A 57,671-nucleotide genomic window follows, 5' to 3' on the forward strand; every position below is an offset into this window, starting at 1 on the left:
AGTTTCCCATTGCTGTCGGAGTCTTGAAACTTCTTGATCTAACTGCTCAAGTGATACTTCTGAGCTCGAAGTACGCATGATCAAACCTTCACACCCTGCGGTCAGTTCATCCCCCACTTTTCTCATCCGCTCCGTATCATCCTCTGATAACTTTTTTGAAACGGCTGTGTAGTTCCCGAACGGTAAATAAACAAGATGCTCTCCAGGTATCGTAATGTTTTCCGTAAGGAGAGGCCCCTTGCTTTTGGAAGCTTCTTTTTTCACTTGGACAATAATCCATTGGCCTTCATGTATCTTTTCAGAGATGGTCTGATTTTCCTTTCCGGATTTCGGGACCAAATCAGTGGCATGAATGAATCCGTTCTGTTCAAATCCAACGTCGACAAAGGCCGCTTGCATACCCGGCAGTACTTTAACGACGCGCCCTACGTATATATTCCCGGCTTTTGGATAAGCATTGGGACGTTCAAGCATCACCTCGACCAATTGTCCATGATTGACAAGCGCAGCTCTTTTTTCAGATGTTGTCATATTAAATAAAAGTTGTTTCAATATAGATCCTCAATTCTCATCTTTTACGTTTGAACTTCTACTTTAATATTTTAACGAAAAAGATCCTCAATTGCACACGAACCGGCACTCTGCTTAAAGTAAGCCGACAATATATCCTTTTCTTTACACATATGTGGAGGGGCTGATTTTATTAATATGTCATGGCTGCACCCTTTATATAATCCGGCAAGTACATTTTCTACACTTGTTGCCGGGTGAACACTGATGACTTTGTTCCTCTTTGGCTTTTCTTTTGTACTCATCCTTTCCAACAAGAATCGGACATACACATACGGGTGATGTTTCCATTCCACATAGTGAGCATAAAGTAAGAAAGATACGATGATAATCAAATTCAAATGAAAAGCAAACCAAAGGAGCGATCCCCCTGTAAAGATGAGCAGAAATATACAGGAGATCAACAACATGAATTTCTTTGCTTTTTTAAATGGGGAAAACAAGGTGATGAATAGGAAAAGGAGCTTTCCGCCATCCAGCGGCCAAATGGGAAGTAAATTGAACAATAAAATCATCCAATTCATCGATATCAGAAGTTCAAGTGTATACGGGTCCCCTAAACCATTATATAAGCAGAACATACCGAGGCTGATCATCCAAACATGTTGGAGAGGACCAGCTAATGTGACGATGATTTCCTCATGATAGGGTCGATTCCCGTACTCGTCCATTTCCGCAACACCTCCAAAAGGCAGTAATTCCACTTTAACCAACCGCCATTTGAAAAAAAGTGCTGCGAACGCGTGTCCCAGCTCATGAATGAGGATGATGAGAAACAAAACAAGAAACTCCCGAAAGTGACCAGTTGTGATGCCGATCAATGCAACCAGCCAGAGAAGCGGGTTTATTCGTATCAAGGAGAGGACCTTGAGCATTATTCAGAGGACAAAACTTTCATAGGATCTACAAACCCGCCGTTATCCTTGATTGCGAAATAGAACATGCCCGCTTCTGATCCCTCTTCCATCGTTACCTTCCCTAGAGTCGTCCCCAAATCGATATAATTATAGAGTTTGATGCCGTCATCGATTTTATCGAGCTTTCCATACCAAGACTCGCTACCATCAAAATGCTGGACCACAACCGTTTTGCCTAATTTGTCCTTTTCTCCTACAAAGATGACAAATCCTTCTTTAATGGCTGAAACGTCTGTTTCATTACCTGTTTCCAGCAAAATTCCTTGGCCATTATCTTTGAACGATTGAAGGACTTTCGTGTTCGCTGGGAGCGCATAATCTTCCATTTTTTTACCCGTATCAGCAACCTCGCTACCCTTACTTTCAGTCGGAAACAACGCAAGCGGTTTTCCGAATTTCTCTTCATACCATCCTGCGATCGAAGCGAATTGAAATTCCTGTTCAAAGGAATTATTGACCAAGTTACGTACAGGATTAAGGTTTTCAGATGGGTTCTTGAAGACAATTCCCACAATTAAAAATAAGCATACCGCTGCCATCAAACGAAAAAGAAATCCCTGGGAAGAAAATAAAGGATGACCTCCTTCATTTCGCTTATCCTTATAGTCAGGGTAGGAATGATTGGAACCAGGATTATTTCTTTTTATGTGATTGTGATACTTTCTCCGTATCTCATCCGCTCTGCTTTTCATAGACACCCATCCTCTACATCTGGTTTGTACATGTTTATGACTTGTCCGTGGTGTTTATGACTATTGTAGATTTACAATCAGAATTGGATGAAAAGCAATATAGAGTCGGCTAGGTAAATTTCTCTACATAGTAAAAAAGCCGGATTCTCCTGGGTTTCCCATTCGAATCCGGCTTTGATTTATGATCTCATTCCGAAGAATTGCTTCACTTTTTTGAATAGACCTTTGTCTTGCTCCAACGACATCAACGGCACAGATTCACCGAGAATCCTGCGAGCGATGTTCCGGTATGCCTGCGAGGCTTTCGTATCCGGATTCAACGCAATCGGTTCACCACGGTTGGAAGCGCGGATGACAAGTTCATCATCTGTAACGATCCCCAATAATTCGACCGCTAAAATCGAAACAATTTCATCGACATCCAATGAGTCGCCACTTTCCATCATATGAGGCTTCAGGCGGTTGACAATAAGCTTAGGAGCTTCGATGTCTTCCTGTTCCAGTAGACCGATGATCCGATCTGCATCTCGTACCGATGAGGTCTCAGGATTTGTGACAACGATCGATTTATCAGCGCCTGCAATCGCATTTTTGAACCCTTGTTCAATTCCTGCAGGACAATCGATGATGACATAATCATAGTCCTGTTTGAGCTCCGTCACGATCGTTTTCATTTGTTCAGGTTTGACGGCACTTTTATCTTTAGTCTGTGCGGCGGGTAATAAGTACAAACACTCGAATCGCTTATCTTTTATCAAAGCTTGATGTAATTTACAGCGGTTATGTGCAACATCTACAAGATCGTAGATGATACGATTTTCAAGGCCCATAATCACATCCAGGTTTCGGAGACCGATATCTGTATCGATTAAACAAACCTTCTTTCCAAGAAGTGCAAGTGATGTCCCTATGTTGGCTGTGGTTGTTGTTTTTCCAACTCCGCCTTTTCCAGATGTAATAACGATAGCTTCACCCACAAAACATTCCCCTTTCCCTACAATCGGTTTAAACCGGGTCTGAGCTGGTGTAAGATGTGCATACGATCGAATTTGATCATATTATCCTCTTCATCTAAATATGCACAATCACCAGAGTACTCTAGTTCATTTTCTTCTTCATTTATAAATTGATCTGCAATACGAACTAAGGTTGGTTTCAATACAGAAGCTGCTACGACGGCTGATTTACGACCTTCACAGCCTGCGTGGGCAATCCCTTTCAATGTTCCCATCACAAAAATATTTCCAGTAGCTGCGACAGTACCACCAGGATTCACATCACCCACTAATAGTAAGTCGCCTTGAACCTTCAATATCTGACCAGAGCGTATCATCCTGCTTACAGAAGTGATTTCATTCTCTTTTTTCATGAACTCTGCTTCTTTACGCGTGATGACGTCTGATTCAATGACATCGACTAACAGGTTCTTCTTTTGGTAGATGATATTTCTCAAAGTCTCTTCCTGAGGTTCACTCAAATACCGTTTGCCCACTTTGACCTTCACCGTAATCTTCGGGCTTTCTGAAGAATCCTCTGTTCCAGGATAGATCAACTTCGATTCCAATTCTTCCAAAAGTTGATTGAAAGAGCATGTATCATCAAGATGAAGAATGAGTCCTTCTTTCGTCCCCTTAATCGTTACATAATGAGTATTTGATTTTTGTTGTTTTTGTTTCTGTGCCATTACCCTGTTCACCTCAACATACACAAATTCGACAATGTCAAATGGGAATCCTTTTTTCCACTCTATTTTTCTTGCAATTCCATGGCTATATCAAGCAACCATTTCCGCAGTGGGTAATAGACTAAAACGACGAATACACCATTTAGGATCAAGGTCGGGAGATACCGCTGATAGATAAAGGTTTCCAACATCACATTCGCTACGCCTATTAAGCTATATAACCCATAAATTAAAAATTCAAATGCAGAAAGACCTATTAGCATAATGAATAACGTCACAAATATGTTCCCGTGGAAATATCTGGCTATGAACGTCGTCACATAGGCTGTCAATCCCATCGAAAACATATACACCCCTAACAAATCAGTGAAAATCACATCATAAAGCAAACCGAAAGCTATTCCATAAATGAGACCACGGATCGGTGAAATATACATAGCGATGAAACACACTATGACAACGACGAAGCGTGGGATAAGGATCGTTTCGTTATCCAGATGCTGTGGTGTGAAAACCTGCATGATGGTACTTTCACTTATAAAAACGAGGTATGTAACAAAAGGAAGAAGAAAGCGGATCATGACGTTTCTTCCTCCTCTATTTGGTCTGGATCCCCAATTTCAACATCCACTTCTTCCATTTCCCGCTTGACGATCATTACATGATTGATATCATAAAGATCCGCAGCTGGCTCTATGTAAGCAGTTTGAGTTGGTTCCACCTTATCAGGTTCTACTTCTACGATCTTTCCAATCTCTAAGCCTTCAGGGAAAATGCCTCCTAGACCAGATGTCGTCACGGTTTGACCTTCTTCTAATTTCTTATCGATCGGGATCATTTTCATCAAAAGCATTTTCTTCTTTTCGTCAAACCCTTGAATCAAACCATATACTCTCTCTTTTTCACCATTTACGACTGCCGAAATCCTGCTGTTCGGATCATGGCTGCTTACCAACTCTACACTTGAATGGAATGCTGAAACTTTGTCGATTTTCCCGATTAATCCCTGTGCAGAAATGACTGCCATATTTGGTTCGATTCCAGCTTGCTTGCCTTTATTAATTTTGACAGATTGATACCATCTCTCTGGTGATCTTCCGATGATAGAGGCTTGCCATACCGTATAATCTGTCAGGGTTTCTTCTTTTTTAAGTGTGTTTCGCAGGGTTTCATTTTCTTTCTTCAAATCTTTCACCCGGCTTGCGAGTGAATCATACTCATTCAACTGTAACTTCAGGACTTTATTTTGTTCATAGATTTCTTTCATCTCAATTACATTCCCAAAGAAACCCGCTACAAAGTGTGCGGGTTTATAAAAGACAGATTGTGTCCATCCAACGGTATCTTGCAAAAATTGTTCTGGCCATGAAATGTTTTCCCGTTCTTTCATGGAAAAACCGATCATAGCCACCAGAACAATCATACTTACTAGTAGAATAATCAATCGTTTATTAGAAAAAAACTGCGGCACGATTTACACCTCTTACGATTTTGATTTAGAACGGCCGCCGCCAAATCCTGGTTTACTGCTGATCTGCTGGTAGTTTTCAATTGCTCGTCCAGTACCAATCGCAACACAATCCAAAGCGTTTTCAGCTACAATGACAGGCATTTTCGTTTCTTCACTGATGACTCGGTCCAAGTTTCGCAGAAGCGCCCCTCCGCCAGTCAGTACGATTCCACGATCCATGATATCAGCAGCAAGCTCAGGCGGAGTCTTTTCCAATGCAAGCTTCACAGCATCCATGATCGTATCGACTGTATCCTTCAGTGCGCCTGCTACTTCTTCACCAGAAATCGTAATCGTCTTCGGCAATCCAGTTAATAGGTCACGTCCACGAATATCCATCTCTTCTATACCATCTGAAACATCTGCAGAACCGATGTCCAACTTGATTGTTTCTGCTGTACGCTCCCCGATGATAACGTTATACGTCTTTTTGATGTACTGGATGATCGCGTCATCCATTTCATCACCTGCTACCCGAATCGATTGTTTTTCAACAATTCCACCAAGTGAGATGATCGCGACTTCCGTCGTTCCTCCACCAATGTCGACGACCATACTACCTGTCGGCTCCCAAACCGGAAGATCTGCACCAATTGCTGCCGCAAGAGGTTCTTCGATTGTTTCCACATCACGAGCTCCCGCTTGTTTTGTCGCTTCTTTCACCGCACGTTCTTCAACATGTGTGATTCCGGATGGAACACATACCATGACAAATGGCTTTCTAGAAAACACAGAACGGTTTTTCTGAGCTTGTTGAATATAGTACTTCATCATCGTGGCAGTAGTATCATAGTCAGCAATAACCCCGTCTTTCATCGGACGGCGCGCGACGATGTTTCCTGGTGTACGACCGATCATATTTTTTGCCGCATTACCGACTGCTTCGATATCTCCACTTTTTGTGTTGATTGCAACAACGGAAGGTTCACGTACGACTACACCCTTCCCTTTCACATATACAAGCGTATTCGCTGTACCTAAATCAATTCCCATATCTCTTGAAAATCCACCAAACATTTATGTAAATCTCCCTTCATTACTAGCAAAACTCATAACTTTGATTATACTCCAAACAGTAAAGCTTGAACAGTCTAAACGTAGCCTTTTTCTTTAAGACTTACAAATTTTTGATCACCGATGATAATATGATCCAAAACATCGATTCCGACAATCTTTCCACACTCTGATAAACGTTGAGTTACTTCAATGTCTTCACGACTCGGATTCGGATCACCACTCGGGTGATTATGGAAGCAGATGATCGATGCTGCAGATCGACGCATTGCTTCTTTAAACACTTCTCTTGGATGGACGATGGATGCATTCAAACTTCCTATGAACACAGTTTGTTTATGCAATACCTGATTCTTCGTGTTCAAATAAATACACACAAAATGCTCCTGTGACAAAAAACGCATCTCATCCATAACATAATTGGCTCCATCTTCTGGGGAGCGGATGATATACCGGTCCTCGATCTGAAGCCTGTTCACTCGTTTTCCTAATTCAAGAGACGCCAGGATTTCAACGGCTTTCGCATTGCCGATTCCTTTGACAGCAATAAGTTCATCAATCGTTGCATCCTTCAAAAGGTTCAATCCTTCAAACTGCTGAATCAATCTATGTGATAATTGAAGAACAGATTCTTCTTTTGTTCCTGAACGTAAAATAATCGCGAGCAACTCTTGGTTAGAGAGGACGCTGGCACCTTCCTTCAGCATACGCTCCCTTGGTCTTTCATTCAATGGAAAATCACGGATTGTCAGGGGTTTGATACCCAAATGCAGATCCTCCTTAGGATATATTCCGTGACTGACTAAGATCATTTGAAATTCCGAATTCTTTCAATTCACGTACTGCCTGTGCTACTGGCAAACCGACTACATTGAAATAATCCCCCTTGATCTCTTTGACCAGGGTCGATCCATAGCCTTGTATACCATATGCACCTGCTTTGTCTGAACTTTCTCCACTACTCACGTATTCTTCTATTTCCTCAGAAGAGAGATTCCAAAACGTTACTTCCGTCACACCATGGAAAATCCGCTTTTTTTCTTCTGAAATAATGGCAACACCTGTGAATACATGATGGGTTTCGCCGGATAACTTCCTCAACATGTCGAACGCTTCTTTGTCGTTTTCAGGCTTGCCTAGGATCTGTTTATTGAACACGACAACAGTATCCGCCCCCAATACAACATGAGACGGATTTTTACGATAGATGTCTTGAGCTTTATGTAAGGCCAATTTTTCGACAAATTGTTCTGGAGAGTATTCTTTACTGATGTCTTCAGATACAGCGCTTTTTTGGACAGTAAATGATAGGCGGGCAATTTCGAGTAATTCTTTACGTCGAGGTGAGCCTGAGGCTAAAATGAGGCTTTTCATGCAATCACCCTTTACGTCTAGAGTAGAGGTTATGATTGGTATTTCACTACTTTCGAAGGGATTATTTACAGAATATCAAATCCCTTCCAGTAAAACAACCAAAATTAGTCATTATCCTCCTTTATTATAATTCGTAAAGGAGGTCTGCTTTATGTCTATCTTTTTGTCGAATTTTAGAGGAATTTCGGAGGTAATATTTCACAGTGGAATTTGTGTAGGATGGTATGGTGAAATTCACTTCCTTTTTCGAGGAGAAAAGGAAACAAGTGTTAGCGTTAGTTTCGCAGGAGATCAACTGAGAACCGATGAGCAGATGAATTTGAATCATTCCTCAGGCATCCGAATTACTGAGGTGCTAGGTAATTCCGTTAAGTTCTACGAATGCACTATTGAAACGAAGTTACTTCTAACTTAACGGACACAGGAGACCTTATTTATCCAATTCACACTGATTTTACGAAACTAACGGACACCAGAGACCGTATTTTCAAAAAACACATGGAAAAATACTGAAAAACACCAGGTTTTTTTAAAATAACAGCTCTCCTGTCTCCTAAAATCACCAAAACACCGTTTTTGTCACAAATAACGGCTCTGGTGTCCGCTAAATTCACTGTATATCTTTTACTTAGGCTCTTTTCTTAAAGATTGTTGCTTTTGAATTATTTTTAAAAACTCACCTTATGCAAGTTGATTGTAGAGCAAGGTGCGAGACTCCTGCGGGATCAGCGGGACAGGTGAGACCATTCAATGTCGTTAAGGCGACGAGTGGGCTCACCGCACGCCCCGCGGAAAGCGAGCATCCTGGAGAGCGGAAATCAACGACTTTCAAGAGCAACAATGTTTGCGAAAACAGTCTTTACTTGTAACAACTGCTACTAAAAGGATTTTTTTAAAAACTGTTTATCAATGATTTGTAATGGATTACAGCATCCAACTTCGCTTGCTGCAAATCCCATTTGTCATCTGTATTTTCAGATATTGTCGAAAGAGCGTTGATGAATGCTACGGACTTTTCTTGTTGTTCATTTGAAAGGACAGAAACGGAACCGAGGGACTCGTTCTTCCACTCTAGCATTTCAGACTGCATGTCATTGATTACTCCCGCATCGGCTGTCAACACTTTTTCAAATAACATCTTTCCTGACTCAACCCATTGGAGCTGATTCTCATCATTCACAGCAATCTCTTTTCCGGAAATAGCCCATTCTTTCGAATACGCATCTGACACGATATTCTGATAGTCAGGAAGGAGTGCGCTCAAATCCTCATTATTGCCAACACCAAAAATGACACGATTATCTGCCGGATCGAACACAGCAGCAAATCCACTAGCCTTCGCTTGCTCAACGACTGCCTGAGCACTCTCACTAGACGAGTAGACACCACCTTGAATGATGTTTGTATTGATTGAAACATCGATCTTCGTTGCATCAACTGCTGTCCCTGTTGTCCCTTCTTCTGTTCCAGCAGGACTTTCCTGGACGACACCTGCTGATTGGGGCTCTGTTTGAGACTTGAACTCATCTCCAGTAAAAATCATTAAAACGATCAAACCGATCATGCAACCGATAATCACTGCACTTCCAATCGGTATAAGCAAGCGTTTCGGAAATTGAAAAGGCATTTTCGGGGATGGCAGCTGACCCTTGAAAGGCATACGTTGTTTCTTTCTATGGATAGGTAAGCCTGGCTTACGGTCATACGAAATCGGTTGGTAATCTTCTATCTGCTTTTCACTTCGGTTCTGGTTGAAAAAATAAGTATTGTCAGAAGGTTTGTCTTTTGGCAGAACCCATTCAAACGGAGTTTCAATGGACTCCCGATCAATTGCAGCCGCAACTTCCTGCTCTTCCTTCATTTCCATCACAGGCATGTCCTTCCCGTTCACTTTGATCGATATTTTGTCAGACTCGTTTTGCATCCCTATCAACTCCTTCTATACTCAATCTATTCTATGTACGAACGCCTTTCTTTAGAACACCGATGGTAGAGTGGTAGGAAGACTATATCACAAAGAAAATAAAAAAGAACAAGACCCCTGTCGTCTTGTCCTTAAAAGCGTTCGAGTTATTTTGACACGCTCTCATTTATGATGATATGTCTCCACTTCCATTTGAAAAGTCACCGATTTCGTATCTTCTCCCCCACTGGCAGTTTCCATCGATAAAATTTTGTAGAACCGCTCCGATCGTTCAACTGTATCTATGAATGTTTTAATAGAATCCAGATCAGGGGCATTTACGAGGACTGAAAACGTATACGGTTGTAGAACCGAAAAAGATTCTTGTCCATCAATCAGCCCTTTATCACTAGGTCCATCGTTGTCTTGTTGCATCAGGATTTCTTGAATATCACTTTTAGAGGCATTTTCTGCTTTCCGTAGATCAAGCACAATCTGATCTGTTTTCTTTCCCTCTGGAGCAGTATGTAGGCTTACTTCTTCTTGATCGTCATTTAGAGTAGTCATCTTTTTTCCAGCAGTTTCAATAAAGGTCTTCTCCACCTGGATTTGAGACTTTAACGTATTGATCCGGTCGAGAGAAGGATAAACAATAAACAGATAACCTGCCAGTAATAGCAAGACGGCAATGATTGAAAATAGAATCAGCAACCTCTTTTGTGAAGGTACCTTCTGCATCATTCTCCCCCTCCTTTGTTAGTGAATCGCTCCGTATGGAAGGCAATCTCAAAATCAGCATAATAGTTATTGCTTGTTTTCTGTGTTTTAGATGTCTCTTTCGTTTCGCCTTCGATCACTTCAGCAATGGGCTCAATCCTCTGATCATTTTTCGATACACGGACGATCGTGACATCCATAATTCCATCAGACTCTAGCAATTGACGTTGATACGCTGCGATTTGCTCTAGTTGGGTGAACGTTGTTACAAGTGTCACGGTACCATCTTCGGAATAACCGATTTGCTCAATGGACCCGTTTTTTAACGGTCCAATCATTTCATCGATAACGGCTATGGTAGCAACCCTGTTTGTGATGAGCTGGTTCAATTCCTTCAACATCTCTTGACTATTTTCTGAGCTTGTATTTAATTGCCCTTCGATTTCACTCCGTTCATCCTGTAAAATCTCTACCTGTTTTTCAAGTTCTGCGCTTTCAAGCATAGCCAGTATTTTCGTCGTCGCGATCCCCGCCATACCTATTATGCTTATCGCCAGAAGGAAGAACATTATCTTCCGACTTGCCGAAGATGATGTCTTTTTTTGTGGGAGTAGATTGATATCAACTTGCATGTCCATCACTCCCCTTTCAGCCCGAGTCCGACGGTTGTATGAAACATTTTCGGAACCTGGAGGCCTCTCTCAAGCACCACTTTTCCTTCCGGAACTTCTATTAGAGGCAGATCAAAATATGATGTCGATTGCTTTGAAAATTGCTCACCTTGAGGATGGTCCCCGGATATGATGAATGCATCGAATGTATTGGATCCTTCAGATAATGAGAATTGATAAAAGCTCATGACCCGGTCAATCTCCGTCACAAGTTCATTCCATCTTTCCTCGATATCGAAAGGTTGAGTAATCATCCGGTCGTTGAAAGCTTCATCAGCAGCTTCCGGTGATAGCATTGGGATGTACCGTGTGAAAAGCGGCACATGCCGATGAAAAGCTGTCGCGTTGATCCCCATTCGTTCAAGATGAAGGCATAGGTAATGATGGTGGTCATCTACCAAATCCAGCTCGTAAAAAAGACGGTAACTTGCAAGCGAGGCGAGTTCCACTCCTACAGGCTTCAACTTCACTTCTTCCATCACGCTTACATACTCTTTCATTACATCCTCAGGTGCTGCAAAAAGAAGATACTCAATTTTCTCTTCTTTTTTCTGCAGCTTATGTACATCGAAGATCGGCTCTTCGAATGGTATGTGAATCGATGCTCCGAGCTCTACCTGGATATATCCCTTTAATTCATCGTCAGGGATTATGGCTGGAACAGGAACTTTACGGATGACGGAAATCGAATCAGGTATCGCGATCCTGACTTTCTTGCCTTTGATCTTCCATTCCTGTACACACTTGTTAAGCAGTTGGGTAAGGAGCTTCGGATTCATGATCTTCCCCTCTTGTATGACCCCAGACGGGATGATTTTTTCCCCAACTTTCTGGACGACCAGTGGAGAGCGGCTTTTCAATTTTACATATCGAATACAATCATCCTGGAATACGAGAAAAATCGGGTATTTCTTTTTAATAGGTAACCATGCCATGATGAACAAACTCCTTTAGCTTAAGTACCAGCGTAAAATCGGTTCTCCCCAAAACAACGTCACGATTGCGGCTACTACAATGAACGGACCGAACGGCACATGCTGTTTCCTTTTGACCTTCTTCATCGCGAACAGGCTGATGCCAACGATAGAACCGATCAAGGAGGCTAGGAATAACACGAGCAAAATGCCTTTCCAACCGAACATCAAACCCAAAAGCGCAAATAGTTTGATGTCACCGCCGCCCATTCCGCCTTTACTGATGACAGCGATTAAAAATAGCAGGGAGAATCCTATTAGACTACCTATCCAAGCATCCCACCACGGATCCGTCGGTATCCATAACCGGTAGAGGATGATGTGAGGTGCAAAAAAGAACAGGATCTTATTCGGAATCAGCATAAAGAAAAGATCACTGACGAAAATGATCATCAATAGCGAAATCAAAATAAGACTGCCGATCAGCATCGGTGACCATCCGAATTGGTGGAAGCTGAAGACAAACAGAATACCAGTCGCCAATTCAATGATTGGATAGATGATCGAGATCCTGGTCTTGCAGTAACGGCATTTCCCACTTGTAAAAAAATAAGACAGGATCGGGATAAGATCGATTGGTTTCAACGGTGTCTGGCATTGCGTGCAATGTGAACCAGGCTGGACAATCGATTCCTTTTTTGGAACCCTCAACCCGACCACATTGAAAAACGACCCGAAAACCAAACCTAAAATAAAAAACAATATGTACATGTTGAATCTACTCCGTATATAGAAATGAACCCTCTCGAGGAGAGAGGGTTATTGTCTGTCAAATTAATTCTCTGGATACGTGTAACGTTTCGTTGAATCATCACTCGCAACTAAATCTACTGAATAGGTATGTTTATTATTAACTGTAGTTATTGTAACAATTGTCTCAGTACCGCTGTATGAAGAATCATTTGCACTAGGGTCTTTTGGTACTGATTCTAAATATCCAGCTTGACTTAAATCACTTGCACTGATAGAAGTAGCTGACGAATTTTCCGAAAGAACATACAATCTCGCAGCCTCGATAATCTGTTGTGCATTAGCCTTATGGGCATCTTGTTTCGTATTTTCCAACAGTTTCCCAATCGATGGTACCGCTATCGCAGCAATAATCCCTAAAATAACGATTGTTGCGAGTAATTCGACTAGCGTAAATCCTCTCTCTGACTTTACCATACTTTTTTTCATTACATGACTCTCCCCTTAAAGATTGATATTTTCGTACAGATCAAACATCGGTAACACGACTGACAACACAATGACACCAACAACGACGGACAGGATCAAAATCAATATCGGCTCGAGGAGTGTGCGAAGACGATCCGTGATATGTTCTACCTCTGTTTCATAAAAACTAGCAATTTTATGAAGCATTTCATCGAGGTTACCTGTTTGTTCTCCGATGGCAATCATATGTAAGACTAATGGCGGAAAGATCCAGCTGTTTTTCATCGGAACTGTCATCGACTTTCCTTCTTCTACAGAATCGATTGATTCATCCACTATTTTCTTAAAAACTGTATTGTTAAGGACATTCTTGGTGATGGACATGGAGTGCAGAATGGGGACTGAACTAGTGAATAAGGAGCTTAGTGTTCTAGCGTACTCGATAATTAGCGTTTTTTGTATAATCGAGCCAAATATTGGTACTTTCAATATAGCATAATCTAAGTAATATTTACTAGTTTTATTTCTCCGAAATGCATAAAAAACCACAATAGATAGACAAATAATAGTAATATTTACCCACCAATAGGTGTTTCCGAACTCACTGACTGCTAAGACGATTTGTGTCAACTGCGGTAATTCATGGTTCGAATTTGCGTACATTGCCGTAAATTGTGGAACAACTACATAAAGCATCACATTCAGGACGGCGATAGCGACAATTCCGAGTAAAGCAGGATAAATGAGTGCAGAAACCACTTTTTGACGCATTTCATACCGTTTTTCAAAATAATCCGCTAGACGAAGCATGGCCTCATCTAAGTTTCCGCTTACTTCTCCTACACGCGTCAATTGAATGATCATCGGCGGAAAGAACTTTTTGTACTTTTCCATCGCGATCGAAAGCGACTCCCCTTCTTGAACCTGTTCCCTGATGGAGATCAACGCGCGTTTGAATGTTTTCTGTTCTGCTTGTTCTTCTAAAACTTGCACCGATTGGACTACGGAAATCCCTGCGTCCAACAAGGCAGCGAATTGCCTTAGGAAAATGACCAGATCACGCGGCTTGATCCATGTGCTGATCGAGAGCTCTTTTGTGAACAAATTTTCTTTGTACTCGACGACCTCTGTCGCAGCGATCCCACGTTCTCTCAATACACTGACTGCTTTCACACGGGTTTCGGCATCGACTTGACCACGTGCTTTTTTCCCATACTGATCTCGACCTTGATATGAATAACTAGGCATCTATACCATCATCTCTTTTAGGTAAGGTTGGGCGGATTCCCTTGAAATCTTGCCATCCCGGAGTTTTTCTTGTATTGACATTTCCAGTGTGTACATCCCCTGTGACTTGCTTGTCTGCATCATACTTTTGATCTGATAGATTTTTTCATTACGGATCAGGTTCGACACCCCTGGATTGTTCATCAATAATTCGGTGACAAGGGTTCTGCCATCTTTATTGATGTTCGGAATCAACCGCTGGGAAAAGACCGATACGAGTACCGAAGCCAGTTGGATCCGTATTTGGGCTTGCTGCTCAGACGGAAAGACATCGATGATCCGGTCGATGGTCGATGGTGCATCGGTTGTATGGAGCGTCCCCAGGACAAGATGTCCAGTTTCCGCCGCTGTAATCGCGGTAGAAATCGTTTCAAGATCACGCATTTCGCCGACAAGTATGATATCTGGATCCTGCCTTAAAGCAGAACGCAAACCAGCCGGGAATGATTTCGTATCAAGTCCAACCTCACGTTGGACAATGATGGATTGCAGATGTCGGTGCAAATACTCAATCGGATCTTCAAGCGTGATGACATGACGGTTCAACTGTTGATTGACATAATCGATCATGGAAGCTAATGTAGTCGATTTTCCACTCCCCGTCGGCCCTGTGATCAATACCAATCCCTGTGATTTGTTCATGATGTTTTTCAATGTATCGGGTAGTCTTAATTCTTCAATAGATGGGATGATGGTCGGAATCACTCTGATCGCGAGACTAATGCTTGAGCGTTGGTGGAAAGCGTTGATTCGGAATCTTGACACACCCTGAATCCCATATGAAAAATCAATTTCGCCCATCTCGATGAACTCGTCCCATTGCCGTTCATTCATAAGGGACTTTGCAATCAACGCTGTATCTTCTGGTGTCAATGGTTCCATATCTCGAGGGACGAGCTCACCATGTACCCGAAAAATCGGAGCGAGACCAATGGACAAATGGACATCAGACGCTCTCAGTCCATGTGCATACGTCAATAACTGATGAATTCGTTCAATATCGTACTTCATGATTAACCCCCTAATCGATCGTTGTCACTCGAATGACCTCTTCAACCGTTGTAAGTCCTTTTTTCGCTTTCTCAAGACCATCATCTACCAACCATTGAATTCCGTTCTTTTGCAGATGCTCCTTGATTCTGGCATTTGAGTTTTTTTGAAGGATATGTTCACGGATAATATCGTCGACCTGTATTACTTCCTGAACCGGAATCCTTCGATTATAACCAGTGTGTCTACAGCTTACACACCCTTCACCTGCATATAGGACTACAACGTCCATCCCCTTTGATAGAAACAACCGTTTTTCCTGGTCTGAGGGGATGTATTCGATTTTACAATCTTCACAGATCCGTCTAACCAAACGCTGCCCGACGACTCCTGTAACAGCAGCAGAGATCAGGTAGGGTTCGATTCCCATGTCGATCAATCGGGTGATTGCACTGACGGCATCGTTCGTATGCAATGTGGATAAAACAAGATGGCCTGTAAGAGAAGCTTGGATGGCAATCTCCGCCGTTTCCGCATCACGGATTTCTCCGACCATGATGATATTCGGGTCTTGCCGTAATATTGACCTTAAGCCACTCGCAAAGGTAAGGCCGACCGTATTGTTCACTTGAATCTGATTGATGCCTTCTAATTGATACTCTACAGGGTCTTCAATCGTAATGATGTTGTCTTCTTCTCTATTCAATCGGTTCAAGCCGGTGTACAATGTCGATGTTTTCCCGGAACCCGTTGGTCCAGTCAAAAGGACCAATCCGTTCGGTTTATCGAGAAAGCTGATAAAGGTATGTTCGTTCTTTTCACTCATGAATAAATTGGCCAGGCGGAGATTCGTTTTTGAGAGGTCTAGGATCCGTATGACCACTTTTTCTCCGAACATGGTGGGAATCGTTGAAATCCGCAAATCGATCTTACTGTTATTCAGTTTCAACTTGATTCTTCCATCTTGCGGAATTCGAAATTCAGTAATATCAAGATCGGCCATGACTTTGATCCGCGAAAGTATCGCACTTTGCATCGATTTTACAAAGGACTGTTCATTCCTGAGGACCCCGTCAATTCGGAAACGGACGACTAATTGGTTTTCCTGCGGATCAAAATGGACATCGCTCGCCTGGCTTTCAACGGCATCTGACAAAATCTGTTCCACAACCCTTACTGCAGAGGCTTCAATTTCATTCGTATCTCCTGTCGTGCTGTCTGTGACGATTTCCTTACCGGCACCCCCATAGTACTTATTGATCGCCTGGATAATCTCCGTTTTGCTTGCAATAACTGGGGTGATTTGAAATCCAGTAGATAGTCTCAAATCTTCAACTGAGTAATAATCCAAAGGATCAGCCATAGCAACAACCAGCTTATCGTTCTGTTTTTGAATTGGTATGTATACATTACGTCGCGCGGTTTCTTTAGAAACAAGTGCAGTCAAACTTGAGTCGATCGGTATACTCGTCAATCGAACATGTGGAATGCCCAATTGGAATTCCAACACTTCAATCAATTTTCGTTCTGTGATGTACCCACGGTCCAAAAGAGCGTCACCAAGCTTTTGATTATTCGATTTTTCCTTCAGAACTTCATCTAATTGAGCTTGTGTAATCATACGCTCGTTCACTAAAAGATCCCCTAATCGAACTTTCATTGACTCCCCTCCTTTAATTAGGTGCATTCTTCCTTTATCTTCTACTATTGTACTATAAAAGAACCCAGAATAATGTTAAAATATAGATTATTATGAAGAAAGTGGTTGAAAATTGATGATACATAATCAAAAAGGACTCTCTTTGCTTGAAGTTCTTGTGACTATAGTCATAATCGGTCTTGTATTTACACTGCTTTCGCAATCTATGGATTTTTTCACTACAGCTACCATCAAACATGATGCTCGTAAACAAGCCGTTGAAATCGTAGAACAAGAATTGAATAGGACACTCGATCAGTTAAAAAAGGGTGAGCCCGTGCAGGAAACCTATGTAGTGGATCATTTTTTTGTAACCACTCATACTGCGAAACTATCTAATCAAGAAGAAACTCCTTCTACTTCATTACCACAACAAGTTACCATGTCAGGTGTTTTCGATGATAGTGAACCAAAGCTTGTTACAGTCACGGTTTCATGGGGGAATTAAAGATGAAAAATGAACGCGGTATGACTTTAGTGGAACTTCTAGCAGCAATTGCAATCTTTTCAATGATTGTCGGTGTGTTGTATAGTTTGTTCTCTTTTGCACAGGCTTCCTGGAAGCAAACAGAGGGCATTGCACGTACTGAAACACAAGTACAAGAACTGAAGACGGTGCTGACACGGGAACTTGCTTCACCGGTTTACCTCAAGTTGAACGATAGAGAACTCCACTTTGAAACCCAGGAAGAAACATTCAACATTCTAACAATAGAAAACAATCAACTTCACCTTTATCAAAATGAAGAGAACTTCTCGACCACCTCTCTCTTACATAAATTCACACTACCAGTGGATAGATTCGAGATTTTAGGCAAAAACAAAAACCCAGTCTCATCTGAAACCGAGTTAACTGAAGGCTACGCCTATTTAAAAATCCACTATAAGAAAGATGGTTTAAAATCAAAAAATCAGGAGTTGATGATACCGCTTAGTATTTTTTCATACTAATCTTCAATAATATCTCCAGAAGCTTTTTTAATGATATCCGACTTATTTTTATTTACATCAAGAATCGAGTTTTTTATTCGTATATCTTTATCCAGTGCTTTAATTTCATTTGTTTCTTTATCCATACCCGCATAAATAGATATATATCTTTCTGCTCTTATGGTTGAATTTTGTATAGAGACATTTCCATGAGGTGCATTGAGTAAAATGAAGCTATGGTTACTGTTCCCTGTACTAATCAATTCCGTCTGGTCAATTGTAATATCCCCCTCATTTGAAATCAATGAGATTTCGGATTGGCCATTATGGTTGGTATTAATCGTGTTTCCACCTTTGATCGAAAGATTTCCATCAGTAATGATCGTCATTTTATTTATTTCATCATACACACGATTTTCGCCAACACTGAATACTGTCACATCCCCTCCAATGGTTTCATTTTCAAAATCTTGTATGAATTCTTGGAAGGTCATCCAAATGGAATTGTTGTTTTCCCATTCAATCAAGACTTCACCATTGGCAACCGTCTCCACTGCAGTCATTTTATGTTCATAGAAATAGGGTTCATTAATACTCTTTTGTTGATCTTGATTAAGGTCCCCCGCAATGGCTTTGGTAACCACTGTATATTCACCTGAATAATTCTCCAATTGTTCAGAAGTCAATCGATTACCTTTGCTATCTTCAGCGTATTGGTATAGGTGCAGCTTATTACCTCCATCTTTCATGACACTCAACGGATTTTCTAAGGTATATGTATAAGACTTCAAATAATCAATCTTTTCCAAATTATCCTGCCATTTGAACGTTTCCATTGCACTCACGGATAGATTGACGGCTTGTTTTTGATGGAGGATCCGGTTCTCATTCAGAAATAACTTGTTGTACCAGCTAAACCCGGCTGGGATAAGGATTCCGAGGACCATGATGACCATCAATACGATCACAAGTGTACTTCCATTATTCGATTTGAGGTTACGAAGCATATGATCACCTGAATTCTTAAGATATGTAAAAAGGAACTGTCCTAAAAATTGTCTGAGTATCTCCGCACGTAACAACATTTTGAGTAAAATCGTATTTTGATCCAAAATGTTGAGTTGGAGGTGTCTGACACTTTTCTTCTAGGACAGCCCTTTTTCTATCCAATATAGCTTGCAACTTTATTTCTTCCTTGTTGTTTTGCCCCTGTATACATCGCCCGGTCAGCATTCCGAATTAATGTCAGCGGGTCCTCACCTTGTAGTGGAGCAGTTGACACCCCAATACTGACCGTCAAATGGATCCGTTTATTCCGCAGGTCTCCAAGATCATTCTTAATGGTGAAATGGGAACTTGAGATGTCTTCCCTGATTGCCTCAGCCAAATCCAAGCTTTCGGCATGATCCATATTCGGAAGGACGATGACAAACTCTTCCCCTCCGTATCTTGCTACGGTACCATGTTTTCCGATGATATCCACAAGTCTATCTGCCACCTGGCACAATACGATATTGCCGGATTGGTGACCATACGTATCATTGACACGTTTGAAATGATCGATATCCATTAGGATCAGGGAAAATGGTTTATGGGTTTCCTCATAATTCATATACATTTCTGAAAGCATATCTTCAAAATATCGGTAATTGTATAGATTCGTCAGGTGGCATCGTTCACTTTTATTTTTGGTAGCCTCATAGTTCTTTGCCTTATCGATTGCCACTGCTAAATAGTTTGATAATATTTCAAGGATCATCGCATGTGCTTTGTCGTATGCTTTCTTTTGATTCGATGCGAACGTGATTACGCCTACTACTTCGTGGTTCCGGATCATTGGAACGGAAAGGACGGATTGTACTGAAACTGGCAAGAAACCTCTTGAATATTTCCGCAATTGATGACGTGCTGTAAAACGGAGGCTATGACCGCTCTCCCACACTTTACCGCTTATTCCTTCCCCTTTTAATAGATAAGGATGATCAGCATGAAAGGCTCTCTTTGATTCGTATTTCCGATTAACTCTCAATTGAGTTTCATCTTCAATATCCAATATGTACGCATAATCGACTTTCAACATTTTCGTAATACGGTCCATATAAATATCTAATATTTCATCTACTTTCAAGCTTTCGGTCAATTCTTGTCCAATTTTACTTGTAAACTTCAGTAAGTGGTTGATCTTCTGGCTGGAATGGTACATATTCACAAATAATGAAATGACGACAAAAGGGATACCGACGAATAAAATGGCTGTTGTACCTAGTTGTGAATAGATGATGTAGAAGGTGATCCCGACAGGAAGGATGAATGACTCCATGAACATCTCCCAGAGGAAATCTTTATCAAACAATGAACTTGTTTCTTTATATATGTATCGACGCAATAAATAGAGGATGAAATGATTCGTAAGGATAGCTGTAAGAGAGTAACCGAGAACTGGTATAATCTTTGGATACTCATTCATGCCCAATCCGCCGACTTCGCCACCAAGCAGATAATAGACCAATGCTGCTGATGCAGAAACCAACATGAACATGAGTGAACTTGTCCCAAATCGATAAAGTGGATATTTCAACCTGATCATTGAGGCTGCAATCGTAACTTGTACGAGGACCAATTCAATCAATAATCCGAAATGCAGGAAGACGGCGAGGGATATCCCCTGTATCAAGGAGATGTTCGTCCCCTTCACATGGATCGGGAACAATGAGACGACAACCATCATGATCAACATGCCGATAATATCTAACCAATAGCCTTCTAACGATGGTATCGAGTAGGTGAAGAATGCCCATAGGACCACAGTCCAAGCTAACGCACAGAGCGTTATGAGCACACGTTTTGCACCTTTCGTCATGTTCATCCCCCCTTCGCCTTTATCCCTTACATTTCAATTGAGTCTAACGTACTATTTATCCTTATTCATATTTTATCAAAACTTCTCAGAAAATGTAATTAAAATATTCAATTTATTTCATATTTTTGAAAATTTCCCTAGCCATTGATATGAAGTATAAGGACCCTGTAATAACGAGGACATCTTCCTCCCCCATCCGATCCATCTCTTTTTTCAATGCGGCTTCAAAATCCTCTTCTAGGTCTTTTGGTTCATATTCACATCGTTCAAATAAAGATTCAGCAGAGCTGGCTCTTGGAAAGTCGAAAGATGTAAACATGAGGTGATCGATGCTGTCGTAAAGTTCAGATAGCATCTCATTGACCGGCTTATCACTTAAGGCACTGAAGAGGATTCTTTTTTTCCAATTTGGATAATGACTGATCAAGGTTTGTTTGAGGCTTTCGATTCCTTCTTTATTGTGAGCACCGTCGAGAATAATCAGTGGGTTTTCACTCACTTGTTCAAAACGACCTGGCCATTGAGCTTGAAGTAGACCATCAAAAATAGGCTGCTTTTGAATTTCGAAATCGATTCGTTCGCCTAAGGCTTCAATCATGACAATCGCCATTGCTGCGTTTTTCACTTGATGGAAACCGCTCATTTTAACACGAAGATTTTCATAGATTCGAGATGGACTCTTTAACGTAAACGATTCTCCCTCTTCCAATACTTCATGATCCGTTATGAAATAATCTCTTTGTAAGCAAGTGATCCATGCATTTTGCTCTTTTGCCTTTTCTTCCACAACTTTGATGGCTTCTGCTTGTTCCACCCCAGTGACAAGAGGGACCCCTGATTTGATGATTCCGCTTTTCTCGTAAGCAATTTCTTGCAATGTATTACCCAAAATCGCGGTGTGGTCATACCCGATGTTCGTAATGCCTGTGAGTATAGGCTGGATGACATTCGTCGAATCGAGCCTTCCTCCAAGGCCTGTTTCAAATAGGATTATATCGACTTTTCGGTACCTGGCGAAATATACAATCGAGAGGATCGTCACCACCTCGAATTCAGTCGGAGTCCCTAAATCGGTAGCAGCCAATTTTTCAGCAATGGGTCTCACATCATTCGCAACCTTTACCAGCTCGTCATCTGTCATCGGTTCCCCGTTGATGGAGATTCGCTCATTGAAGCGTTCAATATAAGGTGAGGTGAATGTCCCGACCGTAAAACCTGCTTCTTGCAAAATACAACGCATATACGTAAGGGTGGATCCTTTTCCATTTGTCCCCGCCAGATGGACAGCTGTCAGGTCTTTTTCAGGGTGGCCAAGTTCTTTCAGCATCCATTCCATCCTCAATAACCCAGGTTTCATGCCAAATGCAAGAAGTTCGTGAATCCAGTGTAATGTCTCTTCATAAGTTTTCATTTCGCTACTCCTTGATAACTATGAAGAAGACGAATCACCATGATCCGCCTCCTTCACTCGATTAATTCTTTAATTCGTTAATACGATCTTCAACCTTTTGTCGATTTTCCAGATACGTCTTTTCTTTTTGGCGTTCTTCTTGAACTACTTTTTCCGGTGCTTTCTTGACAAATCCTTCGTTACCTAGTTTTTTCTGTACGCGCTCAACTTCTGAATTCCATTTTTTATATTCATTTTCCAAGCGTTTGATTTCTTCTTCAATATCGATCAATCCTTCTAGCGGTAAGAAGATCTCCACACCGCTGACGATTGAGGTCATCGCTTTTTCTGGTGCCTCCAGGTCAAGCCCCATCGTCAACGGCTCTGGATTACAGAAGCGATCCAGATACGTACGATTGTTCTCCAATTGTTTCAGAATTTCCTCATTCTGAGGCTTAAGTTGAATTTCAATTGGTTTGCTTGGCGGTACGTTCATCTCCGAACGTGTATTACGGACCGAACGAATGATTTCAGTCAACACCTTCATTTCCTTTGCAGATTCTTCAAAATGAAGATCCTCGCGTTTGACTGGCCAATCAGCAACTGTGATCGACTCGCCTTTATGAGGGATATGCTGCCAGATCTCTTCTGTAATGAATGGCATGAATGGGTGAAGCAGGCGTAAAGTCTGATCGAGGACATACGCAAGAACAGATCGGGTCGTTTTCTTACGTGCTTCATCCTCTCCATAAAGAGGAAGTTTCGCCATTTCGATATACCAGTCACAGAAATCATCCCAGATGAAGTTGTATAACGTTCTGCCAACTTCTCCGAACTCGTAGGCATCAATCAATTTCGTAACGGATTCGATCGTTTCATTCAGACGAGTCAGGATCCATTCATCAGCAAGTGATTTCTCACCAGATAAGTCGATTTCATCCGCTGTCATACCATCCATATTCATCAATGCAAAACGTGAAGCGTTCCATATTTTGTTTCCGAAGTTCCAGGTCGACTCAACCTTTTCCCAGTAAAAGCGGAGGTCGTTTCCTGGCGAGCTTCCTGTTGAGAGGAAGAAACGCAGTGAGTCAGCTCCGTATTTATCAATGACATCCATCGGGTCGACACCGTTGCCAAGTGATTTACTCATCTTGCGTCCTTCTGAGTCCCGAACCAATCCATGAATCAGAACATCCTTGAATGGACGTTCTCCAGTAAATTCAAGCCCCTGGAAGATCATACGTGCAACCCAGAAGAAAATGATGTCATACCCCGTTACCAATACATCAGTTGAATAGTAACGCTTGAAATCAGCCGAATCTTTATCCGGCCACCCCATTGTAGAGAAGGGCCAAAGTGCTGAACTGAACCATGTATCCAGTACGTCTTCATCTTGTTCCCAGTTTTCCGGATCTTCTGGTGCGGTGCGGCCGACGTATATTTCACCGGTTACTTTATGGTACCAGGCAGGAATTCGATGCCCCCACCATAGCTGTCGGCTGATACACCAATCCCGGATATTTTCAATCCACCGCAAATATGTCTTTTCGAAACGGTCTGGAACGAAATGGACTTTGTCTTCTTCCTTTTGCAATTGGATAGCTTGTTCGGCTAACGGCTGCATTTTTACGAACCATTGTGTGGAAAGGTATGGCTCGACAACCGCTCCGCTTCTTTCCGAATGGCCAACTGAATGCATGTGCTCTTCAATCTTGAAAAGGACACCCTGGTCTTGGAGGTCTTTGACGATCTTCTTCCGACATTCAAAGCGATCCAGGCCTTGATAAGGACCTGCTTCTTCGTTCATCGTTCCGCCCTCATCCATTACGAGGATCCGTTTAAGATTATGACGGTTTCCGATTTCGAAGTCGTTTGGATCATGCGCAGGTGTAATCTTGACAGCTCCTGAGCCAAATTCCATGTCAACATAATCATCCGCTACAATTTCGATTTCACGTTCTGTGATCGGAAGCTTAACTTTTTTCCCAATCAAGTCTTTATATCGATCGTCTTTAGGATGGACCGCAACCGCAGTATCTCCAAGCATTGTTTCTGGACGGGTCGTTGCAACCTCGATATGTCCGCTTCCATCTGCAAGAGCGTATTTCATATGATAAAGGGCGCCTTGTACGTCCTGATAAATAACTTCGATGTCTGATAACGCGGTCTTTGTCTGTGGATCCCAGTTAATAATGTATTCTCCACGGTAAATGAGACCTTTTTCGTAAAGTGAAACGAAAACTTCTTTAACTGCGTCAGACAATCCTTCATCGAGTGTAAAACGTTCACGGGAATAATCAAGGGACAGCCCTAGCTTCGACCATTGCTTACGGATGAAATCAGCATATTCATGCTTCCATTCCCAAGAAACTTCAAGGAATTTTTCACGGCCGAGCTCGTATCTCGACGTTCCTTCTTCCTTCAGCTTCCCTTCTACCTTGGCCTGTGTAGCGATCCCTGCATGGTCCATACCAGGCAGCCAAAGCGCATCATAACCTTGCATACGCTTTGTTCGGATCATGATATCTTGTAACGTTGTATCCCACGCGTGACCGAGATGAAGTTTACCGGTTACGTTCGGTGGCGGGATCACGATGGTATAAGGTTTCTTGTCTTCCCCTCCCTTTGCTTCGAAAAACTTCCCATCGAGCCAATATTGATACCATTTTTCTTCTGTCTTTTGTGGATCATATTTTGTCGGCATCGAAATTTCTTGCTCTTGTTTAGACATTTCTTACTCCTCCTTAAAACCTCATTATTCATTTTAAGTACAGTTCTTTTTTAGAAAATGACCTTGATAAATTACTTTAAGCGAAGGCTTTGTTAAATCTTACGTTGATTTCTGACTAAGTTCGATCCCCCGCGGCAAGGGAGCGATTTTGCAAAAAAGCGAATTTCGCAAAAGAAATAATAAAGAAAACTTGGCTAAGTCAAGCCTTAGCGCAGGCTGAGCCTTAGTTGCCCCTATATTGAAGAAAGTATTTATACTTTCTTCAAATGAAACAAAAAAAACCTCTTTTACATCCTCAAAGGACGAAAGAAGTTCGCGGTACCACCTTTGTTTGCAGCACAATAATAACTGGCTGCACACCTCTAATTGATAACGGTCAGAATCCGACTCCTCTTACTTTCCTGGTTCAGAGAAGTTGCTCAAGGGTGACATTCAACTGCTACCTCCTGAGAAATCTTTCAGCTGATGATTTCCCTCTCTTTAGGTTTCACAATCTACTCTTCCCTATCGAAGCATACTATCCATTTTTTAAACACGTATTAGTAGTATATAGTTTACCTTTTGAATTGTCTTATCGTCAATAGGCTTTCCACAAATTTTCTCTTTTAAACAAAAATGGGCACGGAAGTTAGGCAAGTATCATAACATATAGTAATCCCTGTAAAAGAAAGGATCATCACAATGAGGAGACGTCGAGGCTTCAACAAATACCGGTTTCACTATCACCTCCGACAATTCAGAAGCATCTGTGAGCAGTTTGTCTTTCCGTTGTTGATATTTCAGGCGATCCGGACACTGCTGTTCCCGTCGGCATTCGATATCATACTTGTAGTCATCCTTCTTGCTCTCCACCTGGCGATTTATTATGAATTCTGGTAAAAAAAACAAAAACCCTGCTGAAAAGCAGAGTTTATCGTTCAAAGTGTCAGCTACCTCAAATTACCGCTAATATGGGATCGTCTGAAGAAACTGATCTGTAAAACGGTCAAGAGATTTCATGACATTCAGTTTGCGGTCTAATTTACGGACAAGCTCAAGCTGGGAGATATCTGGAGAACCTTGGTATATCTGGATTGTAGAAAATACAGGTTCAGGGAACTTCAGATAACTTGCAAGTAAAATCTTTTCCTCAGGTAATAAAGGCAGATGGCTCTCATAACGTTCTAGCCAATCCATCGCTACATGTTCACTCCATTCCGGATATTGTGCTGCTGTCCGGAAGAAATAGGCCAGGTCACGAACAGGAGTATCTAGTATCGCCCTTTCAAAGTTGATGAAGCTTCCTTCACCAAGTTGATCCTGGACGACATGCCCCCTGAACGGACGGCCATGGCATAAAACACTCCGATAGCGCTGGTGTTCTTCACAGCCTTTATACCATTCCGAGACTTTCTGTTTTGCTTCTTCAGCAATCCGCATCATTTTATGGAATTGGGAAAGGTAGCGAAGTTCAAAAGGTGAAATATATGTTTGCCGTTCAGCTAGCTCAGTGAACCTTTCCATCTCCAGCTGTCTTTGCTCGAAACGCCTCGTCAGCCCAGTATAAGAATCCTTGATCACTTCTTCTGAGAAAGATTGCGCTTTTACGGTATTGGCATGGAGTTTTCCAAGCTCATCGATTATGAAATCCTCATAAGGAAAGCTCGAACGGGAGTCGTTTTCATACCATTTGGTCAAATAGTAGTAACGATTGTTGACAACCACATAAGGATCGCCATATTTCGTTCTAGTCAAAGGAACGACATGATCATACCCAATTTCATTAAGCCGGTCCATGCAATGCAAGAACCATTCCACCTGTTCCTTGTTCATGGTCGTTTCTTTAAGGGCGAATGTCCCCCGTTTTGAAGTAATACGTTGAACACTGCCATAAGACTCGATTTTTTCTGGGAACAAGTCATAATAATATAGGATGATGCCATCGACTGACATTGATGTGGCTTTCATCGTACCACCTTCTTTGCGCGGTGCTCAATCCAGTGACAAACCTCTTCTACTAGAACTCTGTTCGATTCCCACTCACGCTCGAACATATCCAATATTTCACTTGGTGATTGACCTTCTGTTGATGCGAGCCTCCGCACACACCTTTGCACTTCTCTTGGTGCAATGAGTTCTGCTGCTAGCAGTTGATCATATCCCCCTTCAAGTGGAAAATGATCATGGATCGAATCAAGCACTCTGTACATCGATTGGGTATCCGTCGCTAAACGCCAATCAGAAAGAAAATCACATAATCCTGTCATGCTTCGTTCAGGAGTATCATCCCCACCCTGCCAAAACAATCTTCCATGGACACGCTTTCCCTGATGGGTCAAAATAGATGGCTCCAACGCTGGAATTTTAAGATGTCTGAATCGATTTTTTATCGTTTCAACAGTCCTCAGCCGCCTTCTTGACTCAGGCAGACTTCGATTAAGAACTGGCATATTGAGATCTGAACGATTCAATCCATACTTTTCTACCATCTGCTCTCTTGTCTCAGAGAAATATGCTTCCTGGTCGTCTGGATTTTCAATTCCAAGAGCTAATAATTTCCCGATGAACATCCCCCACGTTTGTTCATGGTTGTGCTTCGGAAAAGGCTCATACCGTTCATCATGGAGAGTCAGGAATTGGCCTTCATAAGGAAGGGACCACTCTGTATCCAACGTCCGGATCATCCGATCGGTCAACACATTGTTGCTTTCCAGACGCTCTCTCCAGCTGAAATGCCAGTTCATTGTCGATTCATCTGACCAGATACGAACTCTTTTCGTGCCAGCATCAGTTTCCAGGACTTCATTTTTATGCTTCCACCGCAACGGTTTCAGAGGGTAGTGTTTTTCGATGAGCTCCAGTATATCCATGCTCATAAGGACACCATCCTAACGTGCTGAAACTGGTATATATAAAATTTGTCCTTCTTCAATCTCTTCACTCTCTAAGCGGTTGACCCGCATCAGCTGACTAGGCGGTACATCATATCTGCCAGCAATCGAATCTAAGGAGTCACCTGCTTGGATGATACACATCTTCATCTTTGTGAGCTCTTCGTCATCTCTTGTAAGCATCTTTGTTAAATAAAGAGCATTTTCTTCACGCGGTGGACGGCTGGATGACGTCTCCTCTACCGCTTGCTCTTCATATACCTCTTCGGACTCTTCCTCATAGTAATACTCATCGTCATCTTCTTCATACTCATATTGTTCAGGACGATAGGTTTCTTCTTCCTCGTATTCGATTTCAAAGCTCGAAGTATCTGAATCCTCCATATCACTTTCATATTCATAGGATGCTGAACGGTCATAATGCTCTTCTGCCCTGCTCATAAATTCAACTTGAGGCTCTCTTCTCACAGCTTGATATTCTGTTTCAACATTTTCATCTTCTTCACTTTGCGGTGATCGACGTGATTCGAATTCCAGAATAGGAAATGGATTCGATCCACCTTCATATAATTCATCATCGTCATCTTCTTCTTCACGAGTTTCATAAACTTCATTTTCATATACTGACTCTTGATCTTCAAAATTTTCAGCAGCATATCCCTGGTTCTCATAAACACCAGTCACACTGACAGCTGCGGAAACCTCAATACAAGAAGGTGTCGGCATGTCATAATCGAAGTTATCAACCGTCACATAGAGTTCATCCTTATCATGAACTCGATTCTTCGGGAGGGTGATATCAACAGGGAAACGGTGATCCAACTTCACTACATCATCCGATACTTCATTCAATTGGGAAAACGAGCGATATCCAAGGAAGTTTGAGTCTTCTGTAGATGGCTCTTCGTCATCTTGGTCAGCACATCTGTATTCACCCGTCAAACAGAGAAATCCTTTAATACAGATTTGATCATCCACTTCTTCAATCGTCACGTCCGGGTCCAAGGCTACACTGTAAAGTTCCTCAACCTCCTGTCCCTTATTTAGCCAAACGGATTCTTCTATTGAAAACTGTAACTTAGACTGATTACGCTCTGTCAAAGCAAGCTCCCCCTCTCAACACAATTATTCCTGTACAATACAGATGTATGTCTGAGTCGTGATTTTATACCTAAAAATGACATGGTTAATGACTGTTTCGAAAGATTGTCCAATATTGGAATGACAACTGTTAAAATAAGGATATTTCGTTATACCAATTATATGTATCTATAGAAACGTCCCAAAGGCAGCCTTTTTTATTAGCTCTAATGCGTCTCACTTTAACGGACACAGAAGACCTTATTCTGGACAAAACAAGGTAATTTCACAATTTAGCGGACAGGAGAGACGATATTTTGGGAAAACAGTATTTTTTCAGCTTAATCAGGTGAATAAGGGCTCTGGTGTCCGTTAGATGTTCATTCCAATTCGTTTCTCCCATATCATGGCCATATTTTCCTTATAAAAAAGCAGGTAGGATATTTACGATATCCTACCTGCTATATTTAAATGCTTTCTTTTATTTAGGCTCTTTTCTAAAAGATGGTTGCTTTTGAGTCTTTTTAAAAAACTAACCTTGTGCAAGTTGATTGGACAGGTGAGACCATTCAATGTCGCAAGGCGACGAGTGGGCTCACCGCACGCCCCGCGGAAAGCGAGCATCCCGGAGCGGAAACCAACGACTTTTAAAGAAAACTTGGCGAGACCATGCCTTTTGTAGGTCGAGCCTTAGTTGCCCTTATACTGAAGAAAGTATTTTATACTTTCTTCAAGTGCAAGAGCAACAAAGTTTACGAAAACAGCCTTTATTTTTGTAGAAATGCCGCTACTTCTTTGTAGGCGTTGTCGCTTGCTTCTATCGTCTTTTCAATATCCTTATCTGAATGTTTCGTAGATAAGAATAATCCTTCGTATTGTGATGGCGGAATGGAGATGCCTTGATTGATCATTGACTTGAAATACACTGTGAATGCATCAAGATTAGAAGAGCTTGCTGTTTCATAGTTGATGACTTCATTGTCAGTGAAGAACAACCCGATCATCGAACCTGCACGATTGATATGATGTGGAATACCGTGTTTTTCAGCAGCTTCTGAAAGACCTTGCTCCAATCGGTCTGCTTTTTTACCGAATTCTGTATAAGACTCTTCTGTCAATTGACGCAGTGTTTCATAGCCAGCTGTCATCGCCAATGGGTTTCCAGATAACGTACCAGCTTGATAGATTGGTCCGCTCGGCGCAATCCGATCCATGATTTCTTTTTTACCGCCATACGCTCCAACTGGCAGTCCGCCTCCGATTACTTTTCCGAGACACGTCAAGTCAGGTGTCACTCCAAAATGGCCTTGTGCACATTGGTATCCGACGCGGAATCCAGTCATTACTTCATCAAAAATCAGTAATGTGCCATGGTCTTCTGTAATCTCACGCAAGAATTCCAGGAAGCCGTCCTTAGGAGGAACGACACCCATGTTCCCTGCAACTGGCTCTACAATGACACCTGCAATATCCTTACCGTATTGCTCAAATGCGTATTGCACACTTTCCGGGTCATTGTATGGAACGGTAATCGTATTCTGCGCAATTGATTCAGGAACTCCTGGACTATCTGGCAATCCGAGTGTTGCAACCCCAGAGCCGGCCTTTATAAGGAGTGAATCCCCATGGCCATGGTAACAACCTTCAAATTTCAGAATCTTGTTACGGCCTGTGTATCCTCGCGCAAGACGGAGAGCACTCATTGTAGCTTCCGTTCCTGAGTTCACCATCCTCACAACGTCAATGGATGGTACGCGTTCAATCACCAATTCTGCAAGCTTTGTCTCCATTTCATGGGGTGCACCAAAGCTTGTCCCTGCTTCAGTCGCTTTTTTCAATGCTTCAACGACATGATCATCTGCATGGCCAAGGATCAGAGGCCCCCAGCTCAACACATAATCGATATATTCATTCTCATCGAGATCGTAGATTTTGGAACCTTTCCCGCGTTTCATATAAATCGGATCCATATCTACAGACTTGAACGCACGGACGGGACTGTTGACGCCTCCGGGCATGAGTGGTGTCGCTTTAGAAAATGCTTGCTTTGATTTTTCGAATGTACGATTATTCATCTTAACACCCTTCCTATCGATTATCTTTCATCAATGTAGCGTGATGCATCCTTTGCAAAGTAGGTGATGATCAAGTCTGCACCTGCGCGTTTCATACCAGTAAGTTTCTCAAGAACAACTTCCTTTTCGTCGATCCAGCCATTTTGTGATGCTGCTTTGATCATCGAATACTCCCCACTTACATTATAGGCGACAAGTGGCAATGGGAAACGGTCCTTGATCTCTCTTAAAATATCGAGATAAGCAAGGGCCGGCTTGACCATAAGGAAGTCTGCTCCTTCCTCATAATCCGATTGTGCCTCACGGATCGCTTCAAGGCGATTTGACGGGTCCATTTGATACGTCTTCCGGTCACCAAACTGTGGTGAACTATGAGCTGCATCACGGAATGGACCATAAAAAGCAGAGGCATATTTGACTGCGTATGACATGATCGGAATATCTTCAAAGCCAGCTTCATCAAGTCCGGCGCGAATCGCTGCTACGAATCCGTCCATCATATTAGATGGCGCAATGATGTCTGCTCCAGCTTTTGCTTGGGAAATCGCTGTCTGTGCCAACAATTCAAGAGACTGATCATTCAGCACATCTCCATCATGGATGACCCCACAGTGGCCGTGGTCTGTATACTGACAGAGGCATGTGTCCGCAATCACCGTCAATGAAGGATAGTTTTCTTTGATAAAGGTAATGGAACGTTGAACAATCCCATTTTCCTCGTAAGCAGATGTACCGCGCTCATCTTTATGTTGCGGAACTCCGAAAACAATGACAGATTGAAGGCCGAGCCCAGTAATCTCATCAAGCTCTTCTTGTAAGCGATCCAAGGAATAATGGAACACGCCCGGCATCGAGCTGACCTCATCCTTAACATCCTCACCTTCTACAATAAAGAGTGGGTAAATCAAATCTTCTTTTTGTAAAAATGTTTCACGTACTAATGAACGCATACTGCCAGTTCGTCTTAATCGTCGATGTCGTTGGAATGCATTGTTCATCGTCGTTCCTCCTTTATTAAATTGCTTTGTTATACTCTATTGCATTTAAAGAAAGTATAAATACTTTCTTCAATATAAGGGCAACTAAGGTTCAGCCAGCGCTAAGGCTTGGCAAAGCCCAAGTTTTCTTTATTGTTTTTTGCGAAAAACGGTGGGCCTGGCTCTGCAGAAGTTCGCAAATTTCGCTTCAATCAAACTTAGTCAGAAATCATCAAGTCTTATTTAACAAAGCCTTCTAAATAAGACTCGAGTGAAGCAATCAAGCCTTCCGTCGTATATTCTTCTGCCACAATATCTGCAGTTACTCCATATTTTTCAAGCGTTTCAGCGGTTATCGGTCCGATACACGCACATATCCGGTCATTCAACGTTTCATCCGCTTCCGTCAATTGAAAGAAGAAATGAACGGTGGATGAGCTCGTGAACATAAGGATATCAACATCTCGATCTTTCAATGCTTGTTGTAATGCTTCTCTATTGGCATCATTAGGAACCGTCTCATAGGTGATGACAGGTTCAACCTCTAACCCGGATTCAGTCAATTCATCAACAATGATCCTTCGTGCTAAATTTCCATGTGGAAGCAAAATACGCTCACCATTAGTTTGATGGATGAACTCTTTCGTAAATTGTTCTGCTACGAATCTTGAAGGAACAAAGTCAACTTTTATACCGCTCTTTTCTAGGAGCTCTAAAGTCTTCTTTCCAATCGCTGCAATTTTTAATGAGTCAAGAAGCTCAATCGAATGGCCCTCTTCTTGTAACTGACTGAGAAAATAACGGACCGTGTTTTGACTCGTAAAAACGATCCACTGAAAATGTTCTATCTCGTGGATCGCTCTTTTTAATGCTGTATTGTCTCTGGCTGTTTGAAAAGAAAGAAGAGGAATCACAACAGCTTCCCCTCCCCTTAGTTCAATTGAATGGACAAGCGGAAGAGCCTGTTCTTCAGATCTTGTTATTAATATTTTATGATCTGAAAACGGCAGTCCCTTATCCATTACTGATCAAGCTCCTTTTTAACCCGATCCAAAATATCTTTCGCACCACGCTCACCAAGTCCCTTAGCTAATTCGACTCCGATTTTTTCTGGGTCAGTGCCCTTGATTGTATCTTTGATGATTGTCTTTCCATCTGGAGTAGAAACAAATCCAGTAAGAGTGATCGTTCTCGTGTCATCGTCAAGCTCTGCGAGTCCGCCGATCGGAACCTGGCACCCACCTTCAAGAGTACGTAAGAACGCTCTTTCAGCACGAACGGTATCGAACGTATCCGGACAATTGATTTTTTCCAACCAAGCCTTCAGCTCCTGATCACTTTCTCGGCATTCAATCGCAAGTGATCCTTGTCCCACTGCCGGAATGCAAACGTCCTTCTCCAAGTATTGACTGACCACATCATCAGACCATCCCATACGTTTCAATCCAGCCGCAGCTAAAACAATAGCGTTATAGTCTTCATTTTCTAGTTTCGCAAGTCTTGTATCAATATTCCCACGTATCCATTTTATAGAGAGATCCGGCCGTTTCGCAAGCAATTGTGCTCCTCTTCTCAAGCTGCTCGTCCCAATCACCGCACCTTCAGGCAATTCTTCAAATGGCATATGATTTTCAGAAATAAGCGCATCGCGATAATCTTCACGAGGTGGGGTGCAAGCAAGTTCAAGTCCTTCAGGAAGAACAGACGGCATATCCTTCATACTGTGGACAGCGAAGTCGATTTCCTTATCAATCATAGCCTGTTCAATTTCTTTAACAAAGAGACCTTTCCCTCCCACTTTTGAAAGGGTCACGTTTAAGATTTGATCTCCCTTTGTTACAATCTCTTTGATTTCGAACTCGAATGGTGCTCCTGCTTTCTTCAATTGATCAATCACCCAACGTGTTTGGGTAAGAGCCAGTTTACTTCTTCGAGAACCGATGACAATCTTACGCATAATTGGCCTCCAGACATAAATTCTTTTTTACGGTACGATCCCACAGTGCAATATTTCACGGTGCCAGGCACGACATTTTAGCCCTTGTGCCCCAAGAGTTCCAGAAAAGTGCCTGGCACCCTTGTCGAAATACGCGGTTTATCATTCGTTAATTCATTTGTTAATAATGTTAATACCACAAATGAAACTCCGTTAAAGTAGCAGCTAAAAAGTAGTTGATCAGGATGACAAGAAGCCCTGCGACATTCCAGTATGCTAACTGGCGGCCGAAAGCTCCTTTGCCTACCTTCAAGTACAAGTAGATTCCATACACGGATAAGACCATGAATGAGCTGATCACTTTCGCGTCTGTGAAAATCGCCTGTGTCTCGTACACTTTATACCCATAAATCAGCCCTAATATCAGGCTTAGGAACAGGATCGGGACCCCAACCATATTCAGGATGAAAGGTAGTGTTTCCAACCGGGTAAGGCTTTCAAAGCGCCACAATCGTTTCCCTACTTTTTTTTGTTTCAGCATATTGTACTGAACAAGATACATAATCGATAGAATGCTTGAAACCGTAAAAGCTCCATAAGCAATGAATGCCATCGTAATATGTATGATCGCCAACTCGTTGATCAGTTGATCGGAAAATGCTTCTGAAACTTGATTATTTGGAGCAAACCAACTGACTGCCATGAGGATGAAACCGATGATATTTGTAAAAAACGCAAAGAAATGTACACGGAAAAACCAGTTGATCAACATAGAAAGGGTGACGATGACCCATGAATAAAAAAATAACCCTTCCGTTGGTGTGAGTATCGGAAAACGGTTTGCTTCAAAAATCCGTAATATTAAAACAAATGATTGCAATACCCAGACAATAGAAAGCAACCAGAAGGCAATTCTGTTCGCCTTCCGGTTGTTTTGTAAGAAATCCATGAAATATCCTAGTACGCTGAGTGCGTACAAAATAATTGTAATATCGTAAATCCACCTGATACTACTCACGATACAACTCCTCTCCTGGGAGCAAGCTAATTCGCCGCCGGGTTGGAGACAGTTTGAAACGATTTCTCCGTTTCTACCTCAGTCGACTTTTGTTCGCGAGCAAGACGCTCCTCTTTTAGTACATGTTCCAACTCTTCTTCAATTCCGAATAGCTGTGTAAAAAGCTCTAAATGCTCATTCGAATCAGGTTCTGCAGCCAACTCTTTCACCTTCGTGATCGGATCACGGAGCAGTTGGTTGATGATACTCTTTGTATGTTTGCTGAGAACTTTACGTTCACGATCGGTAAGATCAGGCATTTTACGCTCGATGCTTTTCATCGTTTCAGCTTGAATGGAAAGAGCTTTTTGTCTTAATGCGGTAATGACAGGAACAACACCTAATGTATTGATCCAGTTCAAGAATGCAAGCAGTTCCTCTTCAATAAGGACCTTAATCTTAGCAGCCTCTTCCTGACGTTCTGCCAGATTCGCCTCAACGATTCCTTCAAGATCATCAATGTCATATAAAAAGACGCTTTCTAGATCCTGCAAGTCAGGAGAAAGATCACGTGGAACAGCGATGTCCATCATGAACAAAGGCTTCCCTTTACGCTTTTTCAAAACGGGTGCTACGTTTGCTTTTGAAAGCACAAATTCTGTAGAACCTGTGGAACTGATGACAATGTCTGCTTTCTGTAAAGAAGATTCCAACTCATCCATGGTAGAAGCTTGTCCGTTAAAACGGGCTGCCACTTCCTGAGCTTTTGCATATGTCCGGTTGAGTACTGTAATATCATCAACCCCATTACTACACAAGTGTTTTGCAGTAAGTTCGCCCATCTTTCCGGCACCGATGATCAAGACATTCTTCCCCTCAAGTCCATCGAAAATCTTTTTAGCAAGCTCCACAGCAGCATAGCTGACAGAGACTGCATTTTCTCCGATTTCCGTTTCGGAATGGGAACGCTTGGCTAGTGTAATGGCTTTTTTGAACAGTTCGTTGAAAACGGTACCTGTTGTTCCAATCTCTTGTGCTGTAAAGAAGCTTGAGCGTACTTGTCCAAGAATTTGCGTTTCGCCAAGAATCATTGAATCTAAACCGCAAACCACCTTGAATAAATGCTCTATGGCATCTTCACGTTCCTGGATCTGCAAATATGGATTCAGCAAATCTTTATCTAATGAAAACCAATTCGCTAAAAAGGCTTTAATGTAATATCGGCCTGTGTGTAACTGATCAGCGACGGCATATATCTCAGTACGGTTGCAGGTCGATACGATGACACATTCTAGAATACTTTTCGTTTTTCTTAAAGACTGTAAAGCTAATTCTAACTCACCAGGTTGAAATGAAACTTTTTCACGTATCTCAACCGGAGCAGTCTTATGATTAAGTCCAACTTTTAAAATGTGCATCGTTCGTCACCCCCTGTTTTTATGTAAAAACGAAGTAAATAATATAATTCCCACTTGCATTATAGCATGTGTGTAAAATCATAACAGAAACAAATGTGAACAGTGTTTGAAAGTCTTATGGTAAGATGATTTTTAGCAGACAAAAATCAGTATTCCCTAAAAACCAAATTTTAGTATATCCTTGCTTTATCAAGGCTTGACACACCTTTAATGTATCAAATTTCGAAGATTTTCGCAAAAGAACAACATGATTCATGCTATATGAGGAGGAGATTATGAAACAAGGTATGTTTCCAGGTACATTGATCGCAGGGTTGGGTGTATATTTTTTAGCAAGACAATGGTCCGTTCCGTTTATCGGTGAAATCGGTGCCCTTCCCGCATTCTTGCTAATTATCGGAATTGCGTTCCTCTTGCAGAAGAATGAACCGTACGCGCTATTTTCAGGGGTAGTCATTTGCGGCATTGCAGTCCATTATTATGCCAGCGGGAATATCGCCAACTGGCCGTCACTCTGGATTGTTTATTTCCTCAGTATCGGGGTCGGATTTATCTTACAGTATAATAAAACAAAGCAAGGCGGTCTCTGGATTGGTGCAGCCTTAATTATCGTTTCCCTGATTGCCCTATTTTCAACCAATACGATCGGAATCATCAATACAATCGTCAATTATACTGAACAATTCTGGGCAGTCATATTGATTGTGATCGGATTTTACCTGATGCGACGGAAAAAATAGCCAATAAGACCGGCATAGAGTACGATTCTGAACGATTTTATTCCAGAAAAAATGAGCATTATTCCAGAAATCAGCACTAAGGTACCAAGGTATTTAACATTTGAGCCTCAACCTTCATTTCTTCAACTACAAAAAAGGTGTTGTCCGTTTGCGGACAACACCTTTTTCACATGTTTAGAGGATTGAGCTTAAGAAATCTTTCGTACGTTGTTCTTTAGGATTGTTGAACAGGTCTTGAGGATGACCGCGTTCAACGATACGACCATCATGCATATAGAAAACCCAATCTCCGACTTCACGAGCAAAGCCCATTTCATGGGTGACGACGACCATCGTCATTCCTTCTCCTGCTAATTGCTTCATTGTCGATAAAACTTCCCCGACAAGCTCAGGGTCTAATGCGGAGGTGGGTTCATCGAATAGCATGATATCAGGCTTCATAGCCAGTGCTCTTGCTATTGCTACACGCTGCTTCTGACCACCAGACAGCTTCGAAGGATAGACATCAGCTTTTTCCGCAAGACCTACCTTTTCAAGCAGGTCTTTCCCTTCTTTTTCAGCCTGAGACCGGCTCATACCTTTGACCATCAACGGTGCCTCGATGACGTTTCCCAGAACCGTTTTATGAGGAAACAGGTTAAAGTGTTGAAAGACCATTCCGATCCGTTCACGGACCTTATTCAGGTTGTCTTTCTTAGGATCGATCTCTTTCCCTTCTACGATGATTTTTCCACCATTTTTGATTTCTAAGAAATTCAGACATCTAAGCAGCGTACTTTTCCCTGATCCACTTGCGCCGATCAATACGACAACATCATTTTCTTTAACTTCCATATCAACATCTTTCAATACATGTAAATCGCCAAAGCTCTTGTTCAGCTTTTCGATTTTGATCATTTCACGTTTTTCAGTCAACATCATTCACTCCCTTAATCACTTGCAGATAGCTTCTTCTCCATCATGCTGACGACAGCTGTCAATAAGAACACAAGAATCAGATAATATACAGCTACGATTAGTAGATAAGTCATTGAATCGAAATTATTTGAACCTGAAGTTGTGGCAACATTGAACAGCTCGTACATTCCGATGAATGCTGCTAATGATGAATCCTTCAATCCAATGATGAATTGGTTACCGAGTGGTGGAAGTGCGCGCCGAAAAGCCTGAGGCAATATGATTCGACGCATGGTCAATCCATTCGTCATACCTAATGAACGTCCTGCTTCCATCTGGCCTTTATCAATGGATTGGATCGTACCTCTGAAAATCTCTGCAATATACGCACCATTATGGAAAGCCAGTGCAAGTGTCGCAGACCAGAAACCTGAGATATTCATTTCAGATAATCCGAAGTAAAAGATGAAGATTTGAACGATTAGTGGTGTCCCACGGACGATGTAAATATAAACATTAGCGATTGCTTCCAAAACTTTGACTTTAGAAATTTTCAGCAACGCAAAGAAAAGACCTATGAATATAGCAATTAGTATCGATACTGCGGTTACTTGCAGCGTTAAAAGCATCCCTTTGAAAAAGACAGGATAACTCTCTAGGAATGTTGAAAAAAAGTGCGAAAAACTAGGCAAAGTGTATCAGCTCCTTAAAACCTCAAAAATCAAGTTGATAAGATTAAGTCCTATAGTTCCTTTGGAAAAGTTATGCAATACGTGTTGTAAGTAACAAATGTGCGCAAAGCTGCGCACATTCGTTATCTTTCCAAATTCAATTCTTATTTCCCTTCAGGATCAGATGTGATATCGTCCCCAAAGTACTTTTCACTCAGTTCTTTCAAAGTTCCATCTTCTCTAAGCTTCTCTAGTGCTGCGTTGATATCTTCAAGAAGCTTTTCATTATCCTTTGCGACAGCAATTGCTTGCTCACTACGTCCTAGAAGTTCTTTACCTTCGATCTTGAAATCATTTCCGATTGCTTCCTTACCAGTAACAAAGTCTGTGATGACTGCATCGTGCTTCCCTTCACTTAACGCTTCAAGTGCTGTAACATCACTATCATAAATTTTGATATTGCTTGTCACCTCTTCAGCACTTTTCGCGTATGTCGAACCTTTTGAAACTGCGATTTCTTTATCTTTCAAGTCATCCTTCGTTTCAATATCGCTATCTGGTCTTGTGAAAATTTGTGGACCTGAATAGTAATATGGAACGGAGAAATCTACATGTTCTGCACGTTCAGGTGTGATTGTGTGGCTGGCCACCGCTGCATCGAACCGTCCAGTTTTTACACCTTCAACGATACTTGCGAATTTGAATTTCTGTGGGTTGGGTTCCAAACCTAGTTCTTTCGCAACCGCTTCAGCTACCTCAATATCGAAGCCTGTCATTTCACCTTCTGCATTAGTAGAACTGAACGGTTTGAATTCTCCGGAAGATGCAAACGTGAACTTTCCATCTTCTTTGAGGTCATACTCTCCATCAGCTCCTCCTCCGCCATCTGAACCACCGCATGCTGCCAGAAGCATCGAGAATGCTAATACCATGACAGCCCATAAACTAACTTTTTTCATTCTGTTTTGACCCTCTTTCTGTAGATTTTTGGATACTACTCTTGAGAGAAACATACAGTGGCAAACAGACCATAAACGCTGATTTTTCATAACATCCAATAAAGTATGTAGAGGTGACAATGCCCCCTGTCATTCTACCAACCATACTTTCTATTTCTCTCAACCACTGTATATTTCCCTTATCTAAGACGAACTAAACAGCACCTTAGTCCTACTTTCTCAAAAGTATCCTAAGTACTACCTTCTACATAAAAACAAAAAACCCTCCCTATTTTTTAAAACAAGGAGGGTTTTAGCTTATATAAGGCTCTCAATAGTAGACCAGACTTTTTCTTTTCCGAACGATGTTTCTGCTGAAAATAGGAGGACAGACTCCCCTTTTTCAACCTTAAGGGTTTCACGGATCTTTTTGATGTGCTGTTGGTGCTTCCCTTTAGGAATCTTATCTGCTTTTGTCGCTACAACAACCACAGGGATTTCAAAATGCTTCAGCCATTCATACATCAATTGATCGTCCTTTGATGGTGCATGACGCAAATCGACTAATAAGACAACTGCCCTTAACTGCTCACTTTCCATCAAGTAGGTCTCGATCATCCGCCCCCAGGCATCGCGTTCTGACTTGGAAACTTTCGCGAAACCATAACCAGGGACATCAACAAAATACATCGTGTCATTCAGAAGATAAAAGTTCAACGTTTGTGTCTTGCCGGGTTTTGAAGAAGTCCGGGCAAGTGCCTTACGGTTGATCATCTTGTTGATGAACGATGACTTTCCGACGTTTGATCGTCCGGCAAGTGCGATTTCCGGTTTCTGATCATTCGGATATTGTTCTTTCTTCACGGCGCTGATAATCAGTTCAGCTGTATTTACTTTCATTTTTCCCCACCTATCAATGCTTCTTTTAATACCTCATCCAAATGAGAGACAGGTATGAAGGTGAGATCCTTCTTTACACTATCCGGAATATCATCCAGATCCTTTTCATTTTCTTTAGGGAAAATGATCCGCTCCAATCCTGCTCGATGGGCACTTAATGTTTTTTCTTTTAAACCGCCAATTGGAAGTACACGACCTCGGAGCGTGATTTCTCCGGTCATCCCGACTTCTTTTCGGACAGGGCGGTTAGTCAGTGCTGATATAAGCGCTGTAGCCATCGTAATCCCTGCTGAAGGACCATCCTTTGGTGTAGCACCTTCTGGCACGTGGACATGGATATCATTTTTCTCAGAAAACTCGGGATCGATATTCAATTCTTCAGCACGAGAACGAATATAACTGAAAGCTGCCTGTGCAGATTCCTTCATAACATCGCCAAGTTTCCCAGTCAAGATCAGCTTCCCTTTCCCAGAAGATACTGAAACCTCTATGGAAAGTGTATCTCCGCCAGCTGTCGTATAAGCGAGACCCGTAGCCGCACCGATTTGGTCTTCTACTTCCGCTTGTCCGTATCGGAATTTAGGTTTGCCCAGGTAATCTCCAAGCGTTTTCTCGGTAATGATGACACGTTTTTTATCGCCTGAAACGAGTTCTTTTGCTGCTTTTCTGCATAAGGAAGCGATTTGCCTTTCGAGATTACGTACACCAGCTTCACGTGTATATCGACGGATCACTTGCATGAGTGCCTCATCACGGATTTGGAGCTTCCCTTTCGTCAATCCATGTGCTTTGGTCTGCTTCTTCACAAGGTATTGATTCGCGATGTGGAGCTTCTCAACTTCAGTATACCCAGCAATCTGAATCATTTCCATCCTGTCCAATAACGGTCCAGGAATCGTTGAAATATTATTTGCAGTCGTTACGAACAACACCTTTGATAAATCATAAGGTTCTTCAATAAAATGATCGCTGAACGTATTGTTTTGCTCAGGATCAAGCACCTCCAATAAAGCTGATGCCGGATCGCCGCGGAAGTCATTGGACATTTTATCGATTTCATCAAGTAAAAATACCGGGTTCACTGAACCAGCTTTTTTCATTCCCTGGATGAGTCGTCCTGGCATCGCACCGACATATGTTCTACGGTGTCCGCGGATTTCAGCCTCATCCCTTACACCACCGAGCGAGATCCTGACGAAGTTGCGGCCAAGCGTCCTCGCAATTGACCGGGCGAGAGATGTTTTCCCGACTCCTGGAGGTCCTACCAAACATAGGATCGGTCCTTTTAGTGAATTTGTAAGCTGTTGTACAGCGAGGTATTCAAGGACTCTTTCCTTTACCTTTTCAAGTCCATAGTGATCCTCATTCAGGATCTTTTCAGCATGATTGATATCGAGATTGTCTTCCGTCTCTTTTACCCAAGGAATATTCAAGAGCCAATCGATATAGTTGCGGATCACGCCGCTTTCAGCAGAGCTTTGCGGCATTTTTTCGTACCGATCCAGTTCTTTCAGCGCCGTTTTCCGAACGTTATCCGGCATTTGTGATTCTTCGATTTTTTCCCGTAGTGACGTGACTTCTCCAGTTTTACCTTCCTTGTCACCCAGTTCCTTCTGGATGGCTTTCATCTGTTCGCGAAGATAATATTCTTTCTGGGTCCGTTCCATTGACTTTTTTACGCGCTGGCCGATTTTCTTTTCAAGACCGAGGACTTCTTTTTCATTGTTCAGAATTTGAATGATTCTATTAAGACGGTCTTTGATCTCGAGCGTTTCTAAAATTTCTTGCTTTTGTTTGATCTTTAACGGCAAATGGGACGAGACGATATCCGCCAATCTGCCAGGCTCTTCGATGTCTTGGACAGATGCAAGTGTTTCAGCTGTCACTTTCTTCGAGAGGTTTATGTATTGTTCGAAATGATGCAACAAGGTACGCATCAGAGCCATCTCTTCAGCATCTGCCTCATCACGCTCCTCGATCAATTTGACCTTCACTTCAAGATATCCTGTTTCTTCATCATCTTTATACGAAGTGATTTCCCCGCGTTGAATTCCTTCTACAAGGACTCTGATTGTTCCATTCGGAAGCTTTAGCATTTGATTGACTTTTACAATCGTCCCTAATTTATAAATTTCATCTTCCGTTGGTTCTTCTATGGCCACTTCTTTTTGAGTGGATAAAAATATGTGCTGGTCATCCATCATTACTTTCTCAAGGGCTTGTACAGACTTCTTGCGTCCAACATCCAAGTGGAGAACCATACCTGGATAAACAAGAAGACCTCTTAGTGGCAACAATGGTATTTTTCTCGTTTGAGCCATAGAAACACACCTCCAAGTTCTATTTAACACGCTGATCCTATGTTCTTTTGACTGATTTCTCCAGCAAAGCCGGAAAAAAGCATTTTAGTCAGCTTCATGATCATAACAAAAAATAGGTATTTCATCTTATCAATTTTACCCGTAAATCTAAGCTTTGTCTAATAAGTACCATTCACAAATCAACGTATTTCATCATGGCAAGTTGAAAGTGATAAGCCATAAATTTTCTCTAATCAACTTCTCGACACAACGGGGATAAGAGATACCCCAGTAAGGAGAGTACAAGGTGCTTGTAGGATCTGGAATGAAATTCGAAAAAAGAATAGACCCAACTACAAAAAGAAACCCCCGCCTCAAACGACCTTTGGCGAGGACTCTTGCGTAGTGATACTATCGACTCTTTCTTTATGGTATTTTTCCTTGAAGACGTGTTCGAAAACCTCTTCTAAGTGTTCGATGTATACAATTTCGATACCTTCGATTTGTTTAAGGATCGATTGTTGGTTTTCTTTCGGCACAAAGACAGTTTTGACGCCTGCTTGACTTGCGGCTGAAACTTTTGCAAACACACCGCCAACAGGTTTTACGCTTCCGTGTATGCTGATCTCACCCGTCATGGCTATTTGATTGTCCACTTTAATGCCCTTGATCGCAGAATAAATTGCGGTTGCGATTGCTATACCTGCTGAAGGGCCGTCGACAGGAGCACCACCTGGGAAATTGATATGGATGTCATAGCTGCCAGAAGGAACGCCCATTCTTCTGAGGACCGTCAAAACATTTTCAACTGAACTTTTCGCCAGGCTTTTACGTCTTATTGATTTGGATTGGCTTCCAATACTCTCCTCCTCAACTATACCGGTAATCATAATCGAGCCTTTTTCTTTTGATGGAATCACGGTCGCTTCAATTTCAAGAAGGGCACCAGTATTAGGTCCATAGACCGCTAATCCGTTGATATTACCCACTCGAGGAACTGGATGTATCTTGGATTCCATTCGAGGAGACAGCTGACTTGAATGGAGGACCCATTCGATATCATTTTTCGTCAGATGGCTACGGTCTTCAGTTATCGCCAGACCTGCTGCGATCTGAACACTGTTGACTGCTTCGCGGCCATTCCGAGCATATTTGGAAAGTAAGGTTAAGGCACTTTCTTCAATCGTAAAATGGATTTTCTCAACCGCTCTCCTTGCAATGCGGATAATATCATTGGCAGTAAGCTCTTTGAAAAAGATTTCAAGACACCTTGATCGGATAGCAGGGGGAATTTCCTCAGGAGTACGCGTCGTTGCACCAATCAAGCGGAAATCTGCTGGTAATCCATTCTGAAAAATATCATGGATATGCTGAGGAATCTGGTTATTCTCTTCACTGTAATAAGCACTTTCCAAAAACACTTTGCGATCTTCTAAAACCTTAAGAAGCTTGTTCATTTGGATCGGATGTAGTTCTCCGATTTCGTCGATGAAAAGCACTCCACCATGCGCATTCGTGACTGCCCCTTGTTTCGGTTGTGGAATACCAGCTTGACCCATTGCTCCCGCACCTTGATAGATCGGGTCATGAACAGAACCGATCAGCGGGTCAGCAATTCCACGCTCATCAAAACGTGCTGTCGTTGCATCCAACTCTACAAAAACAGCAGTGGGTTTGAAGGGGGAGCGGGCATTTTTCTTTGCTTCCTCTAACACAATCCTTGCAGCAGCTGTCTTCCCGACTCCTGGTGGACCATAAATGATGACGTGCTGTGGGTTAGGACCGCATAGCGCAGCTTTTAAAGCCCGGATTCCTTCAGCCTGGCCGATAATTTCATCAAAGCGTGAGGGCCTTACTTTTTCAGATAATGGCTCGGTTAACGAGATGCTTCTCAATCTTCGAAGCTGATCCATTTCCTTCCGTGATTCTTTATCTATCGAGACTTTTTGAGTCCGTTGATTTCGCAGTAAATTCCAAAAGTAGAGACCGATGATTATTCCAAAGAACAGCTGGATGATCAATGCTATTCCTGTCCAACTCATGCCTTCCCCTCCTATATGTATGTGTTTTGGTATCCTTTAGTATCTCCGAGCATGTGTTGGACTAAACGTTATTTTCTGAATTGGATGCAGGAATTTACTTATAATTTATAACAGCAAAAAGCACTCTGCTCGAAGCAGAGTGCTTTATCAATCATTCATTATGCACTTTCTTTAGGTTTCTTTTTTTCATCGATAACGGTACCGTCTTCAAGAACAAGCTGTGGCGGCACTTTATCCGTAACTGTTTCTGCGGTAATGACACACTTGTTGATATCTTCACGTGATGGAAGATCGAACATTACATCAAGCATGATGCCTTCAATGATGGAACGCAGACCACGTGCTCCGGTTTTACGTTCAATAGCTTGCTTCGCGATTTCGCTAAGAGCATCATCAGTAAACTCAAGCTCAACATCATCCAGCTGTAACAGCTTCTTGTATTGTTTTACAAGTGCGTTCTTCGGTTTGGTCAGGATTTCAACCAATGCTTCTTCATCTAACGGCGTCAGGCTGGATGTAACCGGCAGACGACCGATGAATTCAGGTATAAGCCCGAATCGAAGCAAGTCTTCAGGCAATACTTTTGATAAGTATTCACCTTGTCTAAGTTCAGCCTTTTCGGAAGTCTCAGTCCCGAATCCGATTACTTTCTTACCGAGACGACGTTTGACAATCTGTTCGATTCCATCGAATGCTCCACCACAAATGAACAGGATATTCGTGGTATCGATTTGGATGAATTCTTGATGAGGATGCTTACGTCCACCTTGAGGAGGTACACTTGCAACTGTTCCTTCAAGGATTTTAAGTAAAGCTTGTTGTACACCTTCACCAGATACATCACGTGTAATCGATGGATTTTCAGACTTACGTGCAATCTTGTCAATTTCATCGATGTAAATGATACCTCGTTCTGCTTTTTCAACATCATAGTCTGCAGACTGGATCAATTTGAGCAAGATGTTTTCCACATCTTCCCCTACGTAACCAGCTTCAGTTAAAGATGTAGCATCAGCTATTGCGAAAGGTACATTAAGGATACGTGCTAATGTTTGAGCCAGTAATGTTTTACCGCTACCAGTCGGTCCGATCATTGCGATATTACTTTTTGCCAACTCAACATCATCAGATTTTTTAGATGCGTTGATACGCTTGTAATGGTTATAAACCGCTACGGACAGCGATTTTTTCGCTTGGTCCTGGCCGATTACATAATCATCAAGGATTTTCCGAATTTCTTGTGGTTTCGGAACATCTTTGAACTCTACATCTTCTTCCGTTCCAAGTTCCTCTTCTACGATTTCTGTACACAATTCAATACATTCATCACAAATATAGACACCTGGTCCGGCAACCAGTTTACGTACTTGATCTTGTGTCTTCCCACAAAAAGAACACTTCAATTGCCCTTTTTCTTCATTAAATTTAAACATTGTATCACCCCTAAGAATGGTTTGGATGAATTGTTACTTTTAGTTATTTGTCATCGTGTGTATTTTACACATTGAAAGATTTCCAATATGTTTTGGGAGTAACAAATCTGTCGTTGGAATCCATTATTGTTATGTATTTGATTTTATCACGAAGAGCCGTAAAACAAAAATAATAACGCTTTGTTATGTAAATTTCAATCGGTGATATGTATCAGTATAGTCATAAAACAGGAAGACGATTCCTAAATAAAAAATATATTTTTGTTACTTACACACAATGATTCTCGATGCTGAATAGAGTCATTTTTGTATAAAACAAGGCACGAAAATTCGCGCCTTGTTTTATAACTTACTTTATATTATGCAACAGTCTTGCTATTCTCTACAAGAAAATCGATTGCTTTACGAACCTTCAAATCACCCTTCAACAGGTCAGGTCCACCTTGCATAGCTAGCATTTGCTTCATCTTATCAACTTCCATTTGGTACATTTCAGCCATTTTCTTGATTTCTTCTTCAACTTCTTCTTCAGATACTTCGAAGTTCTCAGCTTCTGCGATCGCTTCAAGAGTCAAGTTTGTGCGAACACGCTTTTCAGCGTCTTCTTTCATTTGTTCTTTCAATTGATCTTCAGAAGTTCCTGAGAACTGGTAGTACATATCAAGGTTCATACCTTGCATTTGTAGACGTTGGTCAAATTCCTTCATCATACGGTCAAGTTCAGAATTAACCATTGCTTCTGGTACATCAATTTCTGCGTTATCAGACGCTTTTTGAACAAGTTGATCTTTCATTTCATTTTCAGCTTGAGTTGTTTTATCATTTTGAAGACGCTCTTTGATTTGGGTTTTCAACTCATCAAGAGTCTCAACTTCTTCATTTGCATCCTTAGCGAATTCATCGTCAAGCTCAGGAAGTTCCAACTGCTTGATTTCATGGAGTTTAACTTTGAATGTTGCTGCTTTTCCAGCAAGCTCTTCAGCATGGTATTCTTCAGGGAATGTTACTTCGACATCCTTTTCAACTCCAGCTTCTTCACCTTCTAGCTGCTCTTCGAATCCTGGAATGAATGAACCAGAACCGATTTCAAGAGAATAATTCTCAGCAGTTCCACCTTCGAATGCCTCACCGTCAACATATCCTGCAAAGTCGATAACGACAGTATCGCCTTTTTCAACTTTACCGTCTTCTTTAACTGTCAGTTCAGCATGCTTCTTTTGAAGAGCTGTCAATTCTTCTTGTACATCTTCATCTGTCACTTCTGTGTCCTGCTTTTCAACTTCAAGGCCTTTGTATTCGCCAAGTTTAACTTCAGGTTTTACAGTAACAGTCGCTTTGAAAACAAGGTTTTTACCTTTTTCCATTTGCTCGATGTCAACATCAGGTTGGTCAACAGGGTCGATTCCTGTTTCTTCTACTGCTTGGCTGTAAGCACTAGGAAGCAGTATATCTAGAGCGTCCTGATAAAGTGCTTCTACCCCGAAACGCTTTTCAAACATTGAACGTGGTACTTTCCCCTTACGGAAGCCTGGTACGTTCACCTTTTTAACGACCTTCTTGAACGCCTGATCCAATGCTTCATTTACACGTTCAGCATCGACATCAATGGTCAATACACCTTGATTACCTTCTTGCTTTTCCCATTTTACACTCATGACTATAATTCCCTCCAACATTTATCTTCTTATAACTTCATTAACGTACGAATGAGTTTGCAACCACTACATTATAACACATGAACATTGGTTTTCAACTAGTTCGGCTGGTCATCCTGCAGACCGACTTCTTTCATCGATAGACGTTCGATTTCCAAGATCTTTTCAACCACATCATCAAGTAATTCTTCATCCAATGAAAAAGCAACCTGCAGTTCGTCTCCATCATAATCCATACCATTCAACCTATGTGCAACTTCAAGAACCGCTACTGCCCATAATTGTTCATTAAGAGGTTCGGGCTGAAACGGATAGATCATGAACAAGTAATGATCCCAAATTTGCACAGCCATTTCTAGCAAGGACGGATTCTGTTGTTCAAGTTGATGCTCAATGATCGTCTTTACGAGTCGGTAAAATTGTCCTTCCGGTATATCATGTAGTTGATCGGGACTAACACTCATCGTCTTGCCGAATTTATGTATACGGATTGTTTCTGATGCGTCCCCATCTTTCAACATCTGTAAGACGATGGTCTTTAACGATGGATTGGCATCGGGATATGTAAGAAAATTCTTCAACTCGTGGCGGACAGTCGGTTGATCTGGCTTTTCTATGGATTGGACAGCTTGCCATTGTTTTTTCGAGTCCGAAGACTTTAATTGTTCTGAAAGATGATCAAGTTCCTGATCGGAGAATTTCGTTTCAAAAACAAAGTCATCACTCGGTTCTTCCTCTGCCATCTTTCGGCTGAAATATAAAAGTTGGTAGAAATTTTCGGCCATTTGCGGCGGCAAGCTTTGTTCTTGTATGACAGCTTCGAGAATTTCTACGACTTCTTCATAATCACCTAATTGGATGAGGATCGATATGTAAATTTGAAGGACATCATAATACTCACCGATGTCTTTTTTGAGAATCTCGTCACATTTTTCCTTTGCCTCTCTTAGGTCACCTAACTCAACCAGGCTCAAGACTACTCCTACGTTGCCTTGTGGGTGATCAGGATCCATTTCGATCAGCTGGCGGAAAAAATTCAGCGATTCTTTATATTTCTTTTGTTTAAGGGCTGACATTCCCTTGTTCACAAGCTTTGCAGTAAGGTTTGGGAAGTAAACGATTTTACTGTCACGCGGCCCTTTATGGTCTTTTTCCAAAACAATCTCCCCGCTTTTTATCAATCGTTTAAAGCAAGTTTAGCAGTTTAACTTCCTAAAAACAAATGTTTACATATTAATTCTATATTACAGTTATTTTTGCTGTTTTATTCAAAGGAGTACCGGACTAGGGGGTTTCATATGTAGCGTTATGGTGCAGCTTTTACCTGTTTTTTGCGCTCGAAGTGTCTTATGAAGCATTCATACGGACACTCAGGTCCAATTTTTCACGCTTAAGTGGTTTTATGAAGCTTTTTAAAGTCAATTCTCTATTCGTTTTATGGTAAAAAAACGCTCCCCAGCTTTAAGCAAAGGAAGCGTTAGTATGTATTAAGTATGGCGTCCCAGGAGCGATTCGAACGCCCGACCGACAGCTTAGAAGGCTGTTGCTCTATCCTGCTGAGCTACTGGGACATGATATCAAGAAGCACATTCATTTTTTGTCGTCCCGATTTCAGAATGTTTGACTAGATGTGGCTCAATCGGTACGCTGTTGTCATCACTGACGAAGCATACTCGACCGTGCTGAGCTACTGGGACATAATGTAGAGACATGATATTAAGGTGTAAATGGAGCGGGTGATGGGAATCGAACCCACGACCAGAGCTTGGAAGGCTCTTGTTTTACCACTAAACTACACCCGCATCAATCAGCGACAATAATTAATATATCGAATTCCGATTGAAATGTCAATGGTTTTCTTTCTGATCGTGGGCTCATTTCCACTAGAGTTCATATTCTGTTGATAAATCGGTCAATTCATCACCATCATATTCAAAGAATCGTACTCTGATATGACTGCGGTCTTTGCACTCGCAAATTGCATACGTCCGTTCGCGACGATTTCTTGGTAAACGAAGGCTGCCAGGGTTCACAAAAACCATTCCATTTTGCTCGAATGATTCTGCAACATGGGAGTGGCCGAAGAACACTAGATCCGCTCCTTGTTCCTCAGCTTTATAAGCCAAATTCATATAGGACATTTTTACATTGTATAAATGTCCATGGGTAACGAATAAGCGAAATCCTTGTTCTTCAATAAGGGTTTCATTAGGAAATTCATCATGCCCTAAATCCATATTCCCCTGGACATTGTAAAAAGGTTTAAGCCCCTCATCATCTGACGGTAGTTCAGAGTCTCCGCAATGAACCATGACATCGACCTGGTTTTTATGCAGTTCGACAACTTCTTTCAGTTCTTTGGTAAGACCATGGCTATCACTAACGAGTAGAACGTTCATTGTGAGGTCCTCCTTTTATGATTTCAAAAGATTTCAGACCAAGTGTTTCGTAATTCACGCAGTGCATTTGCACGGTGACTGATTTTGTTCTTTTCCTCAGGGGTCATTTCAGCTAATGTCTTTTCTTTTGAAGGAACATAGAAGATTGGATCATAGCCGAATCCATCCGTGCCCCTTCTCTCGTTCAGAATGAGTCCTTCACATTTTCCTTCGACACTACTCGTTCCTTTCCCCGGTTGGGCCACTGCTAAAACACATACGAATCGGGCGTTACGTTCTTTTTCTGAGACAGACTCCAATTCAACGAGTACTTTTTCGATATTGGCTTCATCATTCTTTTCTTCACCTGCATATCGTGCCGAAAAGATTCCTGGCCGTCCATCGAGTGCGTCAATGACCAACCCGGAGTCATCGGCAATGACTGGCGTACGAAGTTTTTTTGCGATTGTTTCTGCTTTGATGCTTGCGTTTTCTTTAAAACTAGACCCTGTCTCCTCAATCTCTTCATGAAAATCCAAATCTCTCAGAGAAACTACACTGATTCCAAACTCTTCGAACATTTTGCGGAATTCCTTGACCTTCCCCTCGTTATGGGAAGCGATGATGATTTTATCCATTTCAATCACCTACTTATCTACGATCAAAAGGTGGGTATCCCCTAATGCAGCCTTTTGATGTTCGATGAGTTCTGTAATTCCTTTATCCGCTAATTCAAGCATCGTTTGTAACTGATTATAAGAGAACGTAGCCTCTTCACCTGTACCCTGGAGCTCTACAAATTCTTTTCCACTAGTCATGATTACGTTCATATCTACATGTGCTTTTGAGTCCTCTTCATAGCAGAGGTCCAAAATTTCTCCGGAATCTGGTACGACCCCAACAGATGTAGCTGCTAAAAATTCGTTTATCGGCATTTTTTTTATGACATCCTGCTCAATGAGTTTGTTGAAAGCCATCGTCATTGCTACAAATGCTCCAGTGATACTTGCCGTACGTGTTCCACCATCCGCCTGGATCACATCACAATCAATCCAGCAAGTGCGCTCTCCAATTTTATCAAGGTCAACAACCGATCGCAGTGCACGACCAATCAATCGTTGAATTTCCATCGTCCGTCCTGATACTTTCCCTTTACTTGATTCACGGATGTTCCGTTGCTCTGTCGCGCGAGGAAGCATTGAATATTCAGCTGCAATCCAACCTTTCCCTTGATTTCTCATAAAAGGCGGTACACGGTCCTCGATACTCGCTGTACAGATCACCTTCGTATCCCCAACAGAAATCAATACAGAACCTTCCGGGTGTTTAATATAATTCGTTTCGATATGTATTTTCCGTAACTGATCATTCGTTCTTCCATCTGTTCTCATTGATTATTCCTCCTCTTTGCATCACACTATTGATTAGTATGACCAAGTCAAATAACAAAGTATGCTTTTGGTCATTTTACACGACAAAAAAAGAAAACTTGGCAAATCCAAGCCTTAGCGCAGGCTGAGCTTAGTTGCCCTTATATTGAAGAAAGTATTTATACTTTCTTTAAATGAGAAAAAGGCGGCTGAACACCGCCCTGACTCTTTCTATCGTAACATAATTACATGATCTATTCATTTTAAAATTCTACAGTGTTTACATTGACAGGTCGTGACACAGGTTCTGTCAATAGTTTCCCATCCTCACGAACCACTTCACTTTTGCCATTTACTTTAACTTGTACCTTGTCAATTCCTGTAATTTCGGTCAACGACAATACGAGTGAGTTAAGCGTCGCATCAGATATTGCGGTATTCTTAGCTTCTCCTAATATCGCTTCATTGAAATTGAGTGTTACGACACCATCTTCTTCAACTGGTGCACTTACAAGTTCAACCTCATTCCTCATATCCGTCAACAGCCCGGATTGGAGGGATGGACCGCTCAATAATTCATCGACAGTCGCCTTTACGAGGTTTTCATTTGAATTCACCTTCCTTGTAACCGGAACATAATAGAATTGATCGTCACCATTTTGACTAATAAAATAAACTGTAACAGTCTTGCTGCCTGTGACATCGACAACCCCATTTGTTTCGATGTTGATACCATCTGCACGCGTCATGTTCTCACCGATCGGGGTTTGATTGACCGGCATCACTTTCTGATCTTCACCATTGATTTTGATTTTGACTGCGTGTACATTGTCAAACTGGGTGAGCGTATACGTCAATGATTGTAAGATTTTCATCTCATCTTCTGCTGCATATTCCTTGAACTCTTCAGAAAAATCGATTGTTGCTGTCCCCTGATCAATGTTCAACCCTAATACCTCAGTGCCTGCAGGTAAAACGGCTCTCATACCATTCGGAATGTAGTTTGACGCTTTTCCGTCATTCACTAAGTATTCCACCACTTGTTTAGCAGGGTCTTCCGCAATTGGCATGTTCATTGTTTGTGGAACGACCATCCCATTTTCATTGATTAAGTATACTTGCAATTGATGTGATTCTGTAGCACCTGCTGGCGCATCCTTCCCATCAGCCAATGCATCTGTGTCTTTATCGGTCTCCTCTAAAGACTCACCGTCATTCAGATAATTGACCTCCTGGGGCGGATCGATTTCATTATTTGTTTTTTCTGTTAACAAGCCACATCCAGACATAAGCAGCAATAGACCTGTTAAAAGAGAAACAAAGATCATTCTCCTCTGCTTCTTCCTCATTCCATTCCCTCCTACAATGGTTTGTACTACTATATATACGAGCCATCTGTGCAATTAGACCAACGTTCTGTAATTTTAGGGAAATGAAAGGTAAGGATATAAAAAGTAACCCTTTGAAAGAGTAACAAAGGCTACAGCTCGGCGATTACAATTTAGTTTCAGCGGGAACAAGTGAGTAAGGTTTATGAATTTAAACTAAGGCATCAGAAAATCCAAAAAACAACAATTATGTATAACTAACAAAGCTGAAAAATATGAAAAGCGGCACAAAATTACTGTGCCACTTTATAATTCGATATGCTCAATGTGTTTTACACTTTGATCAAACCACTCACTGCTCAATCGGTTGAAAATTTGACTCGACCCTGTTGTAAAAAAGCGATGCTCCGGAAGACCGCCGCCTGAGTATAGGCGGTTGCTATAATAAAGGATTGTACTTACTTCCCGAGCAGTTTCTGCTCCAGATGAAATGATCCGGACATTGGTTCCCATCACTTTTTCAATGATAGGGGCCAGGATCGGATAATGGGTACAACCGAGTATCAATGTATCAATAGGTAAATCGCTTAAAGGTGCAAGTCTTTCATAAACCACTTGTAAGGTTTCTCGGGTATCGATCATACCGCTCTCAACCAACGGCACGAATTCCGGACATGCAAGACTATGCACATTTACCTTACTATCAATGTTTTGCAAAGCTTTTACATAAGCCCGACTGTTGATTGTTCCTTCTGTACCGATAACACCTACTTCGCGATTCAACGTATTTTTTATAGCTGCTCTCGCTCCAGGATGGATGACCCCTACCACAGGGATCGGCAGTTTATGCTGAGCTTCTTCCAATACAGCCGCAGTAGCTGTATTACATGCAATCACGAGTAATTTAATGTCTCTTTCCAAAAAATAATGAATCATCTTCCACGTATAGGTTCGGACTTCTTCCAAAGGACGAGGACCGTACGGGCATAGTAATGTATCCCCGAGATAATAGATCCGTTCTTTGGGCAGCTGCCTCATCACTTCGCGGGCTACAGTCATCCCCCCGACACCAGAATCAATAATTCCTATAGGATTATTCAAATAAACCCCTCTTTTTCTCTGTTTAATCTAGTTGGTAGTTTGAGAATTCATTTTGTCATATAGGAGATGAAGGCTTTGATGAAGGCTTTCGATTTCGTCATCAGAAAAATGCTCCGTCAAATCTTTAAGATAATTCTGTCTCCGTTTAATGACCTCTTCTATTATTTCGTATCCTTTATCAAGTTTCTGTATGCGGACGACGCGACGATCTTTCGGATCACGTATTCTTTTGACTAGCCCGTTATTTTCCATTCGATCAATCAGATCAGTAGTCGTACTATATGCAAGATACATCTTGTTTGAAAGATCTCCGATTGTCATTTCATTTTGTTCAAACAACCATTGTAATGCTACAAATTGAGGCGGTGTAATAGAGAAATCATTCAATATTTCCCTGCCCTTTTGTTTTATATGTGCTGAAATCATTCTTAGTGCTTTTTCCATATCATTGATTTTTTCTTGTTTTACTTGCTCCAACTATGTAACCTCCTGACACAGACTGTTAGTTCTATTTTGCGCTGTTTAGTGGTTTTTTTCAACAACATTTCCCAATAATCAGAAATATTTTGTTCTTAAAGGTATTTCTCCAGCCTCGTTTTTCTGCTGGAGTGTCAAAAAGAAAGCCGGCATATCGCACAACTTTTCTCCTCTTGCAGCCCGAATATAACCGTTCCCCCACCGAAACCGTGCGAGACAAATTTCCCGATACAATTTAACCCAAAAAACAAATGACCCAAAAGGAGATTTCCGTCCTTGTGGGTCATTTAATTGCTTTTATTTCAAGAAATGCTGTTGTACATATTGCTTCACTGATTCGTCTGTATCAAGCTGCAGGATATCTTCCATATGAGTAGCAACTTCCTGTTTGCTCAATTTCAGAATCTGACTGCGTGCAGGGAGGATAGATGTGGCACTCATACTGAACTCATCGAGTCCTAATCCAAGCAGAATAGGAATCGCGATTTCATCTCCGGCCATTTCTCCACACATACCGGCCCATTTACCTTCTTTATGTGCAGCATCGATAACATTTTTAACAAGTCTTAAGATTGCTGGATTATACGGTTGATATAAATAAGAAACTTGTTCATTCATTCTGTCTGCTGCTAGCGTATATTGGATAAGATCATTGGTGCCGATACTGAAGAAATCGACTTCTTTGGCGAATACGTCCGCCATGACTGCAGTAGACGGAATCTCAACCATCATTCCGATTTCAATCGAATCAGATACTTCAACACCGTCTTGCTCAAGTTTTTCTTTTTCCTCTAAAAGGATTGCCTTTGCCTGACGGAATTCATCAAGCGTCGCAATCATCGGGAACATCACTTTCAAGTTCCCATAAGCACTTGCTCGCAGCAACGCTTTCAGTTGGGTTCTAAAAATCGTTTGTTGATCGAGACAGAGTCGGATCGCGCGATATCCTAAGAACGGATTTAATTCTTTCGGGAGATTCAGATAAGGTAATTCCTTATCGCCTCCAACATCCAATGTACGGATGACGACCGGCTTTCCTTCCATTTTAGAAAGAACATCCTTATACGCCTCGAATTGTTCTTCTTCAGTCGGTAGTTGATCACGATTCATGTATAGGAATTCAGTACGGTATAATCCGATTCCTTCTGCTCCATTATTCAATACACCAGTTAGATCCTTCGGGGTACCGATATTCGCTGCGAGTTCGACATGTTGATCATCGGCTGATTTCGTCGATTCATTGACCAACTTTGCCCATTCTTTCTTCTGTTCTTCATAACGAGCACGCTTTTGCTCGTACTCAGTTTTTTCGTCTTCCGACGGGTCGATGATAACGACTCCATCAATACCATCAATGATGACAGTCGTGCCGTTTTCAACAGATCCTGTGATTTCCTTAGTCCCCACGACAGATGGAATCTCCATTGAGCGGGCCATGATCGCAGAATGGGAAGTTCTTCCTCCAATATCTGTCGCAAATCCTTTGACGTAAGTTCTATTCAATTGAGCTGTATCTGAAGGCGTCAAGTCGTCAGCGATGATGATCACTTCTTCAGTAATCATGCTCGGTGTGTTGAATTCAACATCCATAAGATGAGCCAATACTCTTTTTCGAACGTCACGGATATCTGCAGCTCTTTCTTTCATATATTCATTGTCCATGTTTTCAAACATTGAAATGAACATACCTGAAACTTCATCCAAAGCACTTTCTGCATTGATTTTTTCGTCATTGATTTTACCAGTTACATTATCGATCAATTCAGGGTCTTGCAGGACAAGAAGATGGGCAGCAAATATTGCTGCCTTGTCTTCTCCTAGTTCTTTTTCAGCGTGGTCTTTGATGCCTTCAAGTTCTTTTTTGGATTGGTCGATTGCTTCCTTAAACCGTTCAACTTGTTCGGAAGGGTTCTCGATTGTGGTTTTCTCTACTTCAAGTGCTGGATTTTCAAGTTTGAAAACCTTAGCAACCGCAATACCTGCAGATGCGCCAATTCCCGTAATGCGTTGGCTCATTACTCAGCAAGTCCTTCTTGTTTTAATACATCTGTTAATGTAGAAAGCGCATCATCAGCATCGTTACCGTTTGCTTTGATTGTAATTTCAGAGCCTTGTTGAATTCCTAGTGACATAACACCCATGATCGATTTCAAGTTGACTGTTTTTCCTTTGTGCTCGAGCTCAATATCAGAACTGAATTGTCCTGCCTTATTCACCAATGTTGTCGCAGGTCGTGCGTGTATTCCTGATTCACTTGTTACTGTAAACGTTTTTTCTGCCATGTTTCCTCTTCCTTTCTACTTTTCAATTGAAATGATGTCGTTTTCGTTTAGATCAACTGATCCAGACTTCTCTATTTTTACTTTTTCTCCTTCTTGGAGATTTGTAAACACAATTGGGGTAATTGTTGATGCCGCATGTTCTGAAATGTAATCAAGATCCGCTTTCATCAATGTCTGGCCGCGCTTGACCTCGTCACCTTGCTCTACCATTATTTCGAAACCTTCACCTTTTAAGTTGACGGTATCAATTCCAAAATGAATTAAAATTTCACGTCCGCCAGCTGTTTCTAATCCAATAGCATGCTTAGTCGGGAATACATTGACCACTTTTCCATCGATTGGTGATACGACTGTTCCTTCTTCTGGTTTAATCGCAAAACCATCTCCCATCATCTTTCCTGAGAAGACTTGATCTGGAACTTCTGTAATTGGAAGAATTTCTCCCTTGATCGGTGATACAATCATTTCCTTCTCCTCCTCTAAATCGCTTTTCAAAGCATCAGGAGTAACATCTTCAATTTGTTCTTGAACCTCTTCATCTGTGTCAGTTTCAACCTTGCGTGGACGTTTTCCTTTCATGATATCTTGCATTTGAGATTTGATTGAATCGGACTTCGGACCGAAAATCGCTTGAATATTGTTTCCTACTTCAAGTACTCCTGATGCCCCTAATTTCTTCAATCTTGCTTTATCCACTTTCTTCACATCATTGACAGATACACGAAGTCGAGTGAT

The 57,671-nt window shown here is 41.7% G+C and carries 55 protein-coding genes, 2 tRNA genes and 1 other annotated feature (2 of these 58 running past the window's edge); of the genes, 4 read left to right on the forward strand and 53 right to left on the reverse strand.

Translation table 11 applies throughout. The annotated features are described in order from the left end of the window. The 19 genes from ACTWQL_RS11605 to ACTWQL_RS11695 form a co-directional block, all read right to left on the reverse strand. Positions 1 to 552: the beginning of an Rne/Rng family ribonuclease gene (locus ACTWQL_RS11605; RefSeq protein ID WP_443142601.1), read on the reverse strand. It extends 906 nt beyond the left edge of the window; only the first 552 of its 1,458 coding nucleotides appear in the window; its start codon is at positions 550 to 552; its stop codon lies off the left edge, out of view. A 50-nt stretch (positions 553 to 602) separates the two neighbouring features. After that, the gene (locus ACTWQL_RS11610) at positions 603 to 1,349 is read right to left on the reverse strand and encodes a M50 family metallopeptidase (protein WP_443142602.1); all 747 of its coding nucleotides are present in this window, start codon (positions 1,347 to 1,349) and stop codon (positions 603 to 605) included. 95 nt (positions 1,350 to 1,444) lie between these two features. After that, positions 1,445 to 2,179 carry a peptidoglycan DD-metalloendopeptidase family protein gene (locus ACTWQL_RS11615; RefSeq protein ID WP_443142603.1) on the reverse strand — a complete coding sequence of 245 codons (735 nt, stop codon included), beginning with the start codon at positions 2,177 to 2,179 and terminating at the stop codon, positions 1,445 to 1,447. 179 nt (positions 2,180 to 2,358) lie between these two features. Further along, on the reverse strand, positions 2,359 to 3,156 hold the full coding sequence (gene minD, locus ACTWQL_RS11620; protein ID WP_443142604.1) for a septum site-determining protein MinD: 798 nt from the start codon (positions 3,154 to 3,156) through the stop codon (positions 2,359 to 2,361). Positions 3,157 to 3,173: 17 nt separating this feature from the next. Next, complete coding sequence (gene minC / locus ACTWQL_RS11625; protein ID WP_443142605.1) at positions 3,174 to 3,863, reverse strand: septum site-determining protein MinC; 690 nt, start codon at positions 3,861 to 3,863, stop codon at positions 3,174 to 3,176. Between the two features lie 62 nt (positions 3,864 to 3,925). Continuing rightward, positions 3,926 to 4,444, reverse strand: a complete 519-nt coding sequence (gene mreD / locus ACTWQL_RS11630) for a rod shape-determining protein MreD (protein WP_443142606.1) — start codon at positions 4,442 to 4,444, stop codon at positions 3,926 to 3,928. Continuing rightward, the gene (gene mreC / locus ACTWQL_RS11635; RefSeq protein ID WP_443142607.1) at positions 4,441 to 5,334 is read right to left on the reverse strand and encodes a rod shape-determining protein MreC; all 894 of its coding nucleotides are present in this window, start codon (positions 5,332 to 5,334) and stop codon (positions 4,441 to 4,443) included. Before mreC ends, mreD begins: the two co-directional genes overlap by 4 nt. A gap of 12 nt (positions 5,335 to 5,346) precedes the next feature. Continuing rightward, positions 5,347 to 6,390, reverse strand: coding sequence for a rod shape-determining protein (locus tag ACTWQL_RS11640; protein WP_443142608.1), 1,044 nt, complete (start codon positions 6,388 to 6,390; stop codon positions 5,347 to 5,349). Positions 6,391 to 6,464: 74 nt separating this feature from the next. Further along, positions 6,465 to 7,199 carry a RadC family protein gene (gene radC / locus ACTWQL_RS11645; RefSeq protein WP_443142609.1) on the reverse strand — a complete coding sequence of 245 codons (735 nt, stop codon included), beginning with the start codon at positions 7,197 to 7,199 and terminating at the stop codon, positions 6,465 to 6,467. Then, on the reverse strand, positions 7,168 to 7,761 hold the full coding sequence (locus ACTWQL_RS11650; RefSeq protein ID WP_443142610.1) for a Maf family protein: 594 nt from the start codon (positions 7,759 to 7,761) through the stop codon (positions 7,168 to 7,170). The genes radC and ACTWQL_RS11650 overlap by 32 nt, the downstream gene beginning before the upstream one ends. Before the next feature lie 892 nt (positions 7,762 to 8,653). Continuing rightward, positions 8,654 to 9,685 carry a hypothetical protein gene (locus tag ACTWQL_RS11655; protein ID WP_443142611.1) on the reverse strand — a complete coding sequence of 344 codons (1,032 nt, stop codon included), beginning with the start codon at positions 9,683 to 9,685 and terminating at the stop codon, positions 8,654 to 8,656. Positions 9,686 to 9,847: 162 nt separating this feature from the next. Then, positions 9,848 to 10,405 (reverse strand): hypothetical protein, encoded by a 558-nt coding sequence (locus ACTWQL_RS11660; RefSeq protein ID WP_443142612.1) that lies wholly within the window; start codon positions 10,403 to 10,405, stop codon positions 9,848 to 9,850. Then, positions 10,402 to 11,013, reverse strand: a complete 612-nt coding sequence (locus tag ACTWQL_RS11665; protein ID WP_443142613.1) for a hypothetical protein — start codon at positions 11,011 to 11,013, stop codon at positions 10,402 to 10,404. The genes ACTWQL_RS11660 and ACTWQL_RS11665 overlap by 4 nt, the downstream gene beginning before the upstream one ends. Before the next feature lie 5 nt (positions 11,014 to 11,018). Then, on the reverse strand, positions 11,019 to 11,987 hold the full coding sequence (pilM, locus tag ACTWQL_RS11670) for a type IV pilus biogenesis protein PilM (RefSeq protein ID WP_443142614.1): 969 nt from the start codon (positions 11,985 to 11,987) through the stop codon (positions 11,019 to 11,021). A gap of 15 nt (positions 11,988 to 12,002) precedes the next feature. Further along, positions 12,003 to 12,737: a prepilin peptidase gene (locus tag ACTWQL_RS11675; RefSeq protein WP_443142615.1), complete on the reverse strand. Its 735-nt coding sequence runs from the start codon at positions 12,735 to 12,737 to the stop codon at positions 12,003 to 12,005. 63 nt (positions 12,738 to 12,800) lie between these two features. Next, positions 12,801 to 13,205 carry a type II secretion system protein gene (locus ACTWQL_RS11680; RefSeq protein ID WP_443142616.1) on the reverse strand — a complete coding sequence of 135 codons (405 nt, stop codon included), beginning with the start codon at positions 13,203 to 13,205 and terminating at the stop codon, positions 12,801 to 12,803. Between the two features lie 15 nt (positions 13,206 to 13,220). Beyond that, the gene (locus ACTWQL_RS11685; RefSeq protein ID WP_443142617.1) at positions 13,221 to 14,432 is read right to left on the reverse strand and encodes a type II secretion system F family protein; all 1,212 of its coding nucleotides are present in this window, start codon (positions 14,430 to 14,432) and stop codon (positions 13,221 to 13,223) included. After that, entirely contained in the window at positions 14,433 to 15,482 is a 1,050-nt protein-coding gene (locus ACTWQL_RS11690) for a type IV pilus twitching motility protein PilT (protein ID WP_443142618.1), read from the reverse strand. Between the two features lie 10 nt (positions 15,483 to 15,492). Further along, entirely contained in the window at positions 15,493 to 17,121 is a 1,629-nt protein-coding gene (locus ACTWQL_RS11695; RefSeq protein WP_443142619.1) for a GspE/PulE family protein, read from the reverse strand. Between the two features lie 115 nt (positions 17,122 to 17,236). Between ACTWQL_RS11695 and ACTWQL_RS11700 the strand changes: the two genes are divergently transcribed. Together ACTWQL_RS11700 and ACTWQL_RS11705 are read left to right on the forward strand one after the other, a co-directional pair. Further along, the gene (locus ACTWQL_RS11700; RefSeq protein WP_443142620.1) at positions 17,237 to 17,608 is read left to right on the forward strand and encodes a type IV pilus modification PilV family protein; all 372 of its coding nucleotides are present in this window, start codon (positions 17,237 to 17,239) and stop codon (positions 17,606 to 17,608) included. Positions 17,609 to 17,610: 2 nt separating this feature from the next. Then, a complete protein-coding gene (locus ACTWQL_RS11705; protein WP_443142621.1) occupies positions 17,611 to 18,111 on the forward strand; it encodes a PilW family protein in 501 nt (166 codons plus the stop codon). Here the strand turns inward: ACTWQL_RS11705 and ACTWQL_RS11710 are convergent. From ACTWQL_RS11710 to ACTWQL_RS11725, 4 genes are all read right to left on the reverse strand, one after another. Then, positions 18,108 to 19,097, reverse strand: coding sequence for a hypothetical protein (locus ACTWQL_RS11710; RefSeq protein ID WP_443142622.1), 990 nt, complete (start codon positions 19,095 to 19,097; stop codon positions 18,108 to 18,110). The genes ACTWQL_RS11705 and ACTWQL_RS11710 overlap by 4 nt on opposite strands. Before the next feature lie 155 nt (positions 19,098 to 19,252). Beyond that, on the reverse strand, positions 19,253 to 20,950 hold the full coding sequence (locus ACTWQL_RS11715) for a diguanylate cyclase (protein ID WP_443142623.1): 1,698 nt from the start codon (positions 20,948 to 20,950) through the stop codon (positions 19,253 to 19,255). Positions 20,951 to 21,062: 112 nt separating this feature from the next. Continuing rightward, on the reverse strand, positions 21,063 to 22,361 hold the full coding sequence (locus ACTWQL_RS11720) for a bifunctional folylpolyglutamate synthase/dihydrofolate synthase (RefSeq protein WP_443142624.1): 1,299 nt from the start codon (positions 22,359 to 22,361) through the stop codon (positions 21,063 to 21,065). 61 nt (positions 22,362 to 22,422) lie between these two features. Next, positions 22,423 to 25,071, reverse strand: coding sequence for a valine--tRNA ligase (locus tag ACTWQL_RS11725; RefSeq protein ID WP_443142625.1), 2,649 nt, complete (start codon positions 25,069 to 25,071; stop codon positions 22,423 to 22,425). Between the two features lie 295 nt (positions 25,072 to 25,366). Next, positions 25,367 to 25,591 (reverse strand) — a binding site (T-box leader). Between the two features lie 161 nt (positions 25,592 to 25,752). Between ACTWQL_RS11725 and ACTWQL_RS11730 the strand changes: the two genes are divergently transcribed. Beyond that, entirely contained in the window at positions 25,753 to 25,950 is a 198-nt protein-coding gene (locus ACTWQL_RS11730; protein ID WP_261133113.1) for a hypothetical protein, read from the forward strand. 66 nt (positions 25,951 to 26,016) lie between these two features. Here the strand turns inward: ACTWQL_RS11730 and ACTWQL_RS11735 are convergent, their stop codons facing one another. From ACTWQL_RS11735 to hemA, 9 genes are all read right to left on the reverse strand, one after another. Next, positions 26,017 to 27,018, reverse strand: coding sequence for a spore coat protein YsxE (locus tag ACTWQL_RS11735; RefSeq protein WP_443142626.1), 1,002 nt, complete (start codon positions 27,016 to 27,018; stop codon positions 26,017 to 26,019). Further along, positions 27,015 to 27,926 (reverse strand): hypothetical protein, encoded by a 912-nt coding sequence (locus ACTWQL_RS11740; RefSeq protein ID WP_443142627.1) that lies wholly within the window; start codon positions 27,924 to 27,926, stop codon positions 27,015 to 27,017. The genes ACTWQL_RS11735 and ACTWQL_RS11740 overlap by 4 nt, the downstream gene beginning before the upstream one ends. A 12-nt stretch (positions 27,927 to 27,938) precedes the next feature. Further along, positions 27,939 to 29,042, reverse strand: a complete 1,104-nt coding sequence (gene spoVID, locus ACTWQL_RS11745) for a stage VI sporulation protein D (RefSeq protein WP_443142628.1) — start codon at positions 29,040 to 29,042, stop codon at positions 27,939 to 27,941. Between the two features lie 746 nt (positions 29,043 to 29,788). After that, positions 29,789 to 31,096, reverse strand: a complete 1,308-nt coding sequence (gene hemL, locus ACTWQL_RS11750; RefSeq protein WP_443142629.1) for a glutamate-1-semialdehyde 2,1-aminomutase — start codon at positions 31,094 to 31,096, stop codon at positions 29,789 to 29,791. A gap of 20 nt (positions 31,097 to 31,116) precedes the next feature. Continuing rightward, positions 31,117 to 32,094, reverse strand: coding sequence for a porphobilinogen synthase (hemB, locus tag ACTWQL_RS11755; RefSeq protein WP_443142630.1), 978 nt, complete (start codon positions 32,092 to 32,094; stop codon positions 31,117 to 31,119). A gap of 218 nt (positions 32,095 to 32,312) precedes the next feature. Then, positions 32,313 to 33,095 carry a uroporphyrinogen-III synthase gene (locus tag ACTWQL_RS11760; protein ID WP_443142631.1) on the reverse strand — a complete coding sequence of 261 codons (783 nt, stop codon included), beginning with the start codon at positions 33,093 to 33,095 and terminating at the stop codon, positions 32,313 to 32,315. Continuing rightward, the gene (gene hemC, locus ACTWQL_RS11765) at positions 33,095 to 34,030 is read right to left on the reverse strand and encodes a hydroxymethylbilane synthase (RefSeq protein WP_443142632.1); all 936 of its coding nucleotides are present in this window, start codon (positions 34,028 to 34,030) and stop codon (positions 33,095 to 33,097) included. Before hemC ends, ACTWQL_RS11760 begins: the two co-directional genes overlap by 1 nt. A 169-nt stretch (positions 34,031 to 34,199) precedes the next feature. Continuing rightward, positions 34,200 to 35,027: a cytochrome C assembly family protein gene (locus ACTWQL_RS11770; protein ID WP_443142633.1), complete on the reverse strand. Its 828-nt coding sequence runs from the start codon at positions 35,025 to 35,027 to the stop codon at positions 34,200 to 34,202. A gap of 26 nt (positions 35,028 to 35,053) precedes the next feature. Continuing rightward, complete coding sequence (gene hemA / locus ACTWQL_RS11775) at positions 35,054 to 36,424, reverse strand: glutamyl-tRNA reductase (protein ID WP_443142634.1); 1,371 nt, start codon at positions 36,422 to 36,424, stop codon at positions 35,054 to 35,056. A gap of 275 nt (positions 36,425 to 36,699) precedes the next feature. Here hemA and ACTWQL_RS11780 point away from each other — a divergent pair, with 275 nt between their 5' ends. After that, positions 36,700 to 37,164 carry a hypothetical protein gene (locus ACTWQL_RS11780; RefSeq protein WP_443142635.1) on the forward strand — a complete coding sequence of 155 codons (465 nt, stop codon included), beginning with the start codon at positions 36,700 to 36,702 and terminating at the stop codon, positions 37,162 to 37,164. A gap of 174 nt (positions 37,165 to 37,338) precedes the next feature. Here the strand turns inward: ACTWQL_RS11780 and ACTWQL_RS11785 are convergent, their stop codons facing one another. The 21 genes from ACTWQL_RS11785 to ptsG all read right to left on the reverse strand — a co-directional run. Next, positions 37,339 to 38,082 (reverse strand): amino acid ABC transporter ATP-binding protein, encoded by a 744-nt coding sequence (locus ACTWQL_RS11785; RefSeq protein WP_443142636.1) that lies wholly within the window; start codon positions 38,080 to 38,082, stop codon positions 37,339 to 37,341. Between the two features lie 11 nt (positions 38,083 to 38,093). Next, a complete protein-coding gene (locus ACTWQL_RS11790) occupies positions 38,094 to 38,753 on the reverse strand; it encodes an amino acid ABC transporter permease (protein WP_443142637.1) in 660 nt (219 codons plus the stop codon). Positions 38,754 to 38,896: 143 nt separating this feature from the next. Next, positions 38,897 to 39,691, reverse strand: coding sequence for a transporter substrate-binding domain-containing protein (locus tag ACTWQL_RS11795; protein ID WP_443142638.1), 795 nt, complete (start codon positions 39,689 to 39,691; stop codon positions 38,897 to 38,899). A 297-nt stretch (positions 39,692 to 39,988) separates the two neighbouring features. Next, positions 39,989 to 40,570: a ribosome biogenesis GTP-binding protein YihA/YsxC gene (gene yihA / locus ACTWQL_RS11800; protein ID WP_443142639.1), complete on the reverse strand. Its 582-nt coding sequence runs from the start codon at positions 40,568 to 40,570 to the stop codon at positions 39,989 to 39,991. Continuing rightward, entirely contained in the window at positions 40,567 to 42,891 is a 2,325-nt protein-coding gene (gene lon / locus ACTWQL_RS11805) for an endopeptidase La (protein ID WP_443142640.1), read from the reverse strand. Before lon ends, yihA begins: the two co-directional genes overlap by 4 nt. A gap of 353 nt (positions 42,892 to 43,244) precedes the next feature. Further along, positions 43,245 to 44,912, reverse strand: coding sequence for an ATP-dependent protease LonB (gene lonB, locus ACTWQL_RS11810; RefSeq protein WP_443142641.1), 1,668 nt, complete (start codon positions 44,910 to 44,912; stop codon positions 43,245 to 43,247). 158 nt (positions 44,913 to 45,070) lie between these two features. Then, positions 45,071 to 46,345: an ATP-dependent protease ATP-binding subunit ClpX gene (gene clpX, locus ACTWQL_RS11815; RefSeq protein ID WP_443142642.1), complete on the reverse strand. Its 1,275-nt coding sequence runs from the start codon at positions 46,343 to 46,345 to the stop codon at positions 45,071 to 45,073. A 359-nt stretch (positions 46,346 to 46,704) separates the two neighbouring features. Then, positions 46,705 to 48,000: a trigger factor gene (tig, locus tag ACTWQL_RS11820; protein ID WP_443142643.1), complete on the reverse strand. Its 1,296-nt coding sequence runs from the start codon at positions 47,998 to 48,000 to the stop codon at positions 46,705 to 46,707. Positions 48,001 to 48,098: 98 nt separating this feature from the next. Then, on the reverse strand, positions 48,099 to 49,157 hold the full coding sequence (locus ACTWQL_RS11825) for a hypothetical protein (RefSeq protein WP_443142644.1): 1,059 nt from the start codon (positions 49,155 to 49,157) through the stop codon (positions 48,099 to 48,101). Between the two features lie 337 nt (positions 49,158 to 49,494). After that, positions 49,495 to 49,571, reverse strand: a tRNA-Arg gene (locus ACTWQL_RS11830). Between the two features lie 6 nt (positions 49,572 to 49,577). Next, complete coding sequence (locus ACTWQL_RS11835) at positions 49,578 to 49,712, reverse strand: hypothetical protein (RefSeq protein ID WP_443142645.1); 135 nt, start codon at positions 49,710 to 49,712, stop codon at positions 49,578 to 49,580. A 16-nt stretch (positions 49,713 to 49,728) separates the two neighbouring features. Further along, a tRNA-Gly gene (locus tag ACTWQL_RS11840) sits at positions 49,729 to 49,802 on the reverse strand. 81 nt (positions 49,803 to 49,883) lie between these two features. Beyond that, a complete protein-coding gene (locus ACTWQL_RS11845; protein WP_443142646.1) occupies positions 49,884 to 50,399 on the reverse strand; it encodes a metallophosphoesterase family protein in 516 nt (171 codons plus the stop codon). A gap of 23 nt (positions 50,400 to 50,422) precedes the next feature. Further along, positions 50,423 to 51,016 (reverse strand): XTP/dITP diphosphatase, encoded by a 594-nt coding sequence (locus ACTWQL_RS11850; RefSeq protein WP_443142647.1) that lies wholly within the window; start codon positions 51,014 to 51,016, stop codon positions 50,423 to 50,425. A 9-nt stretch (positions 51,017 to 51,025) separates the two neighbouring features. Continuing rightward, positions 51,026 to 51,769 carry a ribonuclease PH gene (gene rph, locus ACTWQL_RS11855; protein ID WP_443142648.1) on the reverse strand — a complete coding sequence of 248 codons (744 nt, stop codon included), beginning with the start codon at positions 51,767 to 51,769 and terminating at the stop codon, positions 51,026 to 51,028. A 242-nt stretch (positions 51,770 to 52,011) separates the two neighbouring features. Continuing rightward, the gene (locus ACTWQL_RS11860) at positions 52,012 to 53,097 is read right to left on the reverse strand and encodes a GerMN domain-containing protein (protein WP_443142649.1); all 1,086 of its coding nucleotides are present in this window, start codon (positions 53,095 to 53,097) and stop codon (positions 52,012 to 52,014) included. A 285-nt stretch (positions 53,098 to 53,382) separates the two neighbouring features. Then, on the reverse strand, positions 53,383 to 54,177 hold the full coding sequence (gene racE / locus ACTWQL_RS11865) for a glutamate racemase (RefSeq protein ID WP_443142650.1): 795 nt from the start codon (positions 54,175 to 54,177) through the stop codon (positions 53,383 to 53,385). 27 nt (positions 54,178 to 54,204) lie between these two features. Next, complete coding sequence (locus tag ACTWQL_RS11870; protein ID WP_261133314.1) at positions 54,205 to 54,621, reverse strand: MarR family winged helix-turn-helix transcriptional regulator; 417 nt, start codon at positions 54,619 to 54,621, stop codon at positions 54,205 to 54,207. 330 nt (positions 54,622 to 54,951) lie between these two features. After that, complete coding sequence (ptsP, locus tag ACTWQL_RS11875; RefSeq protein WP_443142651.1) at positions 54,952 to 56,670, reverse strand: phosphoenolpyruvate--protein phosphotransferase; 1,719 nt, start codon at positions 56,668 to 56,670, stop codon at positions 54,952 to 54,954. Further along, on the reverse strand, positions 56,670 to 56,936 hold the full coding sequence (locus tag ACTWQL_RS11880; protein ID WP_443142652.1) for a phosphocarrier protein HPr: 267 nt from the start codon (positions 56,934 to 56,936) through the stop codon (positions 56,670 to 56,672). The genes ptsP and ACTWQL_RS11880 overlap by 1 nt, the downstream gene beginning before the upstream one ends. Positions 56,937 to 56,951: 15 nt before the next feature. After that, on the reverse strand, positions 56,952 to 57,671 hold the 3' end of the coding sequence (ptsG, locus tag ACTWQL_RS11885; RefSeq protein WP_443142653.1) for a glucose-specific PTS transporter subunit IIBC. It continues 1,356 nt past the right edge of the window; 720 of the gene's 2,076 nt are visible here — the last part of the coding sequence; the start codon falls outside the window, past its right edge — the gene reads right to left on this strand; the stop codon is at positions 56,952 to 56,954.

It is taken from the genome of Pseudalkalibacillus sp. R45 (assembly GCF_052246725.1).
Lineage (GTDB): Bacteria > Bacillota > Bacilli > Bacillales > Fictibacillaceae > Pseudalkalibacillus.

What these genes read in the sequence shown, in the direction of transcription:
- ACTWQL_RS11615 (WP_443142603.1), bottom strand. Translation starts at nt 2,179, where the DNA reads ATGAAAAGCAGAGCGGATGAGATACGGAGAAAGTATCACAATCACATA.
- minC (WP_443142605.1), bottom strand. Translation starts at nt 3,863, where the DNA reads ATGGCACAGAAACAAAAACAACAAAAATCAAATACTCATTATGTAACG.
- mreD (WP_443142606.1), bottom strand. Translation starts at nt 4,444, where the DNA reads ATGATCCGCTTTCTTCTTCCTTTTGTTACATACCTCGTTTTTATAAGT.
- ACTWQL_RS11640 (WP_443142608.1), bottom strand. Translation starts at nt 6,390, where the DNA reads ATGTTTGGTGGATTTTCAAGAGATATGGGAATTGATTTAGGTACAGCG.
- radC (WP_443142609.1), bottom strand. Translation starts at nt 7,199, where the DNA reads ATGATCTTAGTCAGTCACGGAATATATCCTAAGGAGGATCTGCATTTG.
- ACTWQL_RS11650 (WP_443142610.1), bottom strand. Translation starts at nt 7,761, where the DNA reads ATGAAAAGCCTCATTTTAGCCTCAGGCTCACCTCGACGTAAAGAATTA.
- ACTWQL_RS11655 (WP_443142611.1), bottom strand. Translation starts at nt 9,685, where the DNA reads ATGCAAAACGAGTCTGACAAAATATCGATCAAAGTGAACGGGAAGGAC.
- ACTWQL_RS11660 (WP_443142612.1), bottom strand. Translation starts at nt 10,405, where the DNA reads ATGATGCAGAAGGTACCTTCACAAAAGAGGTTGCTGATTCTATTTTCA.
- ACTWQL_RS11665 (WP_443142613.1), bottom strand. Translation starts at nt 11,013, where the DNA reads ATGCAAGTTGATATCAATCTACTCCCACAAAAAAAGACATCATCTTCG.
- pilM (WP_443142614.1), bottom strand. Translation starts at nt 11,987, where the DNA reads ATGGCATGGTTACCTATTAAAAAGAAATACCCGATTTTTCTCGTATTC.
- ACTWQL_RS11675 (WP_443142615.1), bottom strand. Translation starts at nt 12,737, where the DNA reads ATGTACATATTGTTTTTTATTTTAGGTTTGGTTTTCGGGTCGTTTTTC.
- ACTWQL_RS11680 (WP_443142616.1), bottom strand. Translation starts at nt 13,205, where the DNA reads ATGAAAAAAAGTATGGTAAAGTCAGAGAGAGGATTTACGCTAGTCGAA.
- ACTWQL_RS11685 (WP_443142617.1), bottom strand. Translation starts at nt 14,432, where the DNA reads ATGCCTAGTTATTCATATCAAGGTCGAGATCAGTATGGGAAAAAAGCA.
- ACTWQL_RS11690 (WP_443142618.1), bottom strand. Translation starts at nt 15,482, where the DNA reads ATGAAGTACGATATTGAACGAATTCATCAGTTATTGACGTATGCACAT.
- ACTWQL_RS11695 (WP_443142619.1), bottom strand. Translation starts at nt 17,121, where the DNA reads ATGAAAGTTCGATTAGGGGATCTTTTAGTGAACGAGCGTATGATTACA.
- ACTWQL_RS11700 (WP_443142620.1), top strand. Translation starts at nt 17,237, where the DNA reads ATGATACATAATCAAAAAGGACTCTCTTTGCTTGAAGTTCTTGTGACT.
- ACTWQL_RS11705 (WP_443142621.1), top strand. Translation starts at nt 17,611, where the DNA reads ATGAAAAATGAACGCGGTATGACTTTAGTGGAACTTCTAGCAGCAATT.
- ACTWQL_RS11710 (WP_443142622.1), bottom strand. Translation starts at nt 19,097, where the DNA reads ATGCTTCGTAACCTCAAATCGAATAATGGAAGTACACTTGTGATCGTA.
- ACTWQL_RS11715 (WP_443142623.1), bottom strand. Translation starts at nt 20,950, where the DNA reads ATGACGAAAGGTGCAAAACGTGTGCTCATAACGCTCTGTGCGTTAGCT.
- ACTWQL_RS11720 (WP_443142624.1), bottom strand. Translation starts at nt 22,361, where the DNA reads ATGAAAACTTATGAAGAGACATTACACTGGATTCACGAACTTCTTGCA.
- ACTWQL_RS11725 (WP_443142625.1), bottom strand. Translation starts at nt 25,071, where the DNA reads ATGTCTAAACAAGAGCAAGAAATTTCGATGCCGACAAAATATGATCCA.
- ACTWQL_RS11730 (WP_261133113.1), top strand. Translation starts at nt 25,753, where the DNA reads ATGAGGAGACGTCGAGGCTTCAACAAATACCGGTTTCACTATCACCTC.
- ACTWQL_RS11735 (WP_443142626.1), bottom strand. Translation starts at nt 27,018, where the DNA reads ATGAAAGCCACATCAATGTCAGTCGATGGCATCATCCTATATTATTAT.
- ACTWQL_RS11740 (WP_443142627.1), bottom strand. Translation starts at nt 27,926, where the DNA reads ATGAGCATGGATATACTGGAGCTCATCGAAAAACACTACCCTCTGAAA.
- hemL (WP_443142629.1), bottom strand. Translation starts at nt 31,096, where the DNA reads ATGAATAATCGTACATTCGAAAAATCAAAGCAAGCATTTTCTAAAGCG.
- hemB (WP_443142630.1), bottom strand. Translation starts at nt 32,094, where the DNA reads ATGAACAATGCATTCCAACGACATCGACGATTAAGACGAACTGGCAGT.
- ACTWQL_RS11760 (WP_443142631.1), bottom strand. Translation starts at nt 33,095, where the DNA reads ATGGATAAGGGACTGCCGTTTTCAGATCATAAAATATTAATAACAAGA.
- hemC (WP_443142632.1), bottom strand. Translation starts at nt 34,030, where the DNA reads ATGCGTAAGATTGTCATCGGTTCTCGAAGAAGTAAACTGGCTCTTACC.
- hemA (WP_443142634.1), bottom strand. Translation starts at nt 36,424, where the DNA reads ATGCACATTTTAAAAGTTGGACTTAATCATAAGACTGCTCCGGTTGAG.
- ACTWQL_RS11780 (WP_443142635.1), top strand. Translation starts at nt 36,700, where the DNA reads ATGAAACAAGGTATGTTTCCAGGTACATTGATCGCAGGGTTGGGTGTA.
- ACTWQL_RS11785 (WP_443142636.1), bottom strand. Translation starts at nt 38,082, where the DNA reads ATGTTGACTGAAAAACGTGAAATGATCAAAATCGAAAAGCTGAACAAG.
- ACTWQL_RS11795 (WP_443142638.1), bottom strand. Translation starts at nt 39,691, where the DNA reads ATGAAAAAAGTTAGTTTATGGGCTGTCATGGTATTAGCATTCTCGATG.
- yihA (WP_443142639.1), bottom strand. Translation starts at nt 40,570, where the DNA reads ATGAAAGTAAATACAGCTGAACTGATTATCAGCGCCGTGAAGAAAGAA.
- lon (WP_443142640.1), bottom strand. Translation starts at nt 42,891, where the DNA reads ATGGCTCAAACGAGAAAAATACCATTGTTGCCACTAAGAGGTCTTCTT.
- lonB (WP_443142641.1), bottom strand. Translation starts at nt 44,912, where the DNA reads ATGAGTTGGACAGGAATAGCATTGATCATCCAGCTGTTCTTTGGAATA.
- clpX (WP_443142642.1), bottom strand. Translation starts at nt 46,345, where the DNA reads ATGTTTAAATTTAATGAAGAAAAAGGGCAATTGAAGTGTTCTTTTTGT.
- tig (WP_443142643.1), bottom strand. Translation starts at nt 48,000, where the DNA reads ATGAGTGTAAAATGGGAAAAGCAAGAAGGTAATCAAGGTGTATTGACC.
- ACTWQL_RS11835 (WP_443142645.1), bottom strand. Translation starts at nt 49,712, where the DNA reads ATGTCTCTACATTATGTCCCAGTAGCTCAGCACGGTCGAGTATGCTTC.
- ACTWQL_RS11845 (WP_443142646.1), bottom strand. Translation starts at nt 50,399, where the DNA reads ATGAACGTTCTACTCGTTAGTGATAGCCATGGTCTTACCAAAGAACTG.
- ACTWQL_RS11850 (WP_443142647.1), bottom strand. Translation starts at nt 51,016, where the DNA reads ATGGATAAAATCATCATCGCTTCCCATAACGAGGGGAAGGTCAAGGAA.
- rph (WP_443142648.1), bottom strand. Translation starts at nt 51,769, where the DNA reads ATGAGAACAGATGGAAGAACGAATGATCAGTTACGGAAAATACATATC.
- ACTWQL_RS11860 (WP_443142649.1), bottom strand. Translation starts at nt 53,097, where the DNA reads ATGAGGAAGAAGCAGAGGAGAATGATCTTTGTTTCTCTTTTAACAGGT.
- ACTWQL_RS11870 (WP_261133314.1), bottom strand. Translation starts at nt 54,621, where the DNA reads ATGGAAAAAGCACTAAGAATGATTTCAGCACATATAAAACAAAAGGGC.
- ptsP (WP_443142651.1), bottom strand. Translation starts at nt 56,670, where the DNA reads ATGAGCCAACGCATTACGGGAATTGGCGCATCTGCAGGTATTGCGGTT.
- ACTWQL_RS11880 (WP_443142652.1), bottom strand. Translation starts at nt 56,936, where the DNA reads ATGGCAGAAAAAACGTTTACAGTAACAAGTGAATCAGGAATACACGCA.